49 protein-coding genes, 1 tRNA gene and 1 riboswitch are annotated in these 57,671 nt (G+C 59.6%); of the genes, 19 read left to right on the top strand and 31 right to left on the bottom strand.

All coding sequences use genetic code 11. From position 1 onward, the window contains the following. Positions 1-93: 93 nt before the first annotated feature. Complete coding sequence (locus tag BN1115_RS00585; protein WP_042655624.1) at positions 94-1,920, top strand: SUMF1/EgtB/PvdO family nonheme iron enzyme; 1,827 nt, start codon at positions 94-96, stop codon at positions 1,918-1,920. 1,087 nt (positions 1,921-3,007) lie between these two features. Here BN1115_RS00585 and BN1115_RS00580 read toward each other — a convergent pair. The 6 genes from BN1115_RS00580 to BN1115_RS00555 form a co-directional block, all read right to left on the bottom strand. Further along, positions 3,008-3,517, bottom strand: a complete 510-nt coding sequence (locus BN1115_RS00580) for a hypothetical protein (RefSeq protein ID WP_042655623.1) — start codon at positions 3,515-3,517, stop codon at positions 3,008-3,010. Between the two features lie 431 nt (positions 3,518-3,948). After that, the gene (locus BN1115_RS00575; RefSeq protein ID WP_042655622.1) at positions 3,949-6,396 is read right to left on the bottom strand and encodes a primase-helicase zinc-binding domain-containing protein; all 2,448 of its coding nucleotides are present in this window, start codon (positions 6,394-6,396) and stop codon (positions 3,949-3,951) included. 504 nt (positions 6,397-6,900) lie between these two features. Next, positions 6,901-7,146: a hypothetical protein gene (locus BN1115_RS00570; protein ID WP_042655621.1), complete on the bottom strand. Its 246-nt coding sequence runs from the start codon at positions 7,144-7,146 to the stop codon at positions 6,901-6,903. A 199-nt stretch (positions 7,147-7,345) separates the two neighbouring features. Then, positions 7,346-8,056, bottom strand: a complete 711-nt coding sequence (locus BN1115_RS00565) for a hypothetical protein (protein ID WP_128821619.1) — start codon at positions 8,054-8,056, stop codon at positions 7,346-7,348. A 71-nt stretch (positions 8,057-8,127) separates the two neighbouring features. Beyond that, complete coding sequence (locus BN1115_RS00560) at positions 8,128-9,147, bottom strand: tyrosine-type recombinase/integrase (RefSeq protein WP_042655619.1); 1,020 nt, start codon at positions 9,145-9,147, stop codon at positions 8,128-8,130. A gap of 112 nt (positions 9,148-9,259) precedes the next feature. After that, positions 9,260-9,345 (bottom strand) — tRNA-Leu (locus BN1115_RS00555). A 143-nt stretch (positions 9,346-9,488) separates the two neighbouring features. On the opposite strand from BN1115_RS00555, the gene BN1115_RS00550 reads away from it, so the two are divergent. Then, a complete protein-coding gene (locus tag BN1115_RS00550) occupies positions 9,489-10,022 on the top strand; it encodes an RDD family protein (protein ID WP_042655618.1) in 534 nt (177 codons plus the stop codon). A 74-nt stretch (positions 10,023-10,096) separates the two neighbouring features. Here the strand turns inward: BN1115_RS00550 and lptG are convergent, their stop codons facing one another. Beyond that, on the bottom strand, positions 10,097-11,167 hold the full coding sequence (gene lptG, locus BN1115_RS00545) for an LPS export ABC transporter permease LptG (RefSeq protein WP_042655617.1): 1,071 nt from the start codon (positions 11,165-11,167) through the stop codon (positions 10,097-10,099). A gap of 135 nt (positions 11,168-11,302) precedes the next feature. Beyond that, the gene (gene lptF, locus BN1115_RS00540; protein ID WP_042655616.1) at positions 11,303-12,415 is read right to left on the bottom strand and encodes an LPS export ABC transporter permease LptF; all 1,113 of its coding nucleotides are present in this window, start codon (positions 12,413-12,415) and stop codon (positions 11,303-11,305) included. A gap of 172 nt (positions 12,416-12,587) precedes the next feature. On the opposite strand from lptF, the gene pepA reads away from it, so the two are divergent. The 3 genes from pepA (at position 12,588) to BN1115_RS00525 (ending at position 17,643) form a co-directional block, all read left to right on the top strand. Beyond that, the gene (gene pepA / locus BN1115_RS00535; protein WP_033138248.1) at positions 12,588-14,096 is read left to right on the top strand and encodes a leucyl aminopeptidase; all 1,509 of its coding nucleotides are present in this window, start codon (positions 12,588-12,590) and stop codon (positions 14,094-14,096) included. 174 nt (positions 14,097-14,270) lie between these two features. Next, positions 14,271-14,726, top strand: a complete 456-nt coding sequence (locus tag BN1115_RS00530; RefSeq protein ID WP_042655615.1) for a DNA polymerase III subunit chi — start codon at positions 14,271-14,273, stop codon at positions 14,724-14,726. Between the two features lie 64 nt (positions 14,727-14,790). After that, entirely contained in the window at positions 14,791-17,643 is a 2,853-nt protein-coding gene (locus tag BN1115_RS00525; protein WP_042655614.1) for a valine--tRNA ligase, read from the top strand. A gap of 70 nt (positions 17,644-17,713) precedes the next feature. Here BN1115_RS00525 and BN1115_RS00520 read toward each other — a convergent pair whose 3' ends face one another. Then, positions 17,714-18,700 carry a sodium:calcium antiporter gene (locus tag BN1115_RS00520; protein WP_082034763.1) on the bottom strand — a complete coding sequence of 329 codons (987 nt, stop codon included), beginning with the start codon at positions 18,698-18,700 and terminating at the stop codon, positions 17,714-17,716. Between the two features lie 87 nt (positions 18,701-18,787). Beyond that, a riboswitch (yybP-ykoY riboswitch) is annotated at positions 18,788-18,895 on the bottom strand. Between the two features lie 172 nt (positions 18,896-19,067). Here BN1115_RS00520 and BN1115_RS00515 point away from each other — a divergent pair. Continuing rightward, on the top strand, positions 19,068-19,655 hold the full coding sequence (locus BN1115_RS00515) for a superinfection exclusion B family protein (protein WP_005336432.1): 588 nt from the start codon (positions 19,068-19,070) through the stop codon (positions 19,653-19,655). A gap of 85 nt (positions 19,656-19,740) precedes the next feature. On the opposite strand, the gene BN1115_RS00510 is transcribed toward BN1115_RS00515, so the two are convergent. Together BN1115_RS00510 and BN1115_RS00505 are read right to left on the bottom strand one after the other, a co-directional pair. Then, complete coding sequence (locus tag BN1115_RS00510) at positions 19,741-20,595, bottom strand: AraC family transcriptional regulator (protein WP_042655612.1); 855 nt, start codon at positions 20,593-20,595, stop codon at positions 19,741-19,743. Between the two features lie 4 nt (positions 20,596-20,599). After that, complete coding sequence (locus BN1115_RS00505; RefSeq protein ID WP_042061605.1) at positions 20,600-21,097, bottom strand: GNAT family N-acetyltransferase; 498 nt, start codon at positions 21,095-21,097, stop codon at positions 20,600-20,602. 161 nt (positions 21,098-21,258) lie between these two features. On the opposite strand from BN1115_RS00505, the gene BN1115_RS00500 reads away from it, so the two are divergent. Then, complete coding sequence (locus BN1115_RS00500) at positions 21,259-22,707, top strand: catalase (RefSeq protein ID WP_042655611.1); 1,449 nt, start codon at positions 21,259-21,261, stop codon at positions 22,705-22,707. A gap of 310 nt (positions 22,708-23,017) precedes the next feature. On the opposite strand, the gene BN1115_RS00495 is transcribed toward BN1115_RS00500, so the two are convergent. Continuing rightward, on the bottom strand, positions 23,018-23,335 hold the full coding sequence (locus BN1115_RS00495) for a DUF1496 domain-containing protein (RefSeq protein WP_050070475.1): 318 nt from the start codon (positions 23,333-23,335) through the stop codon (positions 23,018-23,020). Between the two features lie 223 nt (positions 23,336-23,558). Between BN1115_RS00495 and BN1115_RS00490 the strand changes: the two genes are divergently transcribed. Together BN1115_RS00490 and BN1115_RS00485 are read left to right on the top strand one after the other, a co-directional pair. Further along, on the top strand, positions 23,559-24,791 hold the full coding sequence (locus tag BN1115_RS00490; RefSeq protein WP_042655610.1) for a hypothetical protein: 1,233 nt from the start codon (positions 23,559-23,561) through the stop codon (positions 24,789-24,791). 109 nt (positions 24,792-24,900) lie between these two features. Beyond that, positions 24,901-25,686, top strand: coding sequence for a substrate-binding periplasmic protein (locus BN1115_RS00485; protein WP_042655609.1), 786 nt, complete (start codon positions 24,901-24,903; stop codon positions 25,684-25,686). 12 nt (positions 25,687-25,698) lie between these two features. Here BN1115_RS00485 and BN1115_RS00480 read toward each other — a convergent pair whose 3' ends face one another. Continuing rightward, positions 25,699-26,547 (bottom strand): helix-turn-helix domain-containing protein, encoded by an 849-nt coding sequence (locus BN1115_RS00480; RefSeq protein ID WP_042655608.1) that lies wholly within the window; start codon positions 26,545-26,547, stop codon positions 25,699-25,701. Positions 26,548-26,693: 146 nt separating this feature from the next. On the opposite strand from BN1115_RS00480, the gene tyrS reads away from it, so the two are divergent. From tyrS to BN1115_RS00465, 3 genes are all read left to right on the top strand, one after another. Continuing rightward, complete coding sequence (gene tyrS, locus BN1115_RS00475; RefSeq protein WP_042655607.1) at positions 26,694-27,959, top strand: tyrosine--tRNA ligase; 1,266 nt, start codon at positions 26,694-26,696, stop codon at positions 27,957-27,959. Positions 27,960-28,127: 168 nt separating this feature from the next. Next, positions 28,128-29,039, top strand: a complete 912-nt coding sequence (locus BN1115_RS00470) for a lipase family alpha/beta hydrolase (RefSeq protein WP_042655606.1) — start codon at positions 28,128-28,130, stop codon at positions 29,037-29,039. Continuing rightward, a complete protein-coding gene (locus BN1115_RS00465) occupies positions 29,036-29,785 on the top strand; it encodes a lipase secretion chaperone (protein ID WP_042655605.1) in 750 nt (249 codons plus the stop codon). The genes BN1115_RS00470 and BN1115_RS00465 overlap by 4 nt, the downstream gene beginning before the upstream one ends. Positions 29,786-29,821: 36 nt before the next feature. On the opposite strand, the gene BN1115_RS00460 is transcribed toward BN1115_RS00465, so the two are convergent. The 4 genes from BN1115_RS00460 to sgrR form a co-directional block, all read right to left on the bottom strand. Next, positions 29,822-30,523, bottom strand: a complete 702-nt coding sequence (locus tag BN1115_RS00460) for a hypothetical protein (RefSeq protein ID WP_042655738.1) — start codon at positions 30,521-30,523, stop codon at positions 29,822-29,824. Positions 30,524-30,567: 44 nt separating this feature from the next. After that, entirely contained in the window at positions 30,568-30,963 is a 396-nt protein-coding gene (locus tag BN1115_RS00455) for an acyl-CoA thioesterase (protein WP_005336457.1), read from the bottom strand. 264 nt (positions 30,964-31,227) lie between these two features. After that, positions 31,228-33,405, bottom strand: coding sequence for a catalase/peroxidase HPI (katG, locus tag BN1115_RS00450; protein WP_042655604.1), 2,178 nt, complete (start codon positions 33,403-33,405; stop codon positions 31,228-31,230). A 145-nt stretch (positions 33,406-33,550) separates the two neighbouring features. After that, positions 33,551-35,254: an HTH-type transcriptional regulator SgrR gene (sgrR, locus tag BN1115_RS00445; protein ID WP_042655603.1), complete on the bottom strand. Its 1,704-nt coding sequence runs from the start codon at positions 35,252-35,254 to the stop codon at positions 33,551-33,553. Positions 35,255-35,354: 100 nt separating this feature from the next. Here sgrR and BN1115_RS22065 point away from each other — a divergent pair, with 100 nt between their 5' ends. The 3 genes from BN1115_RS22065 (at position 35,355) to BN1115_RS00435 (ending at position 37,698) form a co-directional block, all read left to right on the top strand. Beyond that, positions 35,355-35,531 (top strand): hypothetical protein, encoded by a 177-nt coding sequence (locus BN1115_RS22065; RefSeq protein WP_128821622.1) that lies wholly within the window; start codon positions 35,355-35,357, stop codon positions 35,529-35,531. 164 nt (positions 35,532-35,695) lie between these two features. Beyond that, positions 35,696-36,964 (top strand): O-acetylhomoserine aminocarboxypropyltransferase/cysteine synthase family protein, encoded by a 1,269-nt coding sequence (locus BN1115_RS00440; protein WP_042655602.1) that lies wholly within the window; start codon positions 35,696-35,698, stop codon positions 36,962-36,964. A 107-nt stretch (positions 36,965-37,071) separates the two neighbouring features. Further along, a complete protein-coding gene (locus BN1115_RS00435; protein ID WP_042655601.1) occupies positions 37,072-37,698 on the top strand; it encodes a glutathione S-transferase family protein in 627 nt (208 codons plus the stop codon). A 64-nt stretch (positions 37,699-37,762) separates the two neighbouring features. Here the strand turns inward: BN1115_RS00435 and BN1115_RS00430 are convergent, their stop codons facing one another. Together BN1115_RS00430 and BN1115_RS00425 are read right to left on the bottom strand one after the other, a co-directional pair. Beyond that, the gene (locus tag BN1115_RS00430; RefSeq protein WP_042655600.1) at positions 37,763-38,662 is read right to left on the bottom strand and encodes a DMT family transporter; all 900 of its coding nucleotides are present in this window, start codon (positions 38,660-38,662) and stop codon (positions 37,763-37,765) included. Positions 38,663-38,734: 72 nt separating this feature from the next. Further along, a complete protein-coding gene (locus BN1115_RS00425; RefSeq protein ID WP_042655599.1) occupies positions 38,735-39,175 on the bottom strand; it encodes a DUF2214 family protein in 441 nt (146 codons plus the stop codon). Between the two features lie 83 nt (positions 39,176-39,258). Between BN1115_RS00425 and BN1115_RS00420 the strand changes: the two genes are divergently transcribed. Further along, positions 39,259-40,887 (top strand): sensor domain-containing diguanylate cyclase, encoded by a 1,629-nt coding sequence (locus tag BN1115_RS00420; protein WP_042655598.1) that lies wholly within the window; start codon positions 39,259-39,261, stop codon positions 40,885-40,887. Positions 40,888-40,997: 110 nt separating this feature from the next. Here the strand turns inward: BN1115_RS00420 and BN1115_RS00415 are convergent, their stop codons facing one another. Genes BN1115_RS00415 through BN1115_RS00390 form a run of 6 tightly spaced genes read right to left on the bottom strand, consistent with a single transcriptional unit; the run spans position 40,998 to position 46,262 of the window. Next, complete coding sequence (locus BN1115_RS00415; RefSeq protein ID WP_042655597.1) at positions 40,998-41,651, bottom strand: HAD family hydrolase; 654 nt, start codon at positions 41,649-41,651, stop codon at positions 40,998-41,000. A gap of 39 nt (positions 41,652-41,690) precedes the next feature. After that, entirely contained in the window at positions 41,691-42,698 is a 1,008-nt protein-coding gene (locus BN1115_RS00410; protein ID WP_042655596.1) for an ABC transporter ATP-binding protein, read from the bottom strand. 6 nt (positions 42,699-42,704) lie between these two features. Continuing rightward, positions 42,705-43,481, bottom strand: a complete 777-nt coding sequence (locus tag BN1115_RS00405; protein WP_042655595.1) for an ABC transporter permease — start codon at positions 43,479-43,481, stop codon at positions 42,705-42,707. Further along, complete coding sequence (locus BN1115_RS00400) at positions 43,474-44,373, bottom strand: ABC transporter permease (RefSeq protein ID WP_042655594.1); 900 nt, start codon at positions 44,371-44,373, stop codon at positions 43,474-43,476. The genes BN1115_RS00405 and BN1115_RS00400 overlap by 8 nt, the downstream gene beginning before the upstream one ends. After that, positions 44,373-45,206 (bottom strand): alkaline phosphatase family protein, encoded by an 834-nt coding sequence (locus tag BN1115_RS00395; protein WP_042655593.1) that lies wholly within the window; start codon positions 45,204-45,206, stop codon positions 44,373-44,375. The genes BN1115_RS00400 and BN1115_RS00395 overlap by 1 nt, the downstream gene beginning before the upstream one ends. Positions 45,207-45,215: 9 nt before the next feature. Next, positions 45,216-46,262 carry an ABC transporter substrate-binding protein gene (locus BN1115_RS00390; protein ID WP_042655592.1) on the bottom strand — a complete coding sequence of 349 codons (1,047 nt, stop codon included), beginning with the start codon at positions 46,260-46,262 and terminating at the stop codon, positions 45,216-45,218. Positions 46,263-46,474: 212 nt separating this feature from the next. On the opposite strand from BN1115_RS00390, the gene BN1115_RS00385 reads away from it, so the two are divergent. After that, on the top strand, positions 46,475-47,287 hold the full coding sequence (locus BN1115_RS00385) for a UTRA domain-containing protein (protein WP_042655591.1): 813 nt from the start codon (positions 46,475-46,477) through the stop codon (positions 47,285-47,287). Between the two features lie 40 nt (positions 47,288-47,327). Here the strand turns inward: BN1115_RS00385 and BN1115_RS00380 are convergent, their stop codons facing one another. Beyond that, a complete protein-coding gene (locus BN1115_RS00380) occupies positions 47,328-48,092 on the bottom strand; it encodes a helix-turn-helix domain-containing protein (protein ID WP_005336490.1) in 765 nt (254 codons plus the stop codon). 501 nt (positions 48,093-48,593) lie between these two features. Next, complete coding sequence (gene dcuC / locus BN1115_RS00375) at positions 48,594-49,964, bottom strand: C4-dicarboxylate transporter DcuC (RefSeq protein ID WP_042061647.1); 1,371 nt, start codon at positions 49,962-49,964, stop codon at positions 48,594-48,596. A 442-nt stretch (positions 49,965-50,406) separates the two neighbouring features. On the opposite strand from dcuC, the gene BN1115_RS22060 reads away from it, so the two are divergent. After that, positions 50,407-50,610: a hypothetical protein gene (locus BN1115_RS22060; protein ID WP_128821624.1), complete on the top strand. Its 204-nt coding sequence runs from the start codon at positions 50,407-50,409 to the stop codon at positions 50,608-50,610. Positions 50,611-50,907: 297 nt separating this feature from the next. Then, positions 50,908-51,534, top strand: a complete 627-nt coding sequence (locus tag BN1115_RS00370; RefSeq protein WP_042061648.1) for a porin family protein — start codon at positions 50,908-50,910, stop codon at positions 51,532-51,534. Positions 51,535-51,641: 107 nt separating this feature from the next. On the opposite strand, the gene BN1115_RS00365 is transcribed toward BN1115_RS00370, so the two are convergent. From BN1115_RS00365 to BN1115_RS00350, 4 genes are all read right to left on the bottom strand, one after another. Continuing rightward, positions 51,642-52,640 (bottom strand): sensor domain-containing diguanylate cyclase, encoded by a 999-nt coding sequence (locus BN1115_RS00365; RefSeq protein ID WP_042655590.1) that lies wholly within the window; start codon positions 52,638-52,640, stop codon positions 51,642-51,644. Positions 52,641-53,289: 649 nt separating this feature from the next. Next, complete coding sequence (locus BN1115_RS00360; RefSeq protein ID WP_042655589.1) at positions 53,290-54,402, bottom strand: hypothetical protein; 1,113 nt, start codon at positions 54,400-54,402, stop codon at positions 53,290-53,292. 60 nt (positions 54,403-54,462) lie between these two features. Next, a complete protein-coding gene (gene recD / locus BN1115_RS00355) occupies positions 54,463-56,526 on the bottom strand; it encodes an exodeoxyribonuclease V subunit alpha (RefSeq protein ID WP_042655588.1) in 2,064 nt (687 codons plus the stop codon). Next, the coding region (locus BN1115_RS00350) for a PD-(D/E)XK nuclease family protein (protein ID WP_208597742.1) at positions 56,523-57,671 on the bottom strand (1,149 nt) is incomplete at its 5' end. The genes recD and BN1115_RS00350, both read right to left, overlap by 4 nt.

Raw genomic sequence — 57,671 nt, 5'->3', positions numbered from 1 at the left:
AACGACAAGTTATCAACACACTAACAACTCAACTTAATCACGATCCCATACTGGCGGCCTTGGGGTGGGGGATGATTTTGTTAGGAGAATATAGTGTCTGATAACCTCAACTTTGCTGGGCGTCGCCTCGGCTACCTCCTTTTGCGCGACTACCACGCCATTCCTCTGCGCGGAATATCACCAGCGGACATTAAAGAAGGCGCTAAATCACGCGTGCTTCATCCCGATGCTGACCCCTTGAAACATAGACAGACGCTCAACGCTATTGTCGATCGCTTGGGCTTCGCCGGAGACTTCGGGACTTATCAAAATAAAGGCTGGCCCGAGTTTCAAGCCTTCCTCAAAAAGCACCGTTGTACCAAGCAGGTTGGCACCTTTCCGGTAGATCATGGCGGCTGCATAGATCTTTATTTTTCAGAACATGGCGGCCCCACCCCTCGTGAGTTGGCTGACCGCATCTTCTTCGGCCCCCAAGAGCAGCCGCCTCGTCGGGTATTTCTTGGATACGGCGTGGACTGGTCCGCTTGGGATAACGGGAATGGCCATCAAGTCCCAGCCGCTGCAATCAAGTCCATCAATGCGTTGCCGGAAGTGGCAGCCCAGCTTGGCAAAGACCTGTTTGCACGACGGCACGACCTGAAGGAGCAGTGGGGCTTTCTGGATAACAAGTTGGTTGATGGCCCGCTTAGCACCATAGTCGACAAACACTACTGGGAACTAAAGTACGGCCCCGAGGACCGGACGGCACAACATGCAAAGACTTTTGCCGCCGTCCGTGCGTTCCGCGCCGTTTTTGACGTTCAGCCCGAAGGATGGGTTGACGTACTTCCTTACAACAACCGACTCACCGTTCTACGCGCTCATGACGGTTGCTGGGACCTGTTGTGGCGTGATTACAGGGAACATGAACCGCCCAAGCCGGACAATTTGGCCGATTCGTACAAATTGGCGATTGCAGATTTGCCATCAAAGTTGATGAGTGAAAGCGACTTGCGTCGAGCCATGCATTTCCGCCAAGAGTTCTGGGACGAAGACGAAGCCCACAAAGCGGAACAAGCCTTCTACGACCGAGGCGGAAGCATGATGGAGCGGCAACTCACAACGTCCGTCGATGTGCGCCGCACATGGCTGACAGAGCAAGGCATTTGGCCATCACCAGAGCGAGCAAAATGGGCAGGGCCGCTACCAAACGGCTTCCATCTCGTCGAGATTGGAGGCCGTAAGCTGGCTATCAGCGATCTGATAGACCTCGCTTCATTCCGGCAGATGCTGGAGGAAACAGGCTTCCATGAACGACAGGGCGAACGTCGCGAGCCTTGGGATCGCGCCAATGAAGGCGCCTCTGATGATGCTCCTGTCGGCGCATCGTGGGTTGATGCTCAAGCCTATTGCGCATGGCGTGAGCGGCAACTTGGTGTCAACCTCAGGCTACTCACCCAGAAAGAGCTTCGCGCTATTCGACCGGCTTACTCCAAGCACTACGAGTCGATGGCGTTTGGTGATTTTCCGTGGGAAAACTGGCCACCTCGTCCACTGGTAGAAGCAAGCGAACAGGCTATCCGCCAAGATGTGCCTTCGGCCGTCAAGTGGTCTGAGCCAAGGTTTCTGGAGCCCAATCCTGACGTCGCTGAATTCCCACATCCCAGCGGAATTGATGTCAGCAACTCTAAAGCCATCAACGGTGGAGTTCGCAAACTCTGGATCAAGGACTTTCCTCCACATGCGGCATGGGAAGAGCAGATTCCATGGACAGAACATCAGGGTCTCGAGTTCATTGATGCGTGGGACGCCTACGAATGGTGCCAAGAAAAGGGCCACATTAGCGGCCGTTTTTGGGAGGGCAACATAGGATCAACGTCCTGGGGGGCCTACAAAAATATCAAGGTCTCTTTTCGAGTAGTCATGGACATCGAGGGCTGAAGCGATGTTCAAAAACGCAATCTGTCTCAGCGCCAAAGGAAAACCTCGTCGCGCCTACCCAAACCAGCAATGTGCCGAAGAAGGCGCGCGATATGCTCTAGTATCATATGGCAACCGCATGATGCCCTACCATTGCGGCCGCTGCTGCTCCTGGCACTTATGTCCGGCAGATCGGCACACGCCAGGGCATCACTGCTGTGACTGTTTGAAGCAGGCGTATGCCTCAGAAAGTGCAGCGGTGCGACGTGCACTCATTCTGGAACGAGAACAGGGGATATTACTTCGAGTGTATGAATGTCCCCATGGCGAGGGATGGCACCTGACGAGTAAACTTTAAACAGCGTGTAGCGGGGCGGGGCTTACGAGCCCCCCCAAACTATGCTTAGCGCGAACCTTCACCCTCGCTTTTCCATCGCAGGTAGACCGCATCACCTCACTCTTCTTGCAGCCCCGTGGCGGCCGCGCACCTTTCAGAGTAGGCCAAGGAAAAATGTGACTTTAATGGCCCCCTTTTGCAACCACTTCACAGACCGCTAGTAATTCGCAGGCGATTGCGGGGCTCAGATCATCACCACCTCCTCAGTTAGCTCGATTTACCTAAACGCGGCCCGATAACAACCCGGAGGCCATCCACTACCACTTTTCGATACAGCGAAGTTCAAGGGCACTCTGCAAATGATCACTCGTAACAGGACAAAGGGTTTTTCATTTTTCGGGGGCGGTCGAAGAGGCGTGTGCGCTAGCCCCTACCAGCAATCCCTTGCCAGGGCTGGGCTTGCGGTGAATCAGGGGACTGGTGACCACAAAAAACGATCCTAGCTAGCCAGAAAAGGGATCGCCGATAGTAGAGCAAAAGGATCGTTATGCAAAACGATCGCTTTTAATAAAAACCCTTATTTTACTGTGAGTTACTACGATATTTGCCGAGAGTAAGCGATCCTGTTTTTGCACTAGAGCCGTACAGTCAAAAGCGATCGTTTTACCACATTTGGGAATGTAAGCAGGGCTGTAGCCCGCATTCTTATTGGGTTATGCCAACCCGATACCCACACAGGGCAATAATGATCGCCTGTAACACAAAAAGTGATCACTTAGGGGGTGATGACCCCGGGATTTTCTCCAACTCCCAACCCCATGGTTCATTTGGTGCGCCCCTAGGGTATGAGGCAAAACGCCAACCCAACTGCTTCAACACTGCGTTCAAGCGACGGAACACCATCCTGTGATTTGAATGACTCAGGTTGTAGAAGTCCGTCAGCTCCTCACAGGTCACGCCGGGGTCTGTTGCGACGACCAGAATATAGGCATGGTGCGGATGCCACTCCATTGCAACGACAAGAGCAGCCAAGTGATTGATCGGCCCCAGCTTGGCTATGGCATGGTCTCGTTCTGCTCGTTCCATCAATCGACGGTTAGACTGCCCGACATTCCGAGCCCAGGCATTACGATACCGAAAGATGTCTTCGACTCCCGGTGCTGGCTTGCACAATCGTTCTAGCTGCTTGCGCTGGCGCTCTGCTCGTTTTTGCTCCTTTAGCCGCTGCTTTTCCTCTTTCGCTATCTCTTTGGCATACATTTTCAGAACTTCGTCGATCATTCGCTTCTGCTTCACGTTGGGCTTGGTGGATCATCATTGGCGTGGCCCGCTAATCCCCCTGAATTGTTTTACCGCTTTTTGCGCCTACCTAGCCTACCTCCGTTGCAGGCCTTACCAAGACTGGCTTGAGACGTGTAGGGTTTAACATTCATTCCCTACCCATACCCTCCCCCGGCAGCAAGATCCCATCCGTTTGGTTAATCAGAACAGAGTAGGTTTGCAACCAAGCCACATCAGCCATGACGGTAGGGATAAAGATGACCAGTAGGGTTTGGGTAGGGTTAGGGAATACTCACCCTACCTCTTGGCATCCCTTGCCCGACAAGGCTTTCAACTGTGCTAGGTAGGGAGGGTAGGGTTTGTAGATGAAAGTCCCACGCATCCTCAGGTACAGCGGCCAAGCTCATCATTCTGTCATCAATGGGTCGTCATTACTGATCGACATTGACAGCTTGGGGTAAGAACATCTCCGCTACCTCGGTCAACATAATGTTGGTTTGCGATTTGCCCTTGATCACCCGACTGCAGTATTGGCGGCCATACTCTTTGGCTGCTGCCTTGAGCGCGCGGCTAAACTTTTGAACTGATAGCGGGCGCCCCAGGCCGTGGTACTCCATGAAGGCAAGGTAGGTATGATAGAGATAGCGCCGGGGTTCCCGCTTGATCTCCGGATTACCCCCCATCATCAATCCCTTGGGTTCATCCAGAAAGAGCACCATCCCGCAAAGGTCGATCACGGGGTCGGTGGCTCGTTTGATGGTCAAGGCATCATCGGAGTTACGCTGTTCCAGCAATAAGTGACGGGCATGCTCAGGTTCGGCGAACTGGGCTAATAGATGGCGGATCACCACCGGCAACTCGGCGGCAATCTTGTCGCCAAGCAACGGATCTTTATCCGCTTCGGCCACAACCCGGTCAAAGGTAAAGATCACCCGGCGTCGGGATATGCCTCCATTGCGTTCAGTGATGACCATAGGTTCGTTATTGGTGGCCAGCACAACAGCCTGGATGACAGTGGCAAATTGTTTCTCATACTTCCCATCGATCTCGACCAAATCCCCCCCGGTAATCGCCTTGATACCACTGCCATCACCAATGTATTTGGGCTGGTCAGGCAGAACAATCAGCCGTTTATCGACAAACTGGTAGCGACTTTTTGCATGGTCCAGTGAGGCCATGTTGCCGGAGCCAGTGTTCCATTTTCCACCAGCTAACAGGATTGCCACATTGGCAAAGATGCTCTTGCCGCTGCCCCCCTCACCGGTAACCTCAAGGAATAGCTGCCAGTCATAACGGTTTGCCAACACCATATATAGGGCGGCATTGATGCGAGCCATCTTGGCGGCGTTGTTATCGACAGCGTGACATAACCACCTAGTGAAGTTGGGGGCATCCCGCTCGAGACATTCATCAACGAGTGGCGGAGCATAGTTGATTCCGTTGTGCGTGAGCAGCCCATCGCTGGGCGAATGTGGCCGAAACTGGCGAGTTGCCATGTCATAAACCCCATTAGCAAAGCCGATCAGCTCTTTGGTTGGCTGGCCCATGGTTGGGATCATCAGCTTCATCGTGGAAACTGTGGCGGCAATACCTTTGTCACTGAACGGAACTCCATACTCGGTAAAGATGGCGGCCATTTCGCGGCGCAGTTCGGTATCTGTCCATGGTGCCCATAGGCTACCGTCATAGCGATAGACACGCTCGGCCTCAAGGCTGATAGCAACTTGCCCCAATCGTTCGACCAGTAGTGCAGCCCGCTGACTAGCACTCATTTTATCGATCATGGTGGCTGGTGGCTCATGCTCCCGTTGGAGCTGATTCACCTCGATCTTCCTGGATTCCTCTCCCTTCTGGCTGGCGTTTTGGCTTTGGCTGGTCGCCAGTCTGGTGCTGGCGCTCATGATGGCCTCTTGTGTCTTGCTCAGCCCATGAGCTTGGTGGTAATCGTTCCAATCCCCGGCCTCTGGTGGAAATATTGCACGCCCGCCCACTGCTTGTGCTGCTTGCTCAGTCTGGTGCTTGGTAGAGTCATTACGCTGGCCTGTTGCGTTATCCAAATCGTGATCACCACAGATGATGATTTCGGCGTCTGGGTTCTGACTTCTAGCAATCTCAGCCACGTTCATCAGATTGTTGGCAGTCATCGCGCAATAGACTGTTGCCCCTGTCGCCTGCTGGACTGATAGACCGGTGGCGTAGCCTTCCACCACTGCCACCAGCGCCCCACCATCAATGCGATGATATACACCAGCCTTGCGGCCACCACCCAAGGTGTGTTTCAAACCATCTTCGTTGCGAATTAGCTCCACGTTAACCAGATTCCCTGCACCATCGAGCAAGGGAACAATCACGCTACCGACAGGGAACACCTCACCGTTTATCGTTTCTTTGGTACCGCTGATCGCGCTCTGGTGTTCCGCAAAACCTTTCCTTGATAGGTAGGCGCTACCACAACCACGCGAATGAGCATTCATGATGCGGCAGGCGCGTGCAGCAGCTTTCCTGTGGCCATCTTCCCGCTTTCGGGTTTCCTCTTTGGCCTTGGCCTGTTGTTGCTGGTGGATGCGCCCCCGTTCGACAGGATCTAGCCCACCGGCAGCCAACCCCACCATAGGCGCTATCAACTCGGCTGCCTCCATGGGGCTCTTGCTCATCACCCGGCATACCAGATCCAACCCATCCCCAGCACCGCACTGGCTACAGATGAAAGTCCCTCGCCCTTCCTTGTCATCGAGTCGAAAGCGATCTTTGCCGCCACAGGCAGGACAGGGGCCATGCTTGCCATGACGCGGAATGTCGAGGCCAAGACCCGCCAGCAAATCCGGCCAATACCCTACAGCTGCGGCGGCCACATCAGAAACAAACCTTACAGTGCTCATACCTCGCCCCCAACTAGAGCGGCAACCAACTCATTGAATGCCCGCTCGTCTAAGCCTGCCTTCATTTGGCGAGCATAGGGGCGAGTTACAACAGCAGCGGCCCCTTGGCTTTGCTCTATAAAAACGGATCTCGCTTTTCGGCTGGTGAAGGCACTCAATACTCCGACACGGGAGCGTTTGCAGGTTCTGGGATTGGGTGGTCCATAGAAGGTTCCAGTCTGGCTATCAGCGGCCCATGCAAAATAGATCATCGCTTGCCCTCCGAATCAGAAGAAAGAGCATGGATCTCGGCCAGCAAGCCTTGATGACCTTTATGGATTAATAAGTGAACTTTCATGTTAAAATTACCTCGCACTCACTGGCTCCTTGGTCGCCAAACTGTCAGAGTCAGTGAGTAATCCGAAATGCCCTTACTGTCGCAGGTAAGGGCTTTTTTTCATGTTTTCCCCATGGGTTTGCACACCATGTTTGCCTATATCCGATAACAGATGGGTTCCCTGCGGTTTAATCATCCGTCGGGTGTTGTTCAGGCAGTCCACCAGCCATCCACAAGCTGAAGAGTTTGGTGTTCACAAACATCCGCTTGCCGACAATTCGGCAGCAACGTTCCAAGCCGGGCTTCTCGGCTCGCTTCCAGAACATGGCCTTCAGTGTGGGATAGTTAAATTGGGGGTAGTGCTTGGGGATTTCGGTCACAGGCAGCCAGTTGTTTAGATCTTGACTGATTGCGATGAGGTTGAGGTCTTGCATACTGCTTATACTCCCTTTCCTGTTGCTCTTGGTGTTCTGCGGTTTGGTCGGGGAGTATTTAATCAAAATTGGGGAGGGGCGTAAGGATCAATAATTGTCCCTTATTTCTGCCCCTAATAAGACTCGAGTGTACCTATTGTCGGAACACCAAACATAGAATCCAGCATTCAAGCGGCTAACGTTGAGCGGTGGTTGTTCTTCAAACTGGAAATACCCATTTCTCATGTCTATAGCTTTTAATCTTCCTTGCTGCTGAATACACACGACATGGTTCAACCCTCCAACCAGTCGCCAACAGATTCAGCCAGAACGCTTCGACATCAATTTTGGAGCAAGGTATACCAACCTCTGTGAGTTCCTGCATTGCAGCAGATACCCTATATACAAGGCTACACCTTTCCACTTCCTTAAAATACAAATTGCGACGCACATCCAGCACAATTTCTTTATACTTATCCCGCATTTCACTCAATTCACTAACAAACCTGTGCTTCCCATCATCAGCTATATTAAGGGATTTTATTTTTTCCATATCACAAGAGAGTTCCAATATACGCTTCTGCAAAAATGATAAAGCAACGTCTCCCTCTACATGAGGATATGACCGTTTGGGACCTCTTCGTTCTTTATAACCATCATCCCAAGACAAAATAGCCCCATTTGACGCAATCATAGGGTTATCGAGAACCAAAGGTATAACTACGATCGTCATAAAATCTTCATCAATCTGCTCAATACTCCTCCCCCGCCAAGCCTTGCAACTACTTACTTGCGCCCTCATTTCAAATGCTGCCATTGCATTTTCTGTTATAAACCTTCTGGCTGGACTATCTAACCCTAAGCCAGTCCAGCAATCAGGTTTCATAGATACATCCAACTCGTTCAAAAAACGTTCAGCCGTCCAACTCACTTAGTCTATCCACCGTATAATTTTTGATATTTTTATACCGATTCATGAATATCGAAAATAGGTTACTGATATTAATCAGCGATAATGTTGCCAAAAACCCGTTCAGTTAACTGCGATTTATGTGTATTACATAAATGAGAATACCGCTGGGTCATGGTGATCGACTTATGGCCTAACACCTCTGCGATCTCCAGAATGCTGGCACCGTTCATCGCCAGCAAGCTGGCACAGCTATGCCGAAGGTCATGAAAATGGAAATCAGAGAGCAACGCGGCTTTCTTCGCGGCCTGCCAATGGTAATCAAACTCGGTAAACGGTCGATTGAGGCCAGAGGGGTGAGGGAACACAAAGCTGGCACCAATCTCGCGAAACTTGGAGAGCTCAGTAAGCAAGTCAGCAGTGAGAGACAGAACCCTCTGACTACCATTCTTAGTCACCGCCAAGTGAGCTGTGCGCGTGTTGAAATTAATGTCTGACCATTTGAGGCCGATCAGCTCGCCCCTCCGTGCTCCAGTGGTCAACGCCATATGAACCAGCATATGAAGTCGCTCCCACTTGCTCGACTTGGTGGCCTTCATCAATCGAGCAAGTTCATCTGTCGACAAAAAGCGTGTGCGAGCATTGTCTTCCCGCTTCTGTTTCACTTCCAGGCAAGGGTTCACTTTGAGGTCATAGCGATCGCACATGTAGGCAAATACTGCTGACAACGCGGCTTTGTAGCGGTTCAGGGTCGCAGGAGCTTTCCCCTCTGCCTCCAGAATCGAGATGGCGTTCTTGATCCTCTGGCGATTGACCTTGTTCAACGTCTTGTCGCCGAGATGCTCAGCCCACCAGCCCAGACGCTGGGGCACAGACTTGTCTCGTCCCTTGTGTTGCTCAAGGTACTCATGAATAGCTTGTTGAATAGTGGTACTTGTGAGGGTGACGTTGGTTAAGGCATCTGCCAGCTCTTCAGATACAGTGATCTGAGCCAGGAACTGCTCTGCGTCTTTTTTGCGGGTAAAAACTTTGGATACACGGTTGCCGTTACGCATGAACTGAACGCGATAGGACTTGCCGGTTTTTCGAGTGAAAACTTGGATGCTTGCCATTGGTTGAAACCTCTTGCACATATTTGCACATGAATGAGAGTTATCAACCGCAGAAACTTTGAGCAGGAGCGCTCTTGAGCGCTGCAACCTGTTGACCAAACAGGGAAAAGAATGGTGCCCGGGGTCGGACTCGAACCGACACGGTGATTCACCGGCGGATTTTGAATCCGCTGCGTCTACCGATTTCGCCACCCGGGCAACTGCGAGGGATTATACGAATGGCGCGATGCCATGCAAGGTGTTTTTCGATTGAACACACCCGTTTGTTCATTTATTCAACGCCTTGCCGATGCGGGGCCAGTTACATAGAATGCCGCCATCATCTTAATGGAATAAAAACGATGGCCAAGCCTAAACAAGTCCAACAAAAATCCCCCTCTCCTGCCACTCAGCCATACCCGTCAGCGGGTCTGCTGCGTCGCCTCGGCGCCCTGATCTATGATGCGCTGGTGGTGACCTCGCTGCTGATCATCGCCGGCTTTATCGGCATGGGTGTCGCCAAGCTGCTGCTGGTCACCGGCATGGCAAGCGTACCGGCGGGTGAAGATACCGTCTGGTTGCTGACCCGCCACCACCTGAGCCTGCTCTACACCCTGTGGCTCGCCTTCGTCATCTGCGGTTTCTACACCTGGTTCTGGACCCGTGCAGGCCAGACCGTCGGCATGCGCGCCTGGCGGCTGCTCATTCAGAACGAGGATGGCAGCCATATCCGCATTACCCAGGCGCTGATCCGTCTCGCCACTGCCGCCTTTGGCCTGGGCAACCTGATGTGCCTGTTCAACCGCCAGCGCCCGCGGGCGTTTCAGGATATCTGGGCCGAGTGCGAAGTGATTGTGCTGAGCAAGCAGGAAAATCTGGAGCTGCTGAACAAGTAATATCGATTTAATGCAGCAACGAAAGAGGGCACCAACAGGTGCCCTCTTTGCATTTCCTCATAACCTCGTGCGGATTACTGCTTGCGACTGAGGATGTAGAAGGAGATACCGCCAAACAGCAGGCTGGGCGCGACAGCCGCCAGAATGGGCGGTACCGCATAGACCAGACTGATGGGACCAAACACCCGATCACTCACATAGACGGCGAAGCCGGTCATGATCCCCATCAGCATCCGCGCCCCCATGCTCACCGAGCGCAGCGGGCCGAAGATGAAGGAGGAGGCCAGCAGGATCATCGCCACCACCGAGAGCGGTGACAGCAGCTTGCGCCACATCTCCAGCTTGTAGCGACCGGCATCCTGCTTGTTGGCATCCAGGTAACCAATGTAGTCGAGCAGACCGGAGACCGAGAGATTCTCGGGGTCGATACTCACCACCCCCAGCTGCTTGGGCGTCAGCTCCGAGCTCCACTCCATCGTGGCGTGCTGTTCACTGCGGATCTGCGCCGGGTCGTCGAAGCGGGTAACCTGGGTCTGCTTGAGCAGCCAGTGATGGCGCTCAAACACTCCCTCCTGTGCCTGCACCACGTCGATCAGCTTGCGCTCGGGGGTGAAGCGATAGAGGGTGATGCCGGTCAGCGCGCCATCGTTGCGCACCCCGTTGATATTGACGAAGTTGTTGCCATCGCGAGCCCACACCCCGTAGGCGGAGACCGTCAGGCGACCTTCGGACAGCGCGCCAGCCTTGATGTCATCTGCCATCCGCTTGGCGATGGGGGCCACATATTCCCCCATCAGCCCTACCAGGATCATCAGCGGGATCGCCGTCTTGAGCGCCGCCATCACGATACTGATCTTGGAGCGACCGGCCGCCTGCATCACCACCAGCTCGGAGCTGGTCGCCAGCTGACCCAGACCAATCAGGCCACCCAGCAGCGCGGCCAGCGGGAAGAACAGCACCGCCTCCTTGGGCATGGAGAGCAGCACATAGTAGAGAGCGTTGATCATGTCGTAGTTGCCGTCACCGACCGACTTGAGCTGCTCCACATACTTGATGAGCCCCGCCAGACCAACCAGCGTGATTTCACACAGCAGGATCGACATGAAAATGACCCGACCGATATACCTATCGAGAATGCCGAACATCAGCCGAGACTCCTATCTTGCAGCTTCATGCTGATTTTCTCCTGAAGTGCGATACACCGGGTCGGCATCAAAATGACCCGATTGTCATATCTATCGAGAATGCCAAACATCAGCGGTAGTTCCTATGTGGCTTCATCATTTTGATTTGTTTATGAAATATTTGCTCTTTACCCCGTTCCACCAGCTGGTGCCCTGCAGATTGAGGGGCAGGCCGATAAACAGCAGGTAACCGAGCGGTACCAGGAACATGCCCGGCCAGTAGGGCAGCCGACCGCTGTCGATGGCCGAACGGGCGGCACTGAGCAGCAGGAAGTAGGAGAGATAGAGCATGATGGCTGGCAGCAGCTTGGCGTAGCGTCCCTGACGGGGGTTGACCCGCGCCAGCGGCACCACCAGCAGGGTGAGCACCGGAATGGAGAGGGGCAGCGAGATACGCCACTGCAATTCCGCCATCATGGCGTTGTCCTGGGTACCGAACAGTTCCATGGTCGGCTTGGCCGCCGCCTTGCGGTTGGAACGCTCCATCTCCTGCTGGCGGATCACCAGACCATATTCGCGAAAATCGGAGATCTGGAACTGCTTGCCGGAGAAGTTCCCCTCGTAGCGGGAGCCATCCATCAGGGTCAGCCACTGCAGGCCTTTCTCATCGACCGTCACCACCCCTTCGGTCGCCACCACCACCGAGGGAGGATTGTTCCCCTCCGCCCGCTGCAGCACGAAGATCTTTTGCAGTTTTGAGCCGTTGTCGTTCAGATCCTGGATATAGGCAACCAGACGCCCCTTGTCGAGCTCCATAAAGCGGCCCGCCTGCAGGAAGGAGATCCCCGGATCCGCCTTGAACTCGTCGATCACCTGATACTCGCGCTCCTTGGCTTGCGGGGCGATCCAGCCGGTGTTGAACGCCGCGACGGCAGCAGTCAGCAAGGCCAGCAACATGGCGCTGCGCATCACGAAACGGTGGCTGAAACCGACCGCATGCATCACCGTCATTTCGCTTTCGGCGTAGAGGCGACCATGGGCAAACAAAATGGCTAAAAAGAGACTGATAGGCAGCATCAACAGCGCCATATTGGGCAAATTGAGCAGCAGCAGGGTGGAGACCAGACGTGTCGGCACCTCGCCATCGGCGGCATCACCGATGATCTTGATAAATTGTTGGCTGACAAAGATAAGCAGCAATACGAATAACACTGCCAGCTGGGTTTTCAGGGTTTCCCTGAACAAATATCGGAAAACGATCACAGTCATTCCCAAGTAAACTTGTGTTTTTAGTCGAATGCCTGAAAAATAGGGCCGTATATTGGATTTTTACCAGTTTGAACTGCGGAGCCTGTGGCTGTTCGCTCCGCCTCTGATACCCCAACAAGCACCGCATTATTCAATAAAAGGTGCCTTTTGTCTTTAGGATGTAGGAGATTCCATGGAGTTCAGTGTAAAGAGTGGCAGTCCAGAGAAGCAACGTAGCGCCTGCGTCGTAGTCGGCGTATTTGAGCCTCGTCGCCTCTCTCCGGTTGCCGAACAACTGGACAAGATCAGCGATGGCTATATCAGTTCGCTGCTGCGCCGTGGCGACCTGGAAGGGAAACCAGGCCAGATGCTGCTGCTGCATCAAGTACCGGGCGTGCTCAGCGAGCGCGTACTGCTGGTCGGATGCGGCAAGGAGCGGGAACTCGACGAACGCCAGTACAAGCAGATCATCAACAAGACCATCACCACCCTGAACGAAACCGGCTCCATGGAAGCGGTCTGCTTCCTCACCGAGCTGCACGTCAAGGGTCGGGATACCTATTGGAAGGTACGCCAGGCGGTAGAAACCACCAAGGCGGGCCTCTACAGCTTTGATCAGTTCAAGACCAACAAGGCCGAGCCACGTCGCCCGCTGCGCAAGCTGGTGTTCAACGTGCCGACGCGTCGGGAACTGACCATTGGTGAAAAAGCCATCGCTCACGGTCTGGCCGTGGCCAAGGGTGTGCGGGTCTGCCGCGACGTGGCGAACATGCCGCCCAACGTCTGCAACCCGGCCTATCTCGCCTCCCAGGCCCGTCGTCTGGCCGATGCCTTCGACAACATCACCACCAAGGTGGTGGGCGAGCAGGAGATGGCCGAACTCGGCATGAACTCCTATCTGGCGGTGGCCCGCGGCTCCGACAACGAAGCCATGATGGCCATCATCGAATACAAGGGTCATCCGGATGCCAAGCCCATCGTGCTGGTCGGCAAGGGTCTGACCTTTGACTCCGGCGGCATCTCCATCAAACCGGCCGACGGCATGGACGAGATGAAGTACGACATGGGTGGCGCCGCCTCCGTGCTCGGTACCATGCATGCCCTGGCCCAGTTGCAACTGCCGATCAACGTCATCGGCGTGCTGGCAGGCTGCGAGAACATGCCGGGTGGCAACGCCTATCGCCCGGGTGACATCCTCACCTCCATGTCCGGCCAGACCATCGAAGTGCTCAACACCGATGCGGAAGGTCGTCTGGTGCTGTGTGATGCGCTGACCTATGTGGACCGCTTCGATCCGGAAACCGTGATCGACGTGGCGACCCTGACCGGTGCCTGCGTCATCGCGCTGGGCCACCACACCTCGGGTCTGCTGGCCAACCACAACCCGCTGGCCCACGAGTTGCTCAACGCCTCCGAGCAGGCGGGTGATCGCGCCTGGCGTCTGCCGCTGTTTGACGAGTATCAGGAGCAGATCGACAGCCCGTTTGCCGACATGGCCAACATCGGCGGTCGTCCGGCCGGTACCATCACCGCAGCCGCCTTCCTGTCACGCTTCACCAAGAAGTACAACTGGGCTCACCTGGATATCGCTGGGACCGCCTGGAAGAGTGGCAAGGACAAAGGCTCCACCGGTCGTCCGGTTCCCCTGCTGACCCAGTTCCTGCTCAACCGGGCAGGCGTGGATATCGAAGAAAAAGAGTAACTCCCCTGCCCCTTTCGATGAATGCATCGGAAGCCCGGGAGTTGCCCAGTACCACAAGGAAGAGGCCCGCCTCTTCCTTGTTTCATTCTTGAATCAGTGAGCAGCAGGCGGGAAAACTCCCTGTCAGCCTCTTCGGCGGTCAATAGTCCGTCACCGCAAAACGGGATCAACCTGATGAGCCAAGTGACTTTTTACCTGATGAACGAACAGGATGACGCACAGGCCAGCGCCGTCGAACGGCTCGCCTGCCAACTGGCGGCCGAGTCGTGGGGCGCGGGCCATATCTACCTGTTGTGCGACGATGAAGCGCAGGCCCTGCGCCTAGACGAGCTGTTGTGGCAACTGCCGCCGGAGCGCTTCGTGCCGCACCAGCTGCAAGGCGAAAGCGGCATGGCCCCGGTGGAGATCGGCTTTCAGCCGCCGAAACGGCGCTACGCCCGCCTCATCAATCTGGCCACTGCGACACCTTTGTTTGCAGGACACTTCGCTCAAGTGGTAGATTTTGTCCCCACTGATGAAACACAAAAGCAGCAAGCCCGCGAGCGCTACAAGCACTATCGCCAGGCAGGCCATACCCTCGAAATGAGGGATCAGCCCGTCCTTGCCGCACCGGATCCGGCGCAGCCCTGACTGCAACCAATTGATCCATAAAGAATCAACACCAGACTCCATCCATCCAGATTACGGCGAGACCATGGAAAAGACTTTTAATCACAACGCCATCGAACAGGCGCTCTATCAGCACTGGGAAGCCCAGGGTTACTTCAAGCCCCACGGCGACACCAGCAAAGACTCCTTCTGCATCATGATCCCGCCGCCGAACGTCACCGGCAGCCTGCACATGGGTCACGCCTTCCAGCAAACCCTGATGGATACCCTGATCCGCTACAACCGCATGCAGGGCAAAAACACCCTGTGGCAGGCAGGTACTGACCATGCCGGTATCGCCACCCAGATGGTGGTTGAGCGCAAGATCGCCGCAGAAGAGGGCAAGACTCGCCACGATTACGGCCGTGATGCCTTCATCGACAAAATTTGGCAGTGGAAGGAAGAGTCCGGTGGCACCATCACCCGCCAGATGCGCCGTCTGGGCGACTCCGTGGATTGGGAGCGCGAGCGCTTCACCATGGATGAGGGTCTCTCCGCCGCCGTGCAGGAAGTGTTCGTTCGTCTCTACGAAGATGGCCTGATGTACCGCGGCAAGCGTCTGGTGAACTGGGATCCGAAACTCAACACCGCCATCTCCGATCTGGAAGTGGAAAACCGCGAGATCAAGGGCCACATGTGGCACTTGCGCTATCCACTGGCCAACGGCGCCAAGACCGCCGAAGGCAAGGATTACCTGATCGTCGCCACCACCCGTCCGGAGACCATGCTGGGCGATACCGCCGTGGCTGTGAACCCGGAAGACCCTCGCTACAAGGCGCTGATCGGCCAGCACATCCTGCTGCCGCTGGTGAACCGTCTGATCCCCATCGTCGCCGATGAACACGCCGACATGGAGAAGGGCACCGGTTGCGTGAAGATCACCCCGGCTCACGACTTCAACGATAACGAAGTGGGCAAGCGCCACAGCCTGCCAATGATCAACATCTTCACCCTGGACGCCCACGTGCGTGCCGAGGCCGAAGTGGTCGATACCAACGGCAACCCCTGCACCGCCTACGACGCCGCCCTGCCGGCCGAGTTCGCCGGTCTGGAGCGCTTCGCGGCTCGCAAGGCTATCGTCGCCAAGCTGGACGAGCTGGGTCTGCTGGACGAGATCAAGGATCACGTGCTGCAACAGCCCTACGGCGATCGCGGTGGCGTGCCCATCGAGCCGATGCTGACCGACCAGTGGTACGTGCGTGTGGCACCGATGGCCAAGACCGCCATCGAAGCGGTGGAAGATGGTCGCATCCAGTTCGTGCCGAAGCAGTACGAAAACATGTACTTCTCCTGGATGCGCGACATTCAGGACTGGTGCGTCTCCCGTCAGCTGTGGTGGGGTCACCGCATCCCGGCATGGTATGACGACGCCGGCAACGTCTACGTGGGCCGTGACGAGGCGGAAGTGCGTGCCAAGCACAGCATCCCGTCTGTGACCACCCTGCGTCAGGACGAAGACGTGCTCGACACCTGGTTCAGCTCCGCCCTGTGGACCTTCTCCACCTTGGGCTGGCCGAACAACACCGAGGCACTCAAGACCTTCCACCCGACCGACGTGTTGATGAGCGGCTTCGACATCATCTTCTTCTGGATTGCCCGGATGATCATGATGACCATGCACTTCATCAAGGACGAAAACGGCCAGCCGCAAGTCCCGTTCAAGACCGTCTACATCACTGGCCTGATCCGTGACGAAGAGGGCCAGAAGATGTCCAAGTCCAAGGGCAACGTGCTGGATCCGCTCGACATGATCGACGGCATCTCGCTGAAAGATCTGCTGGAGAAGCGCACCGGCAACATGATGCAGCCGCAGATGGCCGAGAAGATCGGCAAGCGTACCGCCAAGCAGTTCCCGGAAGGGATCGAGGCCCACGGTACCGACGCCCTGCGCTTCACGCTGGCAGCGCTGGCCTCTACCGGTCGTGACATCAACTGGGACATGAAGCGCCTGGACGGCTACAACAACTTCTGCAACAAGTTGTGGAACGCCTCCCGCTATGTGCTGATGAACACCGAAGATCAGGATTGTGGCTTCAACGGCGGCGAAATGGCGTTCAGTCTGGCGGATCGCTGGATCCAGTCCCAACTGCAAGTGGCCATCCGTGACTTCCGCACTGCCCTCGATACCTATCGCTTCGATATCGCGGCGGGCGTGCTGTACGAATTTATCTGGAACCAGTTCTGTGACTGGTATCTGGAGCTGACCAAGCCGGTACTGGGCAAGGGTTCCGAGGCCGAGCAGCGCGCTGCCCGCCACACGCTCGTCAGCGTGCTGGAAACCCTGCTGCGTCTGGCGCACCCGATCATCCCGTTCATCACCGAGACCATCTGGAAATCGGTCGCGCCGCTGGCTGGCGTACACGCCGACACCATCATGATCCAGGCCTTCCCGGAGTTCGATGCCGCCAAGGTGGACGAAGCCGCGATGGCGGATCAGGAGTGGGTGAAGGAGTTTATCGTCGGCATCCGCAATATCCGCGCCGAAATGAACGTGGCCCCGAGCGTAACCCTGAACGTGCTGCTCAAGTGCGATGCCAAGGATAGCCAGCGCGCCGGTGACAACGAGGCCTTCCTCAAGTCCCTGGCCCGTCTGGAATCTATCCGCGTACTGGCAGACGGTGAAGTGGCCCCGCTGTCAGTGAAGAAGCTGATCGGTGCCACCGAGCTGATGATCCCGATGGCTGGTCTCATCGACAAGGACGCCGAGCTGGCCCGTCTGGCCAAAGAGGTTGCCCGTCTGGTGGGTGAGTGCGGTCGTATCGAAGGCAAACTCGGCAACGAAGCTTTCGTTGCCAAGGCGCCGGAAGCGGTGATCGCCAAAGAGCGCGAGAAGCTGGAAGATTACCGTCTCCAGCTAACCAAGCTGGAGGCCCAGCAGGCCGAGATCGCCGCCCTGTAAGCGCCGCGACCAACCGCGACAGCAAAGCCCCCTGACCCAAGGGGGCTTTTTCATATCCGCGCTTCCCGTTTCAACTCACCAGCAGCCAGCCGCAGAAGCCGAGATAGAGCAGGCTGACCAGTGCCAACCGCCCGGCGGTCATCGCTCCCTTTCGGAACCCCCACCAGAGCAAGCCGACCGCCAGCAGTGTCACCAGCGAGGAGGCCATCATGGCGCCATCCAGCAGCCAGGGGGTGAAGAGCAGGCAGAACGCCTTGGGGATGGTGCCCTGGATCATCATGGCCCCGGAGATATTGGCCAGCGCCAGTCGGTTCTTGCCCTGTCGCACCCAGATCAGCACGTTCATCAGCTCCGGCATCTCGGTCGCCACCGGGCTCAGCAGCAGGGCCGCCAGCACCGGCGAGAGACCAAACAGCTCGCCCATGCTCTCCAGCTGATGGACGAACAGCTGGGCCGCCAGTGCGACTACCACCAACGCACCCAACGTCTGCAGCAGCACCTTGCCAAGGGGCGGGATCCCCGCATCGGGGGCCAGCTTGAGGGGCTCCGGCAATTCGACTTCGTGGCTGTCACTCTGTTTCAACTCGCGCCTTACATAGACGAGGTAGACCAGCACGAACAGCGGGGCCAGCCAGCTCTTGCCGGTAAAAGCGACCAGACCCAGCGCGGTTGCCACCAGAAAGATGCCCATAAACCAGCGCTGATCCCGGCCAATCTCGCGCTGCACCTCGCCGTCGATGGCGCGCTCGGTACGCCCCATGCAAAGCAGCAGGGTGAGACCGACCGCTGCATAGCCGATGGTCGCCAGCACCAGCGGCCCGCCGAGGGCGGCACCGATGCCAATCTCCTGCTGAGCAGTCGTGTTGCCCATCAGCAGGGCGGTCAGGGTCACGATGCACTCGGGCAGCGCCGTACCCAGTGCCGCCAGCAGGGAGCCGGTAGCGCTTTGCGAGAGTTTGAAGTGGTGGCCGGTCCACTCGATGCCGTTGACGAAGTATTCGCAGGCAAGGTAGATGGTGACCGCAGAGACGAGAAATAACAGCAGGGTAATCAACATAATAGATACCGCCAGGCGAGCAGAATAACCGATGGACCCGACATGGCTCGCCCGGCTGGCGTGCATATCGAGGCCAAAGGTCTTGCAGAGCGATAGTGCCTATCACCGCCCATGCCATGGATGCGAGGATCCAAGAGTGTTGACATGGGCCCGGCCCGGAATGCGGGCGGGTTGCTACTCCCCAATGACTGAGGGGACGTTTTACCAACTCGACCGCCGCCTCACAAGACAAATTAATGACAATTAATTCAATAATTTGTAAGGGAATGTAACCTCGCCAGCGCCCTCTCCCCGCCGCCATTGCGCTGTTGGCACACCGATTGCTGTAGGTAGTTCACTATCCACAACAGTTTGGGAAGGATGAACAATGAAACGGTGGATCCAACATTTCTATCAACTGAACCGCCTCAATTGGCTGATGGTATGGTTGTTGCTCTGCTGCAGCATCATTCTGCTGTTTCCGGCCGGGCTGATGAAAGGGGCCGTCAGCCAGTGGGCTGCGGATCATGCGGCCTGGCTGGGGGTCGGCATGCTGATCGCCATCTCCTACTTCTGCAGTCAGGGCTTCCTGATCGCTTGGGAGTGGGCGTGCGAAGAGTGGCAGGCGCGCCGTCAGCAAGACCAGCTGGCCCAGATGATCGGCTTCCTCGACTTCAACGAGAAAGCGGTGCTGCGCGAATTCGTGCTGCAGCGTAAAAGCGTCATAAACTTGCCGATCACCGAGCCCGCCGTCAAAAACCTGATGGATGCCGGCGTCCTCACCTACGCCTACGGCAAGCCGACCCGGGAGAAGGATGACGAGAACCAGATCCGCGCCCTGATGATCGCCCTGCCCGCCCGACCGCTGCTCACCTACAAGGTGCTGGGACTGTCGCGTGGCAAGATGAGCGACGAGCAGGTGGAGCAGATCATGAATGCCCGTCCCAAGTTCGCCCAGAAGGGGTTCCAGCGCTAACCGCAGCCCCAACCGCCAGATGCAAAAGAGCCGGACACTGTCCGGCTCTCTCGTTTCTGCACAAACCCGTTTTGCTCTCCCGCCCCTACCCCTTGAGGCTGGAGCAGAAGCTTACATCCGCGACCTTGGTCACCGGATCGAAGCTGTGATAGAGCTCGAAACAGGGTCGATCATCAAATTCGAAACCGGCCGCTACCACCTCACCGATATGTTGCTGCCAGAGCGCGGGATATTGGGCCGGGTCGGTCACGGTGAAACGTGACTGGCCATAACGGCCGCCCGCCAGCTGCTGGATCTCCACATTGCCGCTGCCTTTGGTACCAGCAGGAACGGTGACGCAGATATCGGTGCGGCACTGCTGGGACGCGGTGATTTCGGGGTTGTCGTGGTAGATGAAGATCCACTCCCCCTCGGCCAGCCCCTGCTCGGCAGACCACTGGTAGAGCTGGTCACACACCGGCTCGTAGCCGGTGCCGTAAGGGCCGGTCACCCGGATATAGGCCAGGGTGCTCGGGGCCATCTGTTCGCTTTTCATCGGTTGCCTCCTTTCATGGGAACGGCTTTCAGCATAACCAGCCTCGCGGGCAACGGCGTGTCCATTCTTGCTCAGTTGCAGCAGTGAGGGTTGCTGGCGCAGCGCCCCCGGCGTCATGGCAAACTGCTTGCGAAACGCCTTGGCAAAGGCCTGCGAGCTGGCAAAACCGGCCGAGAAGGCTATCTCGGTCACCGGATCCCGGCTGTAGCAAAGAGAGCGGGCTGCCCGCTCCAGCCGCAGGCGGCGCTGCATCTCGGCTGGAGTTTCGCCGGTGACGGCGGTAAAGACCCGATGAAAGTGATAGCTGGAGAGTGAAGCGAGACAGGCCGCCTCGCTGAGGCAGAGCTCGGGATTCTGCTCCAGCGCCCGGATCACCGGACGCAATCTGGCCTGATAATCGACCATGCTGTTAGCGACTGGCGCCCCCCGCCACTCTGGCCATATGGAACACATCCACATAGCGTCCCTGCCGGAAGGCATAGTCGCGGGCCAGCCCCTCCTGAGTGAAACCGAACTTGCGATAGAGCGCCTGTGCGGCCTCATTGTCGGTATAGACGGTCAGTTCAATCCGGTGCAGGTTGAGCCAGTTATCTGCCAGATCCAGCGCCGCAGCCATCAGGGCAGAGCCCACCCCCTTGCCAGCCCAGTCATCCCGCACTCCCATACCGATACCGGCCACATGCTTGCGTCTCGGATTGGGCTCAACCAGCAGCGAGAGCTGGCCTACCAGCAGGCCGTCAACCTCGGCGACCAGTGCCACCACACCGCTCTGTTCCAGCCGCTGTTGCCACAGCCCCAAGGTCGGAAAAGGCAGTTGCAACGTGCCCGCCTGGGCATTGGGCATGGCGTAGAGCTCCTGCAAGGCGGCGGCATCGGCGGGTTCGGCATGACGGATAGTAATCTGCATATGAGGCTCCTTCTCGAAGCCTCCATCATGCAATATCCGGCGCAGTGAAACATCCCCTATCCGCACCCATTTGTCTTGCCTATCAAAGGACGAGGAAAGGCCCATTGGCCGATCAAAGCGCAGATCCGTAGGCTGGCCCCATATCAACAAGGAGAGAAGCCATGACTGACAAGACCCTGCACAGCGCCAACGGTGCCCCCGTCGTCGACAACAACAACAGCCTCACCGCTGGCCCGCGCGGCCCCATCCTGATGCAAGATATCTGGTTGATGGAGAAACTCGCCCACTTCGACCGCGAGCGCATTCCCGAGCGGGTGGTTCACGCTAAGGGCTCGGGCGCCTACGGCACCTTTACCGTGACCCACGACATCAGCCAATTCAGCAAGGCCGACCTGTTCAACGCCATCGGCAAGCAGACCCCGGTGTTCCTGCGCTTCTCCACCGTGGCAGGCGAGAAGGGCGCCGCCGATGCCGAGCGCGACGTGCGCGGCTTCGCCCTCAAGTTCTACACCGAGCAGGGCAACTGGGATCTGGTGGGCAACAACACCCCGGTCTTTTTCATCCGCGATCCGCTGAAATTCCCCGACTTCATCCACACCCAGAAGCGGGATCCGCGCACCAACCTGCGCAGCGCCACCGCCGCCTGGGACTTCTGGTCTCGCCATCCCGAGTCCCTGCATCAGGTCACCATACTGTTCAGCGATCGCGGCATCCCCAAGAGCCTGCGGGAGATGAACGGCTACGGCAGCCACACCTTCAGCTTTATCAACGACGCGAACGAGCGCTTCTGGGTCAAGTTCCACTTCAAGACCGAGCAGGGCCACAGCTTCTACACCGATGAAGAGGCCGCCACCGCCGTCGGGCAGGATCGGGAGACCAGTCAGGCGGACCTGTTCAACGCCATCGAGCGGGGCGACTTCCCGCGCTGGAAGGTCTATGTGCAGGTGATGCCGGAGGCCGACGCCCAGACTTACAACATCCACCCGTTCGACCTCACCAAGGTGTGGCCGCACAGCGACTACCCGCTAATCCCGGTGGGCGTGCTGGAGCTCAACCAGAACCCGGACAACTACTTCGCCCATGTGGAGCAGGCCGCCTTTACCCCGGCCAACGTGGTGCCCGGAATCGGCTTCTCGCCGGATCGCATGTTGCAAGGGCGGCTCTTCTCCTACGGTGACACCCAGCGCTATCGCCTCGGCGTCAACCACGGCCTGCTGCCGGTCAATGCCCCGCGCTGCCCGTTCCATCACGGCGCCCATCGTGACGGTGCCATGCGGGCAGACAGCAATGGCGGCGCCAGCCCCAACTATCAACCTAACCGTTTCGGTACCCAGCAGCCGAGCGAGCAGCACGAACCGGCACTGAGTCTGGAAGGGGCCGCCCTGCACTACGATTTTCGTGACTACGACAGCGACTACTACAGCCAGCCGGGCAACCTGTTCCGGATCATGGACGAGGGGCAGCGTTCACGGCTCGCCGCCAACCTGGCCCGCTCTCTCATCAATGTGGAGGATGACGCCATCGTCGCGGCCCAGCTCAAGCACTTCGAGCAAGCCGACCCCGAGTACGCCAAACGAGTCGAACTGGCACTGGCCGCCTTGCAGCGCTAAGCCGCAAGAAGGAAAAATCTGCAAAAGCAAAACGGGGGCCTGATGGCCCCCGTTGTCATGATGCTGACGATGATAAATAGAAAACGGAGCCAAAGGCTCCGTCTTTTCAATGCTGTATCAATCCCGGACGGAACGCGCTTCGCGCTCTTCCCGCTCCCTTGCCAACAAGCGTTTGTACCACCAGCTACTGCGACGACGTTGTGCATTGGAAGAGCGACGAGCCATTTCTTAGGTTCCAGCCAAGAGAAGAAAGGAGCTGCATTATGCGACAGGGATCACGTCCATGTCTTTAGCTGGATCAAGAAAAGCCTCACTGACCCACGGAAATCGTCTTCTGATCTTTTGCCCCACGAGTGGCAGGCAACACCACCGTAGGAGAACGCCATGCCAGCGGGCCATTGCTCTCGAGATCGTTGAGCGGGCCGCACTCCAGCCAGATATCACCCTGCAGAATGCGGGCCCCTTCGGAATATTTCTGATCGGCAAACCAGCAGACCCGCTCGGGCAGCGAACCCAGCGGCAGCACCAGCTCGGGACTGGCAGACTCGCCTACCACAGTGGTGTTGGACGCAGCCAGGGCGGGAGCGAGCCAGAGGGAGGCCAGCAGGCAGAGCAGTAAATTTCTCATGGGATGGATCCTGTTTCGATGCGGGGCACTCTCGAAGAATCGACCAGCGCCGGGGTTTACTTGACTGACAATCATACGGCCTGCTGGCATTGTGGAACCAATATGGTAGCCTGCCAGCGCCTGCGGGCAGGCTCTCGCTGCCACCCGCAAACTTCCGGTGAATTTGTCACTTCCTGACAAAATATAACCTTATTTATCAAATCGTTATTTGGATATTATCCCAATGCGTATCATGCCGTTGCTTCAGGCGGCCTGCCTGAGCCTGATGTTGTCCGCCTGCGTTGCCCCATTGCTGATGATGAGCCCCACCAGCCAGCTGATGTGGGCCCTGCTCAAGCCGCTGGTCGGCTTTGACCCGAACGAAGTCAATCTGTTCGAACAACCCCTGATCAAGGATCGGATGACCGCCATCCTTGGCCCCAACTACGACAGCACCATGCAATTGCTCAAGACTTCCGACAAGTTACAGCAGGAGGGGCCGCTTTTCTATGTGGTCTCCGAGTATGCGCCGGTGCCGGATATCGCCAAGCAGGCGGGGATGGTGTGGAACTCGCAAACCAACCAGATGTCGGTATTGCTGCAAAAAGGGGATGGCACCACCCTGACCTTCGGCGAAAATCTGGCGGGCACGGCACCGACCTGGCCAACCGCCATGCAGGGCTGGCAGACCCCCACCAGCCAGCTCACCCCGGCGGCCAATGCCCTGACCGGGGCGGCGACCAGTCAGAGTGGCGCCTCCCCCTTCTCCCTTGGCAGCGCTCTGGGCACAGTGACTCGCAGCGTCACCGGTTCGCTGACCAACAGCGCTAGCCAGGCCATCAGCGGCGCAGCCGCCAACACCACAGGGCAGGCCACCCAAGCTGTGAGCCAAAGCGCGACCAACCTGACCCGTAGTGCAACCACCGCTGTCACTGCGCCAGCCAAGCAAGCGGTGAGCAGCACTGCTGCCACCGTGACGCAAGGAGCCACCAAGGCCGTTACCGTTCCTGCCAAGCAAGCCGTCAGTAGCGCCGCTGCGGCCGCGACCCAAGAAGCGACCAAGGCCGTTGCCGCGCCTGCCAAACAGGCTGTCAGCAGTGCCACTGCGGCCGCGACGCAAGAAGCCACCAAGGCCGTTGCCGCTCCTGCCAAGCAAGCCGTCAGCAGCGCTGCCGCGACCGTGACACAAGAAGCGACCAAAGCCGTTACCGCTCCTGCCAAGCAAGCCGTCAGTAACGCCGCTGCGGCCGCGGCCCAAGAAGCCACCAAGGCTGTTGCCGTTCCTGCCAAACAGGCCGTCAGTAGTGCCACCTCTACCGTGACGCAAGAGGCAACCAAGGCCGTTGCCGAACCAGCCCGGCACGCCGTCAGTGCCGCATCCCATACGGCCGGAGATAGCATTGCCGATGCAGCCAGAGCGGCGGAAGCCAAGGCTCGCGCCAAGGCAGAAGCAGAGATGGAAGCCCTGCTCAAATAAACCGACAGGCCGCCGCAAGGTGGCCTGTTTTTTATCCCGCTACCGGATCATGACGTTATGGAAAAGGCCACATAGACTGTTAGGTAACTACCCGCACAAGGAGTGCATCATGCGTCGTCTGCTCCCTGCTCTCGCTTCTCTCGCTTCTCTCGCCCTGTTTATCGCGCTCCCGGCTTCGGCACTTATCTACTATTCGGAGCAGAACATGCCGCTCAATGGCCAGGATAAAAATGGTCAGCCTGTGGGGTTGGCGGTCGAGTTGCTGCGCCTGATGTGGCGCGAAATGGGGGAGCCGGAGCAACCCATCCACTTTCTGCCCTGGGCCCGCGGCTGGTATCTGCTGACCCAGCAGCAAGAGGCCGTGCTCTTTACCACGGCGCACACCAAGGAGCGGGATCCCCACTTCCTCTGGGTCTGCCCCATCAGCCACTCCAGGGTCGCGCTGGTCGGCCGCAAGCAGGATGCTCCCAAAGTGGCCAGCAAAGCGGATCTCGCCAAGCTGCAGATCGGCGTGATGCAGGCGGATGTCGGGGAGCAGTTGCTGCTCAACCGCGGGATCAGCCCGGGCAATATGATGTCGGTGGAGCGCATGGATCAGGTGGTTCGCCAGCTCATCATGGCACGCACCGATCTGGTGGCGGGCAACGAGGTGATGCTGCGCCATCAGGCCAAAGAGCTGGGTTTCCCCAGCGAGGATTTTGTCACCGTCGCGATTATTGAAGAGCAGGATAACTGCTTCGCCTTCAACCTGAGGGCAGACAAGCAACAGGTTGCCCGCCTGCAACAGGCGCTGGACAAGGTCAAACAGGGGGATGAATACAAGCAGCTGATGAAGCGCTACCAGTTGCTCAGTATCCTGCCCGAAACCACTCCCACCCTCCCGCGCATCGAGTAACTCCGGCCCGCCCTATGGCGGGCTCGTTGTATCTCCCATCGATGAAACGGGGGATGCCTCCACCGGCGCCGTAATGAGGTGGTTCAGAAAGAGATTGAACAGCTCGGCCCGCGAGCCGAGCCGCAGCTTGCCATAGAGATGCTTGCGGTGATTCTTCACCGTGCCGCTGCCAATCCCGAGCTCCGCGGCAATCGCCTCGGTATCCAGCCCCTGCAGCAGCAACTCCGCCACCTGCCGCTCACGCCGGGTGAGCAGATCCCCCCCGACACTCGCCATCGCTTGCTCCACCGCACTCTTGAGGCTGGCGCTGTCGGGCAGTGCAGTGCTCTGGGCCAGCAGCGGCTGGCTCTGCCGCCACTGCTGACGGCAGAGCGAATGTACCAGCGGGAACAGCTGCTCCAGCCTCGCCAGCTCGTCACGGCTGAGGGTGCTGCGCTTGTCGAGTCGCCCCAGAAACAGCATCAGCGTCAGCCCGTCCCGCACCGGCAGGATCAGCCCCACCTCCTCCTGCCAGCCGGTAGCCTGATAGAAGTGGTAGCGATATTCGGGATCGAGCCGCCCTTGGGAGACCTGCGCCAGGGTCCAGACGCCAGCAGGCAAGCCCTGCTCCAGCGCCTGCATAAAGGGATCCTGACTGAAGTGGCTGGTGAGGTAGCGGTCAAACAGCAGAGCCCGCTGATGATTGAGGTTGTCGTAGAGGTAGACGGGGCGCTGCCCCACCCCGAGCAGCAGGGCGCAATCAAACGCCACCTGTTGCTGGATCAGCCGCACCAGCGCCGCCGCAAAGGCGCTGCTGTGCAGGGCATCGACCACCTCGGTCATGCTGCGGGTCAAGGCATCTGTGGTGAATGGCTGGGTCATGGTGGCACGTTTCCGGTGACGGGGAGCGATTCCCCGCTATGGCTGAATGCTAGCACGAGAGTGGCAAAACTGTCCCTTAGGGGACATATCCGCCACCGGCCAGAACGGCGAGGATGACGGCTTTTCCCCCTGCTGTTGGAGAACCCATGATCAACCCCCACCTGCTCGATGAGCTGACCGAGCGCGGCCTTGTGGCCCAAAATTCCGACCCGGCGGCCCTGGCCGATCATCTTGCCACCCCGCGCACCGTCTATTGCGGGTTCGATCCCACCGCCGGCAGCCTGCATATCGGTCATCTGGTGCCACTCTTGATGCTGCGCCGCTTCCAGCTGGCGGGCCACACCCCGGTGGCACTGGTGGGCGGGGCAACCGGCCTTATCGGCGACCCCAGCTTCAAGGCGACCGAGCGCAGCCTCAATAGTGCCGACACGGTACAGGGTTGGGTCGCCAGCCAGTCTGCCCAGATCAGGGCGCTGCTGCCCGCCGATGAGGGCCTGTCGGCCCCGCAACTGGTCAACAATGGCGACTGGATGGGGCAGATGTCCGCCCTCGATTTTCTGCGGGATATCGGCAAGCACTTCTCGGTCAATGCCATGCTGGCGCGGGAGTCGGTGCGCCAGCGGCTGGCCCGTCCGGATCAGGGCATCTCGTTCACCGAGTTCTCTTACGCTCTGCTGCAATCCTACGACTTTGCAGTGCTGCACCAGCGGCTCGGCTGCACCCTGCAGATTGGCGGCAACGACCAGTGGGGCAATATCACCAGCGGCATGGATCTCACCCGTCGCCTCCATCAGGCTCAGGTGCACGGCATGACCCTGCCCCTTATCACCAAGGCAGACGGCACCAAGTTCGGCAAGACCGAGGGGGGCGCGGTCTGGCTCGATCCGGCGCTCACCTCTCCTTACGCCTTCTACCAGTTCTGGCTCGGCACCGCGGATGAGGATGTCTACCGCTTCCTGCGCTACTACAGCTTTATGTCGCTGAGCGAGATTGATGCACTGGAGGCGGAAGACGCGAAGCGGCAGGGGCGCAAGCAGGCCCAGCAGGTGTTGGCGAACGAGCTGACCGAGCTGGTACACGGCAAGGCGGCGCTGGCGGCAGTGCAGCGCATCAGCGAGCTGCTGTTTAGCGGCGACGTGGCCCGCCTCGGCGAGAGCGATCTGGCCCAGCTGGCGCAGGATGGCATGCCGTGCAGCACCGTCAGCGGCGAGACCGATCTGGTCAGCCTGCTGGTCAGCTGCGGTCTGGCTAACTCCAGGCGCATCGCCCGCGAACTGCTGGCGGCGGGCGCCATCAGCCTCAATGGTGTGCTCAAGCAGGATGAACAGCTGAGCGCCACTGATCGGCTGTTTGACCGCTACCTGCTGCTGCGCCGGGGCAAGAAGCAGTATCACCTGGTGGCGTGGCAATAAGCCACAGGGCGGGGAGCACAACCTCCCCGCCCACACCCTGAATCCCTTTTGAATCCCGAGTTGCGATCCCCCTCACAGCCTCTCCCGTCAGCAGCCACCATACTGGCACCGGCGAACATGGAGTACGCCACACAATCTGTTCCTCACAATTCAACAAGGATGCTGATGATGAAGAGATGGCTTCTGGTGCTGCTCTGCACCCTGCCCATGCTGGCACACGCCAGCGGATACACCCAGACCCGCTACCCCATAGTGCTGGTGCACGGCCTGTTCGGCTTCGACAAGCTGCTCGGGGTCGATTACTTCTACGGCATTCCCCAGGCCCTGAGCCGGGATGGTGCCAAAGTCTACGTGGCTCAGGTATCGGCCACCGCCAGTTCGGAACAACGGGGGGAGCAACTGCTCGCCCAAGTTGAGCTGCTGCTGGCAGCCACCGGCGCCGAGAAGGTCAACCTGATCGGCCACTCCCACGGCGGCCCCACTATCCGCTATGTCGCCTCGGTCGCCCCCGAGCTGGTCGCCTCCGCCACCAGCGTCGGCGGGGTCAACTACGGCTCCGAGATTGCCGATCTGGTGCGGGCCAATTCAGCGCCCGGCAGCGCCGCCGAGAAGCTGGCGGCCGCTGCAGCCCACGCCCTCTCCGGCATGATTTCACTGCTCTCAGGCGGGAGCCAGCTGCCGCAAGATCCGGTCGCTGCCCTCGATGCCCTCACCAGCAAGGGGGCCAGCCAGTTCAACCAGCGCTACCCGGAGGGGCTGCCCAGCCGCTATTGCGGCGAGGGGCCGATGCAAGCAACCAACGGCGTCTACTACTTCTCCTGGAGCGGACGCGGCAACCTGACCAATTTGCTGGATCCGGTGGATCCTGCGCTGGCGCTGACCGGCGCCTTCTTCAAAGAGCCCAATGACGGACTGGTCGGGGTCTGCAGCAGCCACCTCGGCAAGGTGATCGGCACCAGCTACCGTATGAACCATCTGGACGAAGTGAACCAGTCCTTCGGCATCCACCATCTGTTCGAGAGCGATCCGGTCACCCTCTATCGCCAGCATGCCAACCGTCTCAAGGAGCTGGGACTATGAAGATAGCCACCCTGCTCGTCGTGCCCTGTGCCATCACCCTGCTGCTTGGCGGGGTGTTGCTCTGGCCCACTGCACCGACGGCAGACTCATCCCCCGCTCAAGCCAGCCAGCATGCACAGAGCCACCCGCACGATCCCGAGCAGGAGGCCGCCGATGCCCTGCAGGCGCGCTATCGCACCTTTGTCTCCGCCCAGAGCAGCCTGACGGTGCCCACCGAGATCTCCCTCGCCAGCCTGCAGATCCTGTTTGACGAGCGAGAGCAGCTGCGCCAGCAGAGCTTTACCCCGGCGGAGCAGGCCCAGCTGTTTGCAGAGGATCGGCTGATGGAGCAGCTGACCCTGCGCCGCAGGGCGCTGGCGGAGGCAAGAGACAGCGACAAGTCGCAGCTGGCCAGCGAGCTGGATCTCTGGCTGGCAGAGCAACCGGACTGGTTTCGCGAGGCGGAGGCCAATAGCCGCCTGCTTGGGGAGTTGCAAGAGCTGGCGCAGATGGACCCGGCCAAACGGGAGGCTCTGCTGCTGGAGACGGGGGGGCCGGAAGCGATGGATCGGATGCGCCAGCTGGAGCAGAACCGGCAAGGGTTCGAGGAGCAGCTCAGCGGCTTTCTGGCCGAGCTCAGGCAACTGCCGAACGAGGCCCGAACCGAACAGCAACAGGAGCTGCTGGCCCGCTGGTTCGAGCCCGGACAGTGGCGCCGGGTCGAGGCGATCACCCGGCTCAAACTGGGGGAGCCACAAGCCGAATGAGAAGGGGGCCCGTGATGGGCCCCCTTGCTATTGCGCTTATTGCGGCTTGTTGGCCCCCGGCAGCGGCTGCCAGGTGAGGCGGGTCACTTGGGTGCCCTGCACCTCGCACTTGAGGCTCAGCTCCTGCCACCCCTTATCCTGACGCAGGGAGACCTCCCCTTCGATCCCCTGCTCGCCAATCTTCAGCTTATCCTGCTCGAAGATCACCTTGTCGCCATGGGCGAGATCCATCAGTTTGCCGTTGCAGAGCCAGTGAGCGAGATCCGCCCCCTTCAGCTTGACGCCCCCCTTGGCCGCCTTCTGTTCGGCCGCGCTCACCACAAACAGCTTGCTCAGCTCGGCGGCTCGCTTGGTGAGCCACTCCTGACGCTGCTGCATGCTCATCTTGCTGACGAACTCGGCGGGCTGACCCTTCTCGTCCAGCCATTGGGTCAGCTTGCCGCTGTCATCAAAGGCGAACTGGGCGGCGGGCTCTTTGACCCCGAACAGCTTGCCGCCCTTGAAGTAGTAGCGGCTCTCCCCCTCCAGCTTGCCCAGCTCGTTCATAATGGGCACGGCGATGATGACGGGGGCGCCATCGATCCAGGCCTTGATATCGACGCCGTCATGGCTGAATTGACGGGTATCGAGGGCACTCTCGGCCCCCTTCTCCATCAGGGTAAACTGCTCGGCGAGAGAAGCGGCCAGAGAAGGGAGGGAGCAGAATCCCAGGGTCAGCGCGATCGCTGTGTTGCGCATTGAGTTGTACATAGCACTCCTGTGATGGGCCATCCGGCCCGTGGTTAACTCTCTGTCAGCCAGGCCCGCAGCCCTTCCCGGTGAGCATCGCTCAGGGGCAGGGATTGGCGGGCCCGGTAGTCAAAATGGATCAGGGTCGTTTCGGCGGTGACGGCCAGTTCGCCGCCCTGCCAGGCCTCCTGCCAGACCGTAAATGAGCTGGTGCCGATGCGGCGCACGCCGGTCTTGATGGTGACCGGCTGGCCGTAGAACAGCTCCCGTTTGAACTGCACCGTATAACCCGCGATGATCAGATGCCAGTTATGCACATCCAGATCGGGGGAGAAGATCCGGAACAGGGGATCCCGCGCCGATTCGAACCAGACCGCCGGCACCGTATTGTTGATATGGCCGAGGGCATCCGTCTCCTGAAAGCGGGGTTGGATCTGCATTTCCAGCATGGGTTGACTCCTTGTCTCTTTGTTTCTGTCCTTGTCCGTTCATGGGACATCAGTGGCCAATGGGTGGCCGCCGGGCATCATCAGCGGATCAGCATGTTACATGATACTGCTGGCCCAAGCACAGGGATGCCAGCGGCCCTGCGCGACCGGCCAGCGGGTGTCGCAGCGCGGCGGATTGTAGGGCTGCACAGAAAAGCGGGCAGTAAAAAGCCCCGCACATCTTGGCTGTGCGGGGCTGGTGCAGATAACCAAACGGCTTGGGGACTAGCCGAGCAGATCGAAGCGATCCGCATTCATCACCTTGTTCCAGGCGGTGATGAAGTCACAGACAAACTTCTCCTTGTTGTCATCCTGGGCATAGACCTCGGCATAAGCGCGCAGCACCGAGTTGGAGCCGAACACCAGATCCACCCGGGTGGCCGTCCATTTCAGGGCGCCGCTGCGGCGATCGCGGATCTCGTAGAGATTGCTCGCTTTCGGCAGCCACTGGTAGTCCATGTCGGTCAGGTTGACGAAGAAGTCGTTGCTGAGTACCCCGACCCGATCGGTAAAGACCCCGTGCCCGGTACCGCCGTGGTTGGTACCGAGCACCCGCATCCCGCCGACCAGCGCCGTCATTTCACAGGCCGTGAGCCCCATCAGCTGGGCGCGATCCAGCAGCAGCTCCTCCGCCGTCACCACATAGTCCTGCTTGAGCCAGTTGCGGAAGCCGTCGGCCAGCGGCTCCAGCACCTCGAACGAGGCCACATCGGTCTGAGCCTGAGTGGCGTCCCCCCGGCCCGGCGCAAACGGCACGCTCACCGTCACTCCGGCGGCCTGGGCAGCCTGCTCGATGGCGAGGTTGCCCCCCAGCACGATGAGATCCGCGACGCTGACGCCACACTCGGCCGCCAGCTTGTCATAGACCGCCAGCACCTTCGCCAACTTCGCCGGTTCGTTGCCCGGCCAATCCTTCTGCGGCGCCAGCCGGATGCGGGCACCGTTGGCTCCACCCCGCTTGTCGGAGCCTCGGAAGGTACGGGCACTATCCCAGGCGGTAGTGACCCGCTCGCTGATGGAGAGGCCACTGGCGGCGATCCTGGCCTTCACCGCCGCCACGTCATAATCGGCACGTCCGGCTGGCACCGGATCCTGCCAAATCAGATCTTCTGTCGGCACATAGGGGCCGACATAGCGGCTCTTCGGCCCCATATCCCTGTGGGTCAGCTTGAACCAGGCGCGGGCGAAGGCGTCGGAGAAGGCCGCCGGATCATCGCGGAAGCGCTCGGCAATCTTGCGGTACTCGGGGTCGAATTTGAGCGCCATATCGGCATCCGTCATCATGGGTTTGCAGCGGATAGACGGGTCCTCCACATCCACCGGCATATCCTCTTCGGCGATATTGATCGGTTCCCACTGATGGGCCCCCGCCGGTGATTTTTGCAACCACCAGTCGTACTTGAACAGCAGCTCGAAGTAGCCGTTGTCCCATTGGGTCGGGTGGGTGGTCCAGGCACCCTCGATGCCGCTGGTCACTGTGTTGCGGCCGATGCCGCGGCTGTGGTGGTTAATCCAGCCAAGCCCCTGCTCCTCGAGGCTGGCCCCTTCCGGCTCGGGCCCAAGCTGTTTGGCATCGCCGTTGCCGTGAGCCTTGCCGACGGTGTGGCCACCGGCGGTCAGCGCTACCGTCTCTTCATCATCCATCGCCATGCGGGCGAAGGTGACTCGCATATCCTGCGCGGTTTTCAAGGGATCGGGCTTGCCATCCACCCCTTCCGGGTTGACGTAGATAAGCCCCATCATCACCGCCGCCAGCGGGTTTTCCAGATCCCGCTCGCCGGAGTAGCGACCACCCGGCTTGCCGCTGGGCGCCAGCCACTCTTTTTCCGAGCCCCAGTAGATATCCTTCTCCGGATGCCAGATATCCTCGCGGCCAAAGGCGAAGCCGAAGGTCTTGAGCCCCATGGACTCATAGGCCACGGTGCCCGCCAGAATGATCAGGTCGGCCCAGCTGATCTTGTTGCCGTACTTCTTCTTGATGGGCCAAAGCAGGCGGCGGGCCTTGTCGAGGTTGGCGTTATCCGGCCAGGAGTTGAGGGGGGCAAAACGCTGGTTGCCGCTGCCGCCACCGCCGCGGCCATCGGCGATGCGGTAAGTCCCGGCCGAGTGCCAGGCCATGCGGATCATCAGGCCGCCGTAGTGGCCCCAGTCGGCGGGCCACCACTCCTGACTGTCGGTCATCAGGGCGGTCACATCCTGCTTGAGGGCCGCCATATCGAGCCCCTTCAAGGCTTCCCGATAGTTGAAACCGGCCCCCAGCGGATTGGTCTTGGTATCGTGTTGGTGAAGAATGTCGAGGTTGAGGCTCTTCGGCCACCACTCCATTCTGGACGTCTCGACGGAGGTGGTTCCCCCGTGCATGACCGGGCATTTTCCTGCGGAACTGTCTGAATTGTTGCTCATCGTTTTCCTCATTTGCTCTGCTGTCCATAACCTGAAACAGCATGGCACAGAGGCGTGACACAAACTGTGCAGCAGCGGCCGATTTACGGATCTTTCACGCAAGCGGCCACGGAGCACTCGTCAGCCGCGACAGAAATTGGACGAACTATGGCGCCTCTGCGGGCTGATGGGTCGGCTCGGGCCGCAGCCAGGCGCTGCGAAAATCGAACCAGCCGAGCGCCGTCATCCGCACCCCGTGCACCCCGACCCGGCTCTCCAGCTCCAGCCAGTGGTGAAACAGCGGCACAAACCAGCTCTGCTGCTGCACCGTTGCCAGCAGGGCGCGGGGGCCGGGCTCCTCACCACTGGCGCGCCACTGCATCAACCCTTGCCACAACTCATGCTGACAGCTCCACACCTTGCGCAGCAACGGGGTGCCCTGCAACCAGGCGTAGGGGGCAAAGGGACCGGCATGTTCGAGGTTGAGGGTGCCGAGCCAGAGATCCACATCCTCATCCTCGCCGCTCACCCAGCGACCGTAGTCGAGGGTGCGCACCTCCAGCCGGATCCCCTGTTCGGCCAGCAGGCTGCTCATGGCGTTGGCGCACTCGTTGAACTCCAGATGCTGGTTGAAGCAGGCAAGCACCAAGGTCGTCGGCAACTGCGCCGGTGTGGACAAGGGCGCGGGCAGTGCTTCGCGCCAGTGGGGCAGCAGGCCGAGGGCGCTGGTCCAGCCCCGTTGCAACTCGGGGGCGACCCGCCCCATCAGAGCCACCGGATTGAGCAGTTGGCCGAGCCACTGGCGCAGGGCGGGATCCTGCAAGGATCCGGAACGATCGTCCTGCAGCAGGAAGTAGCAGCCCGACTCCAGCTCCGATTCGCCGCGCATGGTGCCGAGCTCGGGGCTGTCGCGCCCCAGCTGCAGGTGGGTCTCCAGTCGCTCCGCCAGCTCCGGCAGCATCCAGATATCGATCTCGTCGAGCAGGGCGCGCAGGCCGAAGTAGTCGTCAAACGCCGCAAGGCAAAGATGCAGGGGATCGTTGGCAGCCACCCGGTAGGGGCCGGTGCCCACAGGTTGCAGAGCAAAGCCCGCCTCCCCCTTGAGCTCCCGCGGCAAAATGGTCGCCACCGGCTCCGCCAGCAGGTGGGGCAGCCAGGGATCCGGGCTGTCGAGATAGAGATCCAGGGTGCGCGGCCAGGGGCTCTCCAGCCGAGCCAGATGGGCGAACAGCGGGCGCTCCCGCAGGGCCAGCAGGCTCTCCATCACATCTTCCACCACCAGCTCGCGACCGTGGTGAAAGCGCACCGCCGGGCGCAGATAGAAGCGCCAGTGGCAAGGACCCAGACACTCCCAGTGGTGGGCCAGATCCCCTTCGATTTCCCCATTTTCCTCATTTCGCCGGGTGAGGCCGTTGAAGATCTGGCGGCTTAGGTGAATTTCGGAGCGGCGCATCGGGCCGGTGGGCAGCAACTGTGGCAACGGCCGGTAGTAGGGCACCCGCAGGATCTGGCGCCCCTCGCGGGTGGCCTGACCGAGCTGTTCGATCAGCAACGGGGTGAGCAGATCGAGGCGATCTTCGGCCAGCCGCACCGCCTGTGCCAGCTGGCCCTGACTGAGCAGATCCCGCAAGCGGCGCCGGGTCAGGCTCTCCTGACTATCGAGCAGGGTGAGTCGGGAGCGCCTCCCCCGCCCCGCTTCCGCCGACCAGCTGAGCCAGCCCTGATCCTGCATCCGCCGCAGCAGCAGGCGGGCGTTGCGCGGGGTGCAGCAGAGCAGATCCGCCACCTCGGCGAGGCTGATCTCCCGTTCGTCGCTGCCAAGCAGCTGGGCGAGTCGTTGAAATTGCTGGTAGAGGCGACCGGTCGGCATAAAAGAGGAAATCCTGTTGCTATAAGTCATCAGTTTTTACTTCCGCATTTTAGCTCAATACTACTGATGAACGTGAGTACCACAGCAGAGGAGCACCATCATGAGCCACGCCAACCCCATCAAACCGAACCGGATCCAGCAGACCTTGCGCCGTTACTTCAAGCGGATCCAGCCGCGCCCGCTGGCGCTCATCGAGGATCCCATGCAGCAGCTCAACCGCCTGATGCAGTGGGATATGAACCAGATCGATGACAAGGAGTATCGCCGCCGCCTCTGAGTGCGAGCCGTGTCAGCCACTCGGGACGCGCATCCCCTGCGGGCGACATTGCTTTGCCGGATCTTGCTGTTTACATCGGCCACGAGCCTGATAGATTGGACGTCTATCCATCTATAAATGCTCAGCTATAACTGCGACAAGCAACATCCAACAAGGAGTGTGTGATGAAAGATGCGACCCTGGCCTTGCACCACGGCTTTTCCAACGACCCCACCACCAAAGCGGTCGCCGTGCCCATCTACCAGACGGTGGCCTACGAGTTCGATAGCGCCCAGCACGGGGCGGATCTGTTCAATCTGGCGGTGCCAGGCAATATTTACACCCGCATCATGAACCCCACCAACGATGTGCTGGAGCAGCGGATGGCCGCGCTGGAAGGGGGGATCGCCGCGCTGGTGGTCTCAGCGGGTTCCGCCGCCATCACCTACGCCATCCAGGCGCTGACCGCCGCCGGCGACAACATCGTCTCCACCCCCCAGCTCTATGGCGGCACCTACACCCTGTTCGCCCACATGCTGCCGAGCTTCGGGGTCGAGGTGCGCTTCGCCAAGGATGACAGCGCCGAGGCCATCGCCGCCCTTATCGACGACAAGACCAAGGCGGTCTACTGCGAGAGCATTGGCAACCCGGCGGGCAACATCGTCGATCTGGCCGCGCTGGCCAAGGCAGCCCACGCCCGTGGCGTGCCGCTTATCGTCGACAACACGGTCGCCACCCCGGTGCTCTGCAAACCGATCGAACACGGCGCCGATATCGTGGTGCACAGCCTGACCAAATATGTCGGCGGCCACGGCAACTCGCTGGGTGGCGTGGTGGTCGACTCGGGCAAGTTTCCCTGGGCGGATCACGCCGAACGCTTCCCGCAGCTGACCAAACCAGAGCCCTCCTACCACGGGGTGGTCTATACCGAGGCCTTTGGCCCAGCCGCCTTTATCGGGCGGGTACGCACCGTGCCGCTGCGCAATACCGGTGCGGCGCTGGCGCCGATGAACGCCTTCCTGCTGCTGCAGGGACTGGAGACCCTGAGCCTGCGCATGGAGCGCCATGTGGATAACGCCCTGCGGGTCGCCAACCACCTCAAGCATCACCCCAAGGTAGCCTGGGTTAGCTACGCCGGTCTGCCGGGTCACCCCCACTATCTGCTGGCGGAGAAGTACATGGCCGGTCGCCCCTCGGCCATCCTCTCGTTCGGCCTGAAAGAGGGTTACGAGGCGGGCGTGCGTTTCTACGATGCGCTGAAGATCTTCAAGCGGCTGGTCAATATCGGCGACGCCAAGTCGCTGGCCTGCCACCCCGCCTCCACCACCCATCGCCAGTTGAGCGAGGAGGAGCAGGCCAAGGCAGGCGTGAAACCGGAGATGATCCGGCTGTCGGTGGGGATCGAGGCGATCGAGGACATACTGGCGGATCTGGATCAGGCGCTGGAGGCCTGAGTCAGACGTTGAGCGAGCGGGCATCAAGCCCGCTCTTTTTTAGCCATCGGTGAACCGCCCCCCTCGCCCGCTCGTATACCCCATCCTGCCACCGAATCGAGGTCGTTATGATAGTCCTGCACCACCTGAACAAATCCCGCTCCCAGCGCATCATCTGGCTGCTCGAAGAGCTGGGCCAGCCCTATGAGATCAAGGCGTATCAGCGCGATGCAGCCACCTTTCTGGCGCCGCCCGAGCTAAAAGCCATTCACCCCCTCGGCAAATCGCCTGTCATCGAGTTCGACGGCCGGGTGCTGGCCGAATCGGGCGCCATCACCGAGTACCTGATCGCCCGCTACGCCCCCGAGCGGCTGGCACCGGCTCAAGATAACCCCGACTATCCCGAATATCTGCAGTGGCTCCACTTTGCCGAGAGCTCCGGCATTCTGCCGCTGCTGCTCGACATGTTCGTGCGAAAAGATGGCAGCCCGATGCGCTTCCTGCCGGACTACGCCAAGGCGGAGTGTGCCAAGGTGCTGGGCTACCTCAATGAGGTACTGGCGAATCGCCACTATCTGGTGGGGGATCGCCTCTCCGGCGCCGACATCATGAACTCCTTCCTGGTGGATCTGCTGGCGCAAAGCGGCCAGCTAGCCCACTTCCCGCACCTACAAGCCTACTGGCAACGCCTCAATACCCATCCAGCCCGCCAGAAGGCGGTAGAGCTGGAGCGCGAGCTGGATCAGCGCCCCTGATCCAAGCCACCATGCAAAACGCCCCGACCGTCGGGGCGTTTTTGTTATACAGGCAGAGCGCGGTTTACTTGGCCTGCGGCACCTTGTCGCGGCGTGACTTCCACCACCATCTCAAGCGGATCTGGGAGATCAGCATCCCCGCCAGCATCAGGGCACAACCGGCGATGGCGCGCTCGTCCAGCGTCTCCCCCAACAGCAACACGCCCCCCACGGCGGCAAAGACGGTCTCCAGACTGAGGATGATGGCGGCGTGGGCCGGATGGGCGCCCCGCTGCCCCACCACCTGCAGGGTATAACCGACCCCGACCGACACCAGCCCGGCATAGAGCAGCGCCTGCCAACCGGCCACTGCGCCACTTAACGTCGGGGTTTCGATGACCAAGGCGGTGGCGAGGCTGAGCAGGCCGCAGACCACGAACTGCACGCCGGCGAGCTTGATGGGGGCAACCCGGTTGGAGTAGTGATCCACCAGCAGCAGGTGAATGGCCCAGAACAGGGCACCGACCACCTGAAGCAGATCGCCAAAGCCGATGGTGAACTCGTCAGTGACGCTCAGTACATAGAGACCGGCCAGCGCGATGACGGCGCCGATCCAGGTATTGAGCCCGCTCTTGTGACGCAGCAGCAGCCCCAGCACAGGCACCAGAATGATGTAGAGCCCGGTGATGAAACCGGCCTTGGCGGCGGTGGTATAGAGCAGCCCCACCTGCTGCAGGGAGGCGGCGCAGAACAGCACCAGCCCGGCCAGCACGCCACCGGTCAGCAGTTGGCGATGGTCGCCCGCGACGGCAACCGGTTGTCGGGATTTGAGCCACCAGAGCAGCGGTAGCAGGGAGAGGGCACCGAGCAGAAAGCGCAGGCCATTGAAGGTATAGGGCCCCATGTGATCCATCCCGAGGCGCTGGGCGACAAAGCCCATACCCCAGATGGTGGCAGCCATCAGCAACATCAGATTGGAGCGCATGGCGATTCTTCCTTAAATCGGCGCGTGACGGGTTATCCGATCCAAGATACCCGTCTCTCTACCCTCTTGTCTTTAGAGCGACAGCTGTTTTGTCAGCACGGCCAGCAGGGCAACCAGTATCAGATTGCCTCGCAGGATCCAGACCACCCGGAAGTGCTGCTGAATGGAGATCATCGGCGCCTTGCCCAGACGCAGGGCGCGACGCCAGCGATAGAAGAGGCGACTGGGATAATCGAGGGTGCCGACAATCAGCAGAAACAGCCCCATCTTGAGGCCGTGGGCAGGATGGGCAAAGATCTGCGCCACCGAGCTGGCATGCTCGAGAGCCAGCAGACAACCGGTGGCAAAGATGGAGAAGAGCGCCAGCGCCGCCACGCCATCCGCCAGCAGCAGACGGCGCACCCGCACCATATTCAGGCCGCGACGAAAGATCAGATACTCGACACAGAGGGCCAGGATCAGCACCGCTATGCTGCCGTAATGGGCCATGAAGAGCAGAGTGTGGTTCAGCATCGAAAAACTCTCATGTTCTCTCTTTAGACGCGCAGCACTGCATCATATATGCTGGTGCCATCCGAGCTGAAAAGGATGGATTCATGTCTCCCGGCAAGTCCAGGCACACTTGGTCTTTGATCACCCGCATGCGGCTTGGCCTCCTCTTGCTCTTTATCCCCGTCCTGCTGCTCGGCAGCATCTACTACCTGCATATGGAGCGCACCCTGCGCCATGAGCAGCAACAGAACCTGATTGCCCGCAACACCCAGTATTTCCATACCCTGATCGAACCCTATCTGGCGACGCTCAAACGCCAGTTTACGCTCATTTATCAGCAGGTAAATTATCAGGATTTCAGCGGCCCGGAGATCCGCCACGGCGAGCGCTACCTGCAGCAATGGCAGGCCTATCACGAGGTGATGGAGCTCGATTATGTTTACGTAGGCACCGAGCATCGCAAGATGCTGATCCACCCCTCCTGGCAAGCCGACGAGAAGTTCGATCCCAGAACCCGCCCCTGGTATCTGCTGGCCGCCAGCCACCCGAACCAGATGGTCTGGACCGATCCTTATTACGACTACACGCTCGGCACCCTCACCATGGCGCTGGCCCGGGTGATTGAAGATCCTGACGGCAAACGGGTTGGCGTGCTCTCGCTGGATACCCAGCTCACCCCCCTCGCCAGCTGGCTCAACGGTCGGCACGAGCAGAGTCATCATCTGGGCAAGGGCTATCAGATCCTGCTCAACCATGACGGGCTGGTGCTGGCCCATCCGGATCGCGAACGGGTATTCAAACCGCTCGCCGCCCCCGACTGGCTGGCTCGCATGCACGATGATCAGGGCTTCTTCCTCGATGATGCCAGCGGCATGATGGTCTCCTACTACCGCATCCCCGAGCAGCGCTGGATCCTGCTCAGCGTCGAGCCGACCGCCAGCATGCAGCAGGTGATCGACAGCGTTTCCGTCAACGTGCAGCTGATGATTGCCCTCGCCTGCATCCTCTATCTGCTGCTGGCCTTGCTCTGGGCCCGCTACTTCCGCCGCATGCTGGGGGAGATCACCCAGCTGATCCGTGCCAGCCGAGCCGGCGGCATCGCCTATCACGGTAGTCGCATGCTGGAGCTGGCCAAAGTCTATGAAGAGATGGATGCCGCCAGCCAGGACTTTGCCCAGATCCGCCTGCAAGCCAATCAGGACAAGCTCACCGGCCTCTACAATCGCCGCTTCTTCGACGAGTGCCTGGAAAAGCAGCTCAACAGTGGCGCGCCGTTCGGGTTGGTGATGTTCGATCTGGATGATTTCAAACAGGTCAACGATACCCACGGTCATCAGGCTGGGGATGTGGTGCTCAAGCGAGTGAGCAAACTGGGCATGCATCTGTTTGACCAGTGGGGCTGGTTTTGCCGCTACGGTGGCGAAGAGCTGGTGCTGGTCTTCCGGCTGGAAACGCCAATGAGCGAGATTGCCTCCCTGCTGGAAGCATTCCGGCTCGCGGTCGAAAAGCTTGAGTGGCGCGAACCCGGTCTCACCGTCACTATCAGCGGCGGGGTGGCCTTCAGTCACTCCGGACTCTCGGCCAAGACACTGGTGGAACTGGCCGACAGCGGGGTGTATCAGGCCAAGCGGGAGGGGAAAAACCGCATCTGCTTCCCCCAGTGTCGAGTCAGTGACCTGATGGATGAGGATCCCCCTCCTCACCTCGATCAGACTCGACGGCATGCCCATTAAGTGGAAGGGTGATCGCCCACAGGACACGAAAACCAAGAGAGAGGCACCTGCCTCTCTCTTGGTTTTTATCGCTGTTCTTGCCGCGCGTTAAGCCTGTGTGAGCATGCGACTCAGCGCAGCCACTCCAGCGTGGGCCAGCCCAGCTCCTCGGCCTGCTGGCGCAGGGGGGGGGCCGGATTGACCGCATGGGGATGGCTCACCGCCCGCAGCATGGGCAGATCATTGTGGGAGTCGCTGTAGCCAAAGCTCCCCTGCCAGAGGCTCTCCCTGCCGGCAAACAGCTGGTTGATGCGGGCCACCTTGCCCTCGCGAAAACTGAGAGTGCCGCGGGTCTGGCCGGTCAGCATCCCCTCCTCCTCATCGAGCAGGATGGCGACACAGTGATCCATCCCCAGCATCCGTGCCATGGGGGCCACCAGATGCTCGCCGGAAGCGGAGATAAGTACCAGCTCGTCACCGCGCTCCCGATGCCACTCGATACGTGCCAGCCCCTCGGGGTAGAGGCGCTCGCGCAGCACCTGCTCGGCAAAGCGGTGGCACTGCTGGCTGAGCCACTGGCGCGACTTGCCCACCAGCGGCTGCAGGGTGAAGGCCATGTACTGGTGCATGTCCATCTTGCCCTGATGGTAGAGGGACATCATCCCCTGCTCCTCGGCCACCATACCCGCCGGAGCCTGCTCCTGGGCCACCATGTACTCCAGCCAGAGGCTGGCGGAATCCCCGGCAATCAGGGTCTCGTCCAGATCAAACAGTGCCAGTGCCATGGGTGCTCCTCGCAGTGAAAATGGAAATGAAATGCGGCGTCATGCTACCTCACAGAGCTGATCCCGAGCCACCGCCAGGGTCACGGCACTGCCGGTGGCCAGCAGATCGCAGGCAGAGCGGTTGAGGCAATCCACCGTCAACAGCCCCGCCTCGCACTCCACCTGATAACGGATCACATTGCCGAGCAGCTGTTGCTGACGAACGATGCCGGGCAGGCTGGGTTCGCTGCTGGTCGCCCCTGCGGGCAGCAGGGTAATGGACTCAGGCCGCAGCGCCAGCTTGCCCTGAAAACGGGGGCCGAACAGCGACTTGCCCTGCTCGGCGCCGAGCAGGTTGTAGTTGCCGATAAAGCCCGCCACAAACTCACTGGCGGGGCGGGTGTAGATCTGCTCCGGCGTGCCGCTCTGGACGATGGATCCCTTGTTCATCAGGAAGATCCGATCCGACAGGGTGAGCGCCTCCTCCTGATCGTGGGTCACGAAGATGGTGGTAAGTTCAAGCCGCTGCTGGATCTCGCGGATCTGCTGGCGCAGGCTGCGGCGGATGCGGGCATCCAGCGCCGAAAGCGGCTCGTCCAGCAGCAGGATCCTTGGCCGTACCACCAAAGCACGGGCCAACGCCACCCGCTGGCGCTGACCGCCGGAGAGCTCCCCCGGATAGCGGCGCTCGAAGCCGGTCAGCTCCACCAGCGCCAATGCCTCCTGCACGCTGGCCGCCAGCTCCCGCCCCGGCTGGGGTTTCATCTTGAGGCCGAAGGCGACGTTGTCCCACACCGTCATGTTGGGGAACAGCGCATAGCTCTGGAACACCATGCCGATGCCCCGCTTCTGGGGCGCCTGCCAGGTGATGTCCTCACCGGCCACCCGCACCTGACCGCCATCCACCGGCGTGAGCCCGGCCAGCGCCCGCAGCAGGGTGGATTTGCCGCAGCCGGAGGGGCCGAGCAGGGTCACCAGCTCCCCCTTACGGATGCCGAATTCAATCCCCTCGAACACTTTGGTGTCGCCGTAGGATTTGTGCAGTTGATTCACTTCTAGATGGAACATGTTGATTCACCGATGAAATCTGTTCGCTGCCCAGGTGAGCAGCAGGGTCAGCAGGAAGTAGCTCATCACCAGCGCGCTGGTGAAGTGGCCCGAAGTGGCGCGCATGTTGTAGAGGTAGACCTGCAGGGTCTCGTAACGGGTGCCCACCAGCATGTTGGCAAACACGAACTCGCCGAGCAGGAAGGAGAGCGACAGAAACAGCGCCGCCAGCAGCCCCTTGCGCAGGCAGGGGATCACCACCAGCAGAAAGGCGCGGCGACTGCTCGCCCCCAGCAGATGGGCGGCATCCATCAGATCCTTGAGCGGCACCCCTTGCAGGCTGTTGGCCAGCGCCCGGTACATAAAGGGGAGCACCACGGTGAACCAGGTGCCGATCAGGATCCACGGCGTGCCGATAATCGGCAGCGGGCCATCGGCGTAGATCTGCAGCAACCCCACCGACGAGACCACCGGCGGCACTGCGAAGGGGAGCAGGATCAGCAGGTTCATCCAGGGATCCAGCTTTGGGAAGTAGTAGGCCACCACCAGCACGGTCGGTACCAGCACCAAGGTCCCCAGCAGCAGGGTGGCGAAACAGACCAAGAGGCTGCGGCCAAACGCCGCGAGAAAGCGCGGATCGCCCCACAGTTTGAGGTACCAGTCGAGGGTGAAGCCATCCGGCAGCAGGGTCGCCCCCCAGCGGGTGGAGATGGAGTAGAGAAAGGTGGCCAGCAGCGGCAGCAACAGGGTGGCGACCAGCCCACCCAGCACCCACTTGGGCCAGCGCGGCGTCAAATCATGCATGGGATTGCCCCCTGTTCACATAGCTCTTTTTCAGCAGCCACTGATTGGCGGCCGTCACTACCCCCAGCAGCACCATCAGGATCACCGCCAGCGCCGCCGCCATATTGGGCTCGAGGAAGATGTCGCCGGAGACCAGACTGGCCACCCGGATGGTCACCAGATTGAAGTTGCCGGTGGTGAGGGCGTAAGCAGAGGCATAGGCCCCCACCGCGTTGGCAAACAGGATGATCAGGGTGCCGAGCAGCGCAGGCGTGAGCACCGGCAGCGCCACATGCCACACATACTGCCCCTTGCTCGCGCCGAGCAGCGCAGCGGCCTGCGGCCACTCATCCTGCAGCGCATCGAAGGCCGGATAGAGCAGCAGCAGGGCGAGCGGGATCTGGAAATAGGTGTAGATGAGGATAAGGCCGCTGCCCGAGTAGAGGTTGAAACCGTCGATGAGGCCCCAGGATTTCAACAGCAGGGTCACCGCACCATTGATGCCGAGAATGATGATGAAGGCGAACGCCAGCGGCACCCCGCTGAAGTTGCTGGTCATGGTGACAAAGGCCAACAGGGCTCGTTTGACCCGCTCACCACTGTGGCGCAGCGCCGCCGCCCCGAGCGTACCGATGGCAAGGCCCGCCAGACTGGCGATACCGGCGATACGCAACGAGTTGCCGAACGATTGCAGGTAGAAGGGGGAGCTCAAAATCTCCCGGTAGTAGTCGATGCCCCAGCCATCGGGGGTCTGAAAACTACCCACCAGCACCCACACCATGGGGGCGAGCTGGAACAGGATCATCAACAGGACAAAGGGCAGCAGCACCAGCGCGGGCAGCCAGTGGCGGCGCACCTTGTGCTTGGTTGCCACGGGTTGATCCGCAAGGATCTCGGTGGTTGCAGGCATCATCAGTGCACCTCGCGCATAAAGGCGGTCTTGAGCAGCGGGGGAGCCACCGGCTTGTCGTGGGGGATACCTAGCAGATCCGCCATCAGGGCGCAGAGCTGGGTCTGGGCGATCGCCCCCCCATCCGGCCAGCGCTCGATAAAGGCATCGCCAAACAACCAGAGCGGCACGGTGCGCTCTTCAGGCAGGGTGCCGCCGTGGCTCAGGTCGTTGTTCATACCGTGATCCGAGGTGATCACCACCTGATACCCCTCCGCCAGCCACTGGGGCAGCAGGTCGGCCAACAGGCTGTCCATCCGGCGCGCCTGATTGCGGTACTGGCGTGAATCGAGGCCAAACTTGTGGCCAGCGTCATCCACCCCCATCGGGTGGATCAGCAGAAAATCGGGATCGTACTGGCTGCGCAGCCACTCGCCATCCATCAGCAGATGGCTGTCGGGGTAGTTGTCATCCCAGTAGAAGCAGCCGTGCTGAATCGGCAGCTGCTCGTCATGGGTATAGCGATCCCGGGCCGCCAGCCAGGGGCTGCGGTTGTAGAGTTCGCTCACCCAGTAATAGGCCGCCGCTGCGGTGCGCTTACCCGCGGCGCGGGCCAGATGGAAGATGGCGTCGTGCTGGCTCAAGCGACTCACCCCGTTGTGGGTGATACCGCTCAGCACCGGCGGCACGCCGGTCAGGATGCACTCGTAGAGGGGTCGGGAGAGAGATGGCAGGGCTGCATTCAGGGTCGTATGCAGGCCGCGCCCCGCCTCCACCATGCCACCGAGGTAGCCCATGGTGTGGGCTACCTCGGCTGCCAGACCATCCACAAGTACCACTATCACCTTGTGTTGCACTGGATTCCCTTACTGCATGTTGATCATGACGGTTTCTTGCCACTGGCGCGGCAGGGCTTTGGAGCTCTGCTCCCAGGCTGCATGGTCGCTGACCGGCTTGGCATTGGCATACTGCTCGACGGGCAACAGCTTGGCCTTCACGTCATCCGGCAGCGCAACGTTGCTGCGGATGGGGCGGGCGTAGCCACGGGCCAGGTTGATTTGACCGGCATCGGAGAGGATGTATTCACGGGCCAGCTTGGCGGCGTTGGGGTTCTTGGCCCACTTGTTGATGATGGTGGTGTAGCCGGCGATGACGGAGCCGTCGCTCGGGATAACCACCTCAAACTTCTTGGGGTCTATCTTGTCGCGGTAGTTGAGCGCGTTGAAGTCCCACAGCACGCCGACTTCCACTTCACCCTTCTCGATATTGGCGATGGAAGGGTCGTTCAGGGAGAGGCGCCCCTGTTTGGCCAGCTGGCCGAACAGCTCGAGCGCGGGTTTCAGGTTTTTCTCGCTGCCGCCGGTGGCATAGGCCGCCGCCAGCACGCCGTTGTTGGCCTGGGAGGCCACGCCAACATCACCCAGCGTCACCTTGTAGTCGCCACCCAGCAGGGATTGCCAGCTGGTGGGGGCGGCCTTGACCAGATCCTTGTTGATCAGGAAGGCGATGGTGCCGGTATAGGCCAGCATCCAGTGACCGTCCGCATCTTTGGCCCAGTTGGGAATATCGGCCCAGGTGGAAGGTTTGTAGGGTTGGGTGACCCCCTGCTTGACCGCCACCGGACCGAAGGCGCCGCCCACGTCACCGATGTCGGCGGTGGCATTGGCTTTCTCGGCGGCGAACTTGGCGATCTCCTGCGCCGAGCTCATGTCGGTATCCTGATGCTTGATGCCGTAGATGCTGCCCAGCTGCTGCCAGGTATCCTTCCAGTTGGCCCAGCTGTCGGGCATGCCGATACTGCTGAGTTGCCCTTCGCCGCGGGCGGCCTTCTCAAGATCCGCGATATTGTCAGCGGCAAAAAGTGGCTGACTGATGGCCACCAGGGCCAGTGCACTTGCGATCACGCTTTTCATCATCCCATCCCTCTGGACTAGGTCAGTTAAGGTTCGAGAGGGATGCTAGAGGGGAAATATGACGGTGGCGGGGCGCTTTGATGGCAGTTTGATGACAATCACCCTGTCACGCCGCTGTCATCCAGCGCGGTTACAACTCTGAACCCGAGTGAGGCTGGACTACTCCAGCAAGGGCTGAACCAACAAGGGCTAAGCCAGCCCGCACAGCCAGAATGAGCGACAGGGATATCAGCGTGATTGAACCGAGATTGAGCGAACGGGTAGCGGCCGATGGCCGCGCCTCCAAGTGTGAACAGATTTGCCAGACCCTGCGCCGCTATATCGGCAGCGGCCAGCTGGCGGCGGGGCAGCAGTTGCCCGCCGAACGGGCGCTCAGCGAGCGCTTCGCCACCACCCGCATCACCATCAAGGAGGCGCTCTCCAGCCTTGAGGCAGACGGCCTTATCTACCGGGCCGAGCGACGCGGCTGGTTTGTGGCACCGCCCCGCCTCACCTACGATCCCGCCATCCACACCCACTTCCACCAGTGGATCGGCGAGCAGCAGCGCACCGCCGAAACCCGGGTGCTGGCCCACGGTAGCGAGCTGGCCAGCAGTGAGCTCTGCCGCTGGATGGGGCTTGAACCCTTCACTCCACTTTATGAGATCCGCCGTCAGCGGCTGATCGACGGCCGCCCGGTGCTCCACGTCAGCCACCACCTGCTGGCCAGCCGCTTTCCCGACATCGCCAGCGCGCCGCTGGCCAGCTCCCTCACCGAGCTCTATCAGCAGCGTTATGGCATAGGCCAGGGTGGGGCGAGTCTCGAGATCACCCCCTCAGCGGCGCGGGGCGCCATCGCCCGCGCCCTCAATCTGGCGGAGGGGAGCGCCGTGCTGCGGCTGGTGCGGGTCAACTACGACGAGCGGGGCGGGCTGGTGGATTGCGATATCGAGCACTGGCGACCGGATGCGATCCGCATCTGTCTCGATACCCGGGCGTTGCAACCGGTCGCAGGCAGATTGCAGCAAACTCAACTCACCGAGTAGGCCCCAATCAGCGCAGCGGATCCCGCAGGATCCGCCGGGATCAGTTGTCGATATTGGGGATCATGTCGTCGAAGCTCTGGTAGCCGCAGTCGGCCAGTTGCAGCGACATGGTGTAGGTCTTGGCGTGCTCCTGCTGACCGATGGCGGGGCGGTTGAGCTTGATCTCCTGATGCCAGTACTCCTTCATCCGGTCGATCAGCGCCATCGCCTCCCCCTCGTTGAGGTGCAGCTGACAGAGCGCCATATAGTTGTTCGACTTGTGCATGTTCTCCACCAGATACTCCCCCAGCACCGACATCGCCTGCCGCGCCTGCTGGCGGGCGAAACGGCTGTGCTGCTCGAAGCTGATCCGCTCGCTGATCAGGAAGTGGTAACTGTTATCGATGCCGAGCTGCAAAATGCCAAGCTTCTCCAGCTTGCGCAGATAGAGGTAGCAGGAGGCATCGGTCAGGCCGTACTCCCGCTTGAGATCGATCAGCGTCTTGTCGCGCCAGAAGATATTGGCGAGAAAGGCGTAGAGCCCCGGCTCGTTGTGAAACGCCTCATCCTGCTCCTGGGTAAAGACGGCGCGGCGGCTCTGGGCGTCTTGGGTACGATCCAGCAGCTCCTCGAACGAGAGCCCCACCAGATGGCAGATCTCCAGCAGGGTATCGAACGGCAGCGAGGGCTTGTTCATCATCCGTTTCACGGTCGCAATGGAGACGCCCATCGCCTCCGCCAGCGTCTGATAGCGGATCCCCTTGTCGGTCAGGGTCTTCTTCAGGGTGTCGAGAATATTGTTGGCCAGGGTCTGGCTGTAGGTCATGCCACTATTCCTTGTTATCGCACTTTCATTGCATGGTTATGCCGAGTCAGCTTCTGACCTGTTTTTACCTTCAAGGCTCAGATATTGACACCGAAAAAACAGCCTAGAGAAAAAATCGCCGCATACTCCCATGAGGACAGACCAGTTGAACGATGAGGTCGCAGAATGTGACACCAGACAGTGCATATCTTTCAACCCGCAAACATTTTGCTAGTGCTGCATAGAACATCGCGCATAATCGAAACGTATCGAATTCAAGACCCTTCCTGGTTGAGAAATCGATTGTTTGCTTCCAAATTTTTATCTTTTAAACCGCAAGGTTTTTTCTCTTTCCTGGCATTGAGCGGGCTTGCAAAAGCACCGCTCTTTTCTTTTGCCCGCATCCGGCGATAAAAGCAACACCCGCCCCCTCTCCCATCGCTCAAATCGCCATTGCCACCCGATATCGGCCACAAAAAAAGCGCCTGCCGATGGCAGACGCTTGCATCCTGGTTTCAGCAATCAGATATAGCGGATCGCGGTCAGCACCATCACCACCGCCATGCTCGCCATCATGGGTACGAAGGTGCGTTTCACCACATCCACCGGGCTCAGATTGGCGATACCGGCCACAGTGATGATCACCCCGGCCACCGGCGAAATGGTGCGGCCAATCCCGGCGGCAAACAGGATCGGCACCAGCAGCAGCAGCGGGTTGATGTCGAACTGGCCGGAGACCAGCGGCACGATGGGAATAAAGGCCATCACCGGGGCGTTGCCCGAGCCAGTGATAAAGGCGGTCAGCAGGATAAAGAGCGAGAAGACCAGCGACAGCCCGAGCGGATTGAGATCGAACGACTTGGCCAGCTCGATCAGCTGGGTGATGGCGCCGATATTGGTGAGACCGGCGGAGAAGAACTCGGCCGCCAGCATCAGGGTCAGCACGCTGCCAAAGATCATCCCGGTGCCGGTCAGCCACGCCTCGAAGTTGGCGAACGCCTTGTTGAGGGAGCGGTAACGCAGCGCCTCGATAATGATGCAGAGCGTCATGGTGGACATCATGGCCACCGGAATGGTCATCTTGATGGCGCTGACAAACAGCTCGGAGAAGCCGAACAGAAAGACGAAGGGGATCACCGGCAGCAGGGCGTAGTAACCCGGCGTGTTCTCGTGTTTCGCCTCCAGCTCGTGCAGATACTTGCCCCGCTCGGCGGCCGCATCGTGGCCATCTTTGCGGTCACAGTGGCGCTGCCACATGATATTGACGAACGGAATGGTCACCAGTAGCGCGATCTGGAACAACAGCTGATGGTTAACAACGAACGGCATCACCTCGATATTGATCGCCTTGGCACCGATCACCGCATTGATCTGGCCGGGGCCAAACTCCCACGCGGTGGGGATAACGATGGTCGCCACCGCCGTCTTGGCGCTGATCCCGGCGTTGCGCAGCAGCGGATAGAGGGTGCCCATCAACAGCAGGGAGAGCGAGGTCGCCCCGGTGATAAAGACATAGAGAATGGAGACCAGCAGCAGGATGATCGCCAGCAGCAGATAGGGGTTCTTCAGCGCCATGATGGGGCGCGATGTGGCCTTCACCAGCGCCGCCGAGGCGCCAATCTGGTTGAGGTAGGTCGCCACCCCGGCGATCGCCACCAGCGTCAGACCGGTGGAGGCGAGGCGGGAGTTGGTCACCATGGCGAACTTCTCCCACAGGTCGAAGAACCAGAAGCCCTGACTGTTTTCGGCTGGCAGGATCGACGAGATCCCCGCCCACTGGGCATACGCCAGCAGCACCAGACCCGCGGTCAGCAAGGTCGCCTGCGGATTGAACCGCTTGAGCATGGCGTAGGCAACCAGCCCCACCACCACCAGAATCAAGATTGTTGACATAAACATACCCCTGTTACTGCACGATTGCGGCCCAATCACAGCGAAGATGACTTCTGACAATTGGGATTCGGGAGGGTATCAGTGACAATCTGAAAATAGAATTGGCTGGTGTGATCACCACCGCAATAAACAATATTTCGGCAACCATCCGCTGCGACACAAATATATCGCTAGCACAATCACGGTGTGCATGATGCGGTGATGGTCGCACTTATTTATTCGCGACTGTGCGGCGCTTCATAAAATAGAGAATGTGCTCATCATCGCTATTTTAAGCAGGAAAACACAGATCCTCTCTCCTGCCCCCGCCGCGCCATGCCTCCGCGCTCAAACCAGCAATCAGGGTCGGCAGACAACAGCATCACCTCTTGGCCGACAGCACCATGCCGAGCCGTTCCGGCCAGCGGGCAAGATGCGCAACCGACAGCAAAAGAGACTGCGGATGAACAAAAATACAGCAATAAACCGTGATTGCCGAATCAACTTTCAGAGCAAAAATGCAATGACCGGCAAAAAAGTAGCGTGTCCCGCCTCGCGAGGCCACGCACAAAAAACCGGCAAACAGTTGACAATCGGCACGATTGACAAACGATTAATTAACGAGCGACTGGTAATCGGCCGGGGCGTGGCAAGGGCAGAAAAATAGCCAGCCAGATCAAGCGCGTCCCGCCAATATCGTGCCAAATAACCGCCAGAGAATATTTCGCCTTATTTTGGTCATTTATAAATAAAGTGATAACTCTAAATAAACCATTATTTGAACAGCCATAAACAGCCCGCCATTTATATCCAACCATTAACTGGTCAGCGATGGGTTGTTATTATCAAACGGTCTCTCTATACTGCGCGCCCTCTGATATAGAGACCCGATGGAATATAAATAAGCTTCATGGATGAGGCCATTCAATCACACGCAGTTCGCATTAACAGGGCAAATCCATCCATGAACAAGTTCAATAAAGTTGCAATGCTCTCTCTGCTCGGCCTGACCTTCAGTGGTGCCGCTTGCGCCCAGGGCTGGTATGTCGGTCTGGACCTCGCCACCTCCAACATGGATCTCGATGGCGCGGCCCAACAGGCCTATGACGCCAAGATCATCGATGACCAGCTCGATGGCGGCAGCCTGATCGTCGGTTACGACCTCAACCACTGGCTGGCTATCGAAGGGGGCCTGCACGCCCAGCAGATGAGCCAGCTGATGTGGGTCAACGCCCCGGGCCTGACCGGCTTCACCGACACCACCATCGATACCCGCAGCATCAGCCTGGCCGCCAAGCTGAGCCAGCCACTGGCCTGGGGGTTCAGCGCCTACGCCAAGCCAGGCATCGCCTACACCAGCACCGAAGTGGAACTCATCGGCAGCGGCGCCATGCTGGGCTACCGCGTTCAGGGCAACCTCAACGAGACCAAAGGCACCCTGCACCCCAATCTGGAAGTGGGTCTGGACTACGCCTTCAACGACCACTTCTCCGCAGGGATCGGTTACGAGCGCCAGTTCAACGCCCTGAGTCTGGGTGACGAGCACTACTCTCTGGATACCTTCAAGCTGGGTCTGCGCTACCACTTCTGAGTCGCGCCGCCCCGACCGTGTGCTGATGCGCAAAGCGCAGATACAAAAGGGCCGCAGGTTGCAATCCTGCGGCCCTTTTTACAGCTCTTCTTCCACACGCTGCGCCGTTAGCAGATCTGGTCTTTGCCCAGTTGCTTGGCCTGATAGAGCGCCCGATCGGCACGCACCATCAGGCTCTCTTTATGCTCATCCTGCTGATACTCCGCCAGTCCGAAGCTCATGGTCGCAGGGGCATGGGGGCAGATGGACTCGCTCGCCATCAATGCCTGCAGCTTGGTCGCCACCACCATGGCATCCTCGCGGTTCGTATTGGGCAACAGCACCATAAACTCGTCGCCGCCCCAGCGAGCCAGCAGATCGATCTCGCGGATATGGCTGCGCACCAGCGCCACTATGTTGATCAGGGTCTGATCCCCGGCGTTGTGGCCGTAGCGGTCGTTGATCTGCTTGAAGTTGTCCACATCCATGGCGATCACCGTAAAAGGCAGGTGGAAGCGGCGGGCCCGCTCGCACTCCAGCTGCAGCGCCCGCTCCAGCCGGTAACGACTGGCGGCACCGGTCAGGGCATCGGTCTCCGCCAACTGACGATTCTCCTCCACCCGCAGTTTCAGCTCCTCGTTGAGCCGCACCAGCTCGGCGGTGCGATCCGCCACCTGCTGCTCCAGCGAGTGGTTACGCCGCTCCAGCTGCTCCAGCAACAGCTTGCTGGCGTGGATATCGCGGTGGGCGCCGATCATCCGTGCCACAGAGCCATCGGGATTGCGCTCTATGATGCGGCCACAATCCTCAATCCAGAGGTAGCTGCCATCCCGACAGCGACAACGATACTCGGCACAATATTCGGAAGCCTGGCCGCTCAGACAGGCATCGAATTTGGCCATCACCCCGGGCAGATCGTCGGGGTGGATCACCCCCTCCCAGGTGAAGACGGTATTGCCGAGGGTATGCGGCTCGTAGCCCAGCATCCGGTACCAGCCGGGGTTGCGATAGACGAAACCGGTGTTGGCATGCCAATCCCAGATGCCATCGCTGATCACCTCCAGAATGCCATGCACCACGGCTTCGCTGACATCCGAGATCCTGATCGTGTCACTGTCCTGCAGCATAGTGGCCATCCTTATTCTTCTGCCCCGCGCCACTGCGGGGAATCGCCATATTGTCGTGAAGCGCTACCTTGGCATATTGCAAAAAATCTGTCAGCCAGAACCCCACAGCACCACCGTTCCCCCGCTTGTCGGCCGCCAGTGACCGACCCCGAGTGCCAGTAAGTGTGGTTCAACTGCACCTTATTTACCGGATTTAACTCACGATTCAGCGAACTGGGGACGGGCTCACCGGACGGTGATGCAGGAGGTAATAAGCGACGCGCATTGCACCTTTTTGGCAGATATACAGGAGCGGTGGCATTCACTTCGTTTATTGCCCCTTACCTGACTTTACGAAGTCGGCATTGTGACAACCCGTTCCCCTCACCCTAGCCCTCTCCCAAAGGGAGAGGGGATAAAGCGGCATCGGAAATATGATCGCCAGCCACGTAGGTTCGATTAGCGAAGCGTAATCGGACAGCGGTAACGGCATTACTCCCTTCTCCTGTTTATTTAAAAAAGAGGAGAAGGGCTGGGGATGAGGGGAAGGCAAAAAGAGATTTCACTGTAAACGTTGGGCTTCGCTGCGCTCAGCCACAACCTACACAATCGGTAGGTTGGTACTGAGCTTGCGAAGCCCAACATACGAGATTACAAAATAAGATATATTTCATAGATTAACTCTCGTTAATTTCAAGGAAAAATCAATTAATCTAACCTTGTCAAGCGGTTGTTTTTCAAAATCATCTTTACAAGCCCCTAAAAAACTATCAAATCGTCCGCGAAGTTCATATGTTATTTTTTTTGAATCACTTTTAAAATTATTTTCCAATGCCATGTGGTCTAAAAAATCTAGTGGCTTAACAATTGTTACCATGGCGTTGAATAAAATACTATCTCTAAGTGAATCAACCAAATCATCCAGATCAAATAAAATATCTATCAACTCAGCGCTATTAATTTCCCTAAAACCATTACTTAAATAATATGAGACAACCTTTCTTGCTACCGATAATGGAGAATAGAATCCTATATGTGTTGAACCATGATATGGTTTCATATTAGCGAATAGTCTAAACTCGTTTGCAATTGAAATCAGCCTATCAATGAATTCAAAAGGAGCAAGTCCATTCATCACTACGAACTCACCATCATGAACATAGCCAATGCTCGGGGTAACAATACATTCTAACTCAAATAAGTTCAGCAATTTACATGTACATAAGTCCAAATCATAAACAGCCTTATTGATACGATCAATATTTGAGTCTGGTAATATAGATGTGTCAACTAATACCTTTGCCTCTCTGCTATGATTATCAACAACCTCTTCAAAAACAAGAAAGGGATTATCAGAGCCTAATGTTTTACATTCATAATCAAATATTATATTCGAAAATGTATTGTGAGGAAATAATCGTCTGTAAAGACGATATTTATTTTTAAAAATAAACTTTCCCTTATATCTGGTTTCAATCGCATCAACAAGATTGAAGAACTCTGCTCTATGCATTTGATACTTTTGAAAAAGAATAGTTTCATTTTGCTCCCTCCACATGTCTTGCTGATTTTTCTCCTGTTTATCTTGCCTAATTTTCAGTTGTACATGCTGATAGAACAAAAATACTAAAGTAAATGCTGTTGCAAGAGAACCTGACGCCTCAATAATATCTAGAACAGATTTTCCTGCTAACCAAGCCCCTCCAATAAACATTCCAACAAAGAACATTATTATAGCAACAAAAATATATATTAATTCAAACCCATCATTGCTTTTTTTCATTTAATTAGCCATATGCTTGGTATATTAAATAGCTGTAAATCCCTTTACCGCCGCCATCAATCACTCCCCCAACCTCTCCGCCAATCCGGAATAACGCTCGGTCTTTTTCCTGACAGCCTGTGCCAGCAGGGCACGATCGCCGTAGAGATCGAGCCGGGCCTTGGCGCGGGTGATGCCGGTATAGACCAGCTCGCGGGTCAGCAGCGGGCTGGGGCTGTCGGGCAACACCAGCACGGTATGGGCAAACTCCGAACCCTGGGATTTATGGATGGTCATGGCGTAGACCGTCTCGTGGGGCGGCAAGCGGCTGGGCAACAGGGCACGCAGGGTACCGTCCGGCTGCTCAAACCATACCTTTAACCGGCCAGTTTCGTCGGGCAGGCAGAGCCCCATATCACCGTTGTAGAGGCCGACGCCGTGATCGTTGCGCACCACCATCACCGGGCGACCGGCATACCAGTCGCCATCGCGGGCAATCAGGCCAGCCCGTGACAGGGCCAGTTCGAGCCGCTCGTTTAGCCCCAGCACGCCGAACGGGCCATCGCGCAGGGCGCAGAGGATCTGGAAGCTGTTGAATGCCTTGAACACGGCGGCAGGAGCTTCCCCCGCGCGGGCCGCCTTCAGATAGCTGCCGTAACCGGCTACCCCCTGAGCAATCAGGGCGTCGTAGGCCTCTCCCGCCCAGGGGTGCAGGCTGATATCGGCGAATCCTGCGCCCCAGACTGATTCCACCGCCGTGGCATCGCCGCTGTTGCAGGCGCGCGCCAGCTGGCCAATGCCCGAGTGCTGATCAAAGCGCCAGCTCTTGGCCAGCAAACAGAGGCTGTCGCGCACCGGAGCCCCCGCGGGCGTGCCCTGCAAGCGGTAGCCGGTCTGGCGGGAGAGCCAATCCGCCTGCGCCGGGCTGATGCCCTGTTCGATAAAGCTGCAGATATCGCCGAGTACGGCCCCCGCCTCCACCGAGGCGAGCTGATCCTTGTCGCCGAGCAGGATCAGGCGGGCGTGGCTCGGCAGCGCATCGAGCAGGCGCGCCATCATCGGCAAATCGACCATGGAGGCCTCATCCACCACCAGCAAGTCGAGGTGCAGCGGGTTGCCCGCATGGTGGCGGAACTGGCTGCGCCCCGGAATGACCCCGAGCAGCCGGTGCAGGGTGCCCGCTTCGGTGGGGATCGCTTCGACCCACTCGGGGGGCAGATCGAGGGCCTGCAGGGCAGAACCGATACTCTCGGTGAGGCGCGCCGCCGCCTTGCCGGTGGGGGCCACCAGCCGGATCGCCGGGGCCTTGCCCGCTTGCAGCCCGGTCTCCACCAGAATGGCGAGCAGTTTGGCGACCGTGGTGGTCTTGCCGGTGCCGGGGCCGCCGGAGATCACCGCAAAGGGGCGCGCCGCCGCGGTGGCCGCCGCCAGCTTCTGGCCGTTGCAGCAGAGCGCCTCGGGCACCAGCGCATCCAGCTTGCCAAGATCGCTCGCCGCCTGGGCGCTGGCCAGCAGCGCCTCGATGGCGGACCAATCCACCTCGCTCGGGAACACCAGATCCAGATACTTTTCGATAAATTGGCGGGCCGAGAAGTCGGGGGCGAGGCGGGCCTTGAGCAGCGCCGCGAACACCAGCCCGTAGTCGCGGGCAAACAGCCGCGACAGGGCCGGGGCAATCTCCGGCCATTCGGCGCGCTCGCTCAGGGCGAGCAGATGGCGGGCCACCCCCTGCTCGTGATCGTGGTAACGGGTGAGGTAGAGCCGCCCGTGCCACAGCCGCAGCGGCCAGCGCGGGGCAGGCCCCTCATCCTGTTCCGTACCAACGAGCGGGCTTGCCGCAAACAGGGCGGGCCAGCGGGAAGGATCCGCCAGATCCAGCAGCAGATCCCGGCTCTGCTGGGGATCCAGCCCGAACGGGCGCAGGGATCCGGTAGCAAGCATCTCAAGCGGCAAACAGACATGGCCGCGCCCAAGCTCATAGCAGGTGAGCGCCGCCCCCAGTACCAGCTCGGGGCTGCCGCCAAGGTCGGCCACCAGCCGGGCAAATTGCAGATCCAGCTGGCGGATGCGGCCAGCCAGCGCCAGTGTTTTGAGCCGTTCAACCATCATTGCGCTGGTCGCGGTGCTGATCATGGTGCCGCTCATGCTTCTACCTCGTTCAATGCTTGAGATCCCGCAGCTGGCAGCTCACTGCCTTCGCTAAACAACTTATCCAGCCCCAGCACCAGTTCACGGCTCGGGCGGGTATGGAAAATGCCCCCCTGCGGCATGCCGCGCAGGAACAGATAGAAAACACCGCCAAAGTGCTGCTCGAAGTCGTAACCCGGCAGGCGCAGGGTGAGCAGCCGGTGCAGCGCCAGCGAGTAGAGCTGGTATTGCAGGTCGTAGCGGTGCTCGGCCATCGCCCGCTCCAGCGCCGGATGGCTGTAATCGGCGGGGCTCATGCCGAGGTGATTCGATTTGTAGTCGAGCAGATACCAGCGCCCCTGCCACTCGAACACCAGATCGATAAAGCCCTTGAGCATCCCCTGCACGGTGGCAAAGCTGAGCGGCTTGTTACCCCGCGACAGCGGGTCGTACTGCTGGCAGAGGGCAGTCAGCGCCGGTGCCGTCACCCGCCCCATGGGCAGGAAGAACTCCAGCTCCACTTGCTTGCGCTCGGCACTCAAGTCCCGCAGCCGCACCGGCTCGCCAAAGCCAGTATCGAGCGGGGTATCGAGCACCGCCTCCACCTGCTGTTGCAACACAGGGGCCCAGCTCTCGTCGAAACCGTCTTGCAGCAACAGACTCGCGATATGCTCTGCCAGCGGCTCGCCGCCGGCACTTTGAAAGTCGATGGTCTCGAACAGGCTGTGCAGCAGGGTGCCGGGGCGCGCCCCTTTCGGGAAGGTGAAGATGGAGGGCTGGGGCGCCTCTTCCGGCTGCTCGGAAGCCAATGCAGCCGCCTCGGTCACCACCTCGTCATCGAAGCCAGGATTGGCTAGTACGCCCTTGCTGTGGCCGTGGCCCTGCGCCGCCAGCCCGGAGTAGGAGCTGATCCACCAGTCCCGCTCAAGGGAGCCGCTAAAATGGCGCACCTGCGGCTCGCCCAGCTGCTCCTCCTCTGGCGGCAGCGGGGTCGGACGGGTGAGCGAGGGCTCACCGACGGCCACCCCGGGCAGCGCCTGCGCCAGCTCGGTCAGGGCGGTCGCCAGCGTCTGCGCATCCCCCTCCTCGCCCTTTTGCAGCAGGTAGCCGATGGCGGTGTGGTGCAGGTCTGTCTTCTCCGACTTGCCCGCCCCCGCCCGCAC

The sequence above is a fragment of the Aeromonas allosaccharophila genome (assembly GCF_000819685.1).
Classification (GTDB): domain Bacteria; phylum Pseudomonadota; class Gammaproteobacteria; order Enterobacterales; family Aeromonadaceae; genus Aeromonas; species Aeromonas allosaccharophila.
Note: the sequence above shows the minus strand (reverse complement) of the source record. Positions and strands in the feature narration are given on the sequence as shown.

What these genes read in the sequence shown, in the direction of transcription:
- BN1115_RS00580 (WP_042655623.1), bottom strand. Translation starts at nt 3,517, where the DNA reads ATGATCGACGAAGTTCTGAAAATGTATGCCAAAGAGATAGCGAAAGAG.
- BN1115_RS00575 (WP_042655622.1), bottom strand. Translation starts at nt 6,396, where the DNA reads ATGAGCACTGTAAGGTTTGTTTCTGATGTGGCCGCCGCAGCTGTAGGG.
- BN1115_RS00570 (WP_042655621.1), bottom strand. Translation starts at nt 7,146, where the DNA reads ATGCAAGACCTCAACCTCATCGCAATCAGTCAAGATCTAAACAACTGG.
- BN1115_RS00560 (WP_042655619.1), bottom strand. Translation starts at nt 9,147, where the DNA reads ATGGCAAGCATCCAAGTTTTCACTCGAAAAACCGGCAAGTCCTATCGC.
- BN1115_RS00550 (WP_042655618.1), top strand. Translation starts at nt 9,489, where the DNA reads ATGGCCAAGCCTAAACAAGTCCAACAAAAATCCCCCTCTCCTGCCACT.
- lptG (WP_042655617.1), bottom strand. Translation starts at nt 11,167, where the DNA reads ATGTTCGGCATTCTCGATAGGTATATCGGTCGGGTCATTTTCATGTCG.
- lptF (WP_042655616.1), bottom strand. Translation starts at nt 12,415, where the DNA reads ATGACTGTGATCGTTTTCCGATATTTGTTCAGGGAAACCCTGAAAACC.
- pepA (WP_033138248.1), top strand. Translation starts at nt 12,588, where the DNA reads ATGGAGTTCAGTGTAAAGAGTGGCAGTCCAGAGAAGCAACGTAGCGCC.
- BN1115_RS00530 (WP_042655615.1), top strand. Translation starts at nt 14,271, where the DNA reads ATGAGCCAAGTGACTTTTTACCTGATGAACGAACAGGATGACGCACAG.
- BN1115_RS00525 (WP_042655614.1), top strand. Translation starts at nt 14,791, where the DNA reads ATGGAAAAGACTTTTAATCACAACGCCATCGAACAGGCGCTCTATCAG.
- BN1115_RS00520 (WP_082034763.1), bottom strand. Translation starts at nt 18,700, where the DNA reads ATGTTGATTACCCTGCTGTTATTTCTCGTCTCTGCGGTCACCATCTAC.
- BN1115_RS00515 (WP_005336432.1), top strand. Translation starts at nt 19,068, where the DNA reads ATGAAACGGTGGATCCAACATTTCTATCAACTGAACCGCCTCAATTGG.
- BN1115_RS00510 (WP_042655612.1), bottom strand. Translation starts at nt 20,595, where the DNA reads ATGGTCGATTATCAGGCCAGATTGCGTCCGGTGATCCGGGCGCTGGAG.
- BN1115_RS00505 (WP_042061605.1), bottom strand. Translation starts at nt 21,097, where the DNA reads ATGCAGATTACTATCCGTCATGCCGAACCCGCCGATGCCGCCGCCTTG.
- BN1115_RS00500 (WP_042655611.1), top strand. Translation starts at nt 21,259, where the DNA reads ATGACTGACAAGACCCTGCACAGCGCCAACGGTGCCCCCGTCGTCGAC.
- BN1115_RS00495 (WP_050070475.1), bottom strand. Translation starts at nt 23,335, where the DNA reads ATGAGAAATTTACTGCTCTGCCTGCTGGCCTCCCTCTGGCTCGCTCCC.
- BN1115_RS00490 (WP_042655610.1), top strand. Translation starts at nt 23,559, where the DNA reads ATGCGTATCATGCCGTTGCTTCAGGCGGCCTGCCTGAGCCTGATGTTG.
- BN1115_RS00485 (WP_042655609.1), top strand. Translation starts at nt 24,901, where the DNA reads ATGCGTCGTCTGCTCCCTGCTCTCGCTTCTCTCGCTTCTCTCGCCCTG.
- BN1115_RS00480 (WP_042655608.1), bottom strand. Translation starts at nt 26,547, where the DNA reads ATGACCCAGCCATTCACCACAGATGCCTTGACCCGCAGCATGACCGAG.
- tyrS (WP_042655607.1), top strand. Translation starts at nt 26,694, where the DNA reads ATGATCAACCCCCACCTGCTCGATGAGCTGACCGAGCGCGGCCTTGTG.
- BN1115_RS00470 (WP_042655606.1), top strand. Translation starts at nt 28,128, where the DNA reads ATGAAGAGATGGCTTCTGGTGCTGCTCTGCACCCTGCCCATGCTGGCA.
- BN1115_RS00465 (WP_042655605.1), top strand. Translation starts at nt 29,036, where the DNA reads ATGAAGATAGCCACCCTGCTCGTCGTGCCCTGTGCCATCACCCTGCTG.
- BN1115_RS00460 (WP_042655738.1), bottom strand. Translation starts at nt 30,523, where the DNA reads ATGCGCAACACAGCGATCGCGCTGACCCTGGGATTCTGCTCCCTCCCT.
- BN1115_RS00455 (WP_005336457.1), bottom strand. Translation starts at nt 30,963, where the DNA reads ATGCTGGAAATGCAGATCCAACCCCGCTTTCAGGAGACGGATGCCCTC.
- katG (WP_042655604.1), bottom strand. Translation starts at nt 33,405, where the DNA reads ATGAGCAACAATTCAGACAGTTCCGCAGGAAAATGCCCGGTCATGCAC.
- sgrR (WP_042655603.1), bottom strand. Translation starts at nt 35,254, where the DNA reads ATGCCGACCGGTCGCCTCTACCAGCAATTTCAACGACTCGCCCAGCTG.
- BN1115_RS22065 (WP_128821622.1), top strand. Translation starts at nt 35,355, where the DNA reads ATGAGCCACGCCAACCCCATCAAACCGAACCGGATCCAGCAGACCTTG.
- BN1115_RS00440 (WP_042655602.1), top strand. Translation starts at nt 35,696, where the DNA reads ATGAAAGATGCGACCCTGGCCTTGCACCACGGCTTTTCCAACGACCCC.
- BN1115_RS00435 (WP_042655601.1), top strand. Translation starts at nt 37,072, where the DNA reads ATGATAGTCCTGCACCACCTGAACAAATCCCGCTCCCAGCGCATCATC.
- BN1115_RS00430 (WP_042655600.1), bottom strand. Translation starts at nt 38,662, where the DNA reads ATGCGCTCCAATCTGATGTTGCTGATGGCTGCCACCATCTGGGGTATG.
- BN1115_RS00425 (WP_042655599.1), bottom strand. Translation starts at nt 39,175, where the DNA reads ATGCTGAACCACACTCTGCTCTTCATGGCCCATTACGGCAGCATAGCG.
- BN1115_RS00420 (WP_042655598.1), top strand. Translation starts at nt 39,259, where the DNA reads ATGTCTCCCGGCAAGTCCAGGCACACTTGGTCTTTGATCACCCGCATG.
- BN1115_RS00415 (WP_042655597.1), bottom strand. Translation starts at nt 41,651, where the DNA reads ATGGCACTGGCACTGTTTGATCTGGACGAGACCCTGATTGCCGGGGAT.
- BN1115_RS00410 (WP_042655596.1), bottom strand. Translation starts at nt 42,698, where the DNA reads ATGTTCCATCTAGAAGTGAATCAACTGCACAAATCCTACGGCGACACC.
- BN1115_RS00405 (WP_042655595.1), bottom strand. Translation starts at nt 43,481, where the DNA reads ATGCATGATTTGACGCCGCGCTGGCCCAAGTGGGTGCTGGGTGGGCTG.
- BN1115_RS00400 (WP_042655594.1), bottom strand. Translation starts at nt 44,373, where the DNA reads ATGATGCCTGCAACCACCGAGATCCTTGCGGATCAACCCGTGGCAACC.
- BN1115_RS00390 (WP_042655592.1), bottom strand. Translation starts at nt 46,262, where the DNA reads ATGAAAAGCGTGATCGCAAGTGCACTGGCCCTGGTGGCCATCAGTCAG.
- BN1115_RS00385 (WP_042655591.1), top strand. Translation starts at nt 46,475, where the DNA reads ATGAGCGACAGGGATATCAGCGTGATTGAACCGAGATTGAGCGAACGG.
- BN1115_RS00380 (WP_005336490.1), bottom strand. Translation starts at nt 48,092, where the DNA reads ATGACCTACAGCCAGACCCTGGCCAACAATATTCTCGACACCCTGAAG.
- dcuC (WP_042061647.1), bottom strand. Translation starts at nt 49,964, where the DNA reads ATGTCAACAATCTTGATTCTGGTGGTGGTGGGGCTGGTTGCCTACGCC.
- BN1115_RS22060 (WP_128821624.1), top strand. Translation starts at nt 50,407, where the DNA reads ATGAACAAAAATACAGCAATAAACCGTGATTGCCGAATCAACTTTCAG.
- BN1115_RS00370 (WP_042061648.1), top strand. Translation starts at nt 50,908, where the DNA reads ATGAACAAGTTCAATAAAGTTGCAATGCTCTCTCTGCTCGGCCTGACC.
- BN1115_RS00365 (WP_042655590.1), bottom strand. Translation starts at nt 52,640, where the DNA reads ATGCTGCAGGACAGTGACACGATCAGGATCTCGGATGTCAGCGAAGCC.
- BN1115_RS00360 (WP_042655589.1), bottom strand. Translation starts at nt 54,402, where the DNA reads ATGAAAAAAAGCAATGATGGGTTTGAATTAATATATATTTTTGTTGCT.
- recD (WP_042655588.1), bottom strand. Translation starts at nt 56,526, where the DNA reads ATGAGCGGCACCATGATCAGCACCGCGACCAGCGCAATGATGGTTGAA.